Genomic DNA, 57,671 nt, shown 5'->3' with positions numbered 1-57,671 from the left:
TGTCGTTCTGATCGGCACCCAGCTGGTACCGTTACTGTCCGGATTGTTCAGCTGAGAGAAGCAGGAGGGAGATGACTCATGGATCGGATATTTGAAGCGATTGAAGAATGGATGAGGAATCTTCTGACAGGCATGGTAAGTTCCAACCTGACAACAATGTATACCGATGTCAATGAAAAGACCGGTCAGATTGCTGCTCAGGTTGGGCAGACACCGCAGGGCTGGAATGGCAGCATTTACAGCATGATACAGAATCTTTCCGAGTCGGTCATTGTACCGATTGCCGGTATGATTATCACATTTGTACTTTGTTATGAGCTGATCTCCATGTTGACGGAAAAGAACAACATGCACGACATCGACACCTGGATGTTCTTTAAATACTTTTTCAAGATGTGGGTGGCAGTCTGGATTGTCAGCCATACCTTTACGATCACGATGGCGGTATTTGATGTCGGGCAGTCCGTAGTCAGCCGGGCAGCTGGGGTTATCAGTTCTGATACAGCGATCAATATAGATACGATGATTTCCACAATGGAGACAGCGATGGAATCTATGGAGATTGGTGAACTTGTCATACTGGCACTGGAAACGATGCTTGTAAGCCTGTGTATGAAGATTATCTCAGTCTTTATTACAGTGATTTTGTATGGACGTATGATTGAAATTTATCTCTATTCGTCCGTTGGAGCGATCCCGTTTGCAACCATGTCCAACCGGGAATGGGGGCAGATTGGGAACAACTATCTTCGTGGATTGTTTGCACTGGCATTCCAGGGATTTTTTATGATGGTCTGCGTGGGAATCTATGCGGTCCTGGTTGCAAACATCCAGATGTCAGATAACATACATTCTGCATTGTTCGGCGTGATGGCATACACGGTGATCCTGTGTTTCAGTCTGATGAAAACAGGAAACTTTGCCCGCAGTATCTTTAACGCCCATTAAGAAAGGAGGAACTGGCAATGGCATTTGTATCTGTGCCTAAAGACTTAACCAAGGTCAAGAATAAGATCATTTTCAACCTGACGAAACGGCAGCTGATCTGTTTTGGGATTGCGGCGGCAGTAGGGCTTCCGTTTTATTTCTTAAGCAGGGGAATCATTGGTTCCAGTAACGCAGCGACCGGGATGTGCCTTCTGATGCTTCCGGCATTTTTATTTGCCATGTATGAGAAAGATGGACTTCCGTTAGAAAAGGTCTTAAAAAATATGATCACCGTAAAATTTATCCGTCCTCCGGTACGCAAGTACCAGATGGAAAATATGTATGAGAAAAAATATACCGTGGTCAGAAAGAAGAAAGGGGGAACGAAGGGTGTTAAAAAGAAAAAACGATAGACAGCCGCAGAGCATGGAAGAATTGTATCCGGATGATTACTGGCTGGATGAGGAGGATGGAGAAGGAGAACTTCCAGTCCCCGAAATGAAAAGAAAACCAGTAAGCGGCAGGCTGCACGATGAGCCGATGGTGACAGGATATGAAGCACTGGAACGCCAAAGAGGTGTCCGCAGACCGAACCGGAAACTGACACGCAGGGAAAAGAAAGCCCTCAAAAGGGCACAGAAATATGAAGAAAAACTGCATAAGGAACATGAAAAAGCGGATAAGAAAAATGCAAAAAGGGAAGCAAAGCTGGCAGCCAGGGCAGAAAAGCAGGCAGTGCGTGACGCAAAGAAAAACGCAAAAAAGAAAAAGAGCAGACCTGCCGCAGCACCGCCGGGGCAGCGTCCGGCAGGAAAAGCGGTTTCCGGAACGAGAAGCAGCGGGACAGGAAAGAAAACACCGGATAGTGCCAGAGATAAGAGGATTACTGCACAGCAGTCGATTCCATACCATGAGATGGGAAGGGATGGTATCTGCCGGGTGCAGGACAAGTTTTATTCCAAGACGATCCGTTTTTATGACATCAACTATCAGCTGGCACAGAATGAAGATAAGAACGCCATCTTTGAAAACTGGTGTGATTTCCTGAATTACTTTGACAGCACGATTCATTTTCAACTGTCCTTTATCAACCAGCACAGCAACATGGCAGAGTATGAGAAGGTCATCCATATCAATCCGCAGGAGGATGAATTTGATGACCTGCGTATGGAGTTTGCCCAAATGCTCAATAACCAGCTGGCAAAAGGAAATAACGGCTGATGCGTACCAAATATATCACATTCGGGATTGAAGCGGAGAATATACGGGAAGCACGACCAAAACTGGAACGTATCGAGTCAGATATTCTGAATAACTTTAAGATTCTTGGGGTATCTGCCTATCCGCTGAATGGGGAGGAACGGTTACAGATCATGTATGAAACCTTTAACCAGGACAGCAAAGTTCCGTTCCATTTCTCTTATGACGATGTGCTTCGGACAGGGCTTAGCACCAAGGATTATGTCGCACCGACCAGTTTTGTTTTTAAAAATGGAAAAGATTTTGAGATGGGAGGTACGATGGGAGCTGTTTCCTATTTACAGATCTTGGCACCGGAACTTACCGACAAGATGCTGGCAGAGTTTCTGGAGATGGACAGTAACCTGATGGTGAATTTCCATATCCAGTCCATCGACCAGATGAAGGCGATTAAACTGGTAAAAAGCAAGGTGACGGATATTAACCGTATGAAGATTGAGGAACAGAAAAAAGCGGTCCGGGCAGGCTATGATATGGACATTATCCCATCGGACTTAAATACATACGGTGGGGAGGCAAAAAGGCTTCTGGAAGATCTGCAGTCCAGAAATGAGAGAATGTTCCTTGTGACAGCATTGTTCTTAAATACTGCACCGACCAAACAGGAACTGGAAAATGTGGTGTTCCAGACTGCCGGTATCGCACAGAAATATAACTGTGCATTGAAACGGCTGGATTACCAGCAGGAGCCGGGACTGATGAGCTGCCTGCCGCTTGCGGTGAATTTTGTACCGATCAAGCGGGCACTGACAACGACATCCACGGCAATCTTTGTCCCGTTTACCACACAGGAATTATTTATGGCTGGGGAATCTATTTATTATGGATTAAATGCCCTGTCCAATAACCTTATCATGGCAGACAGGAAGAAATTGAAGAACCCGAACGGGCTGATTCTTGGTACACCGGGTTCCGGTAAGTCGTTTGCGGCAAAACGAGAGATTGCAAACGCATTTATCGTGACGAAAGATGACATTATCGTCTGTGACCCGGAAGGTGAATATTATCCGTTAGTCCGGGCATTTCATGGACAGGTGATCCGTATTTCCCCGACCAGCCACGATTATATCAATCCGATGGATATTAACCTGGATTACGCTGACGATGATGACCCGCTTTCCTTAAAATCGGACTTCATCCTGTCCCTTTGTGAGCTGGTAGTTGGCGGAAAGAATGGACTGGAGCCGGTTGAAAAGACCGTCATCGACCGATGCGTAAGGCTGGTCTATCAGGATTTCCTTTCTGACTCGGTACCGGAAAAAATGCCTATTTTAGAGGATTTATATAATCTTCTCCGTAGTCAGAAAGAGCAGGAAGCACAGCGTCTGGCAACGGCACTTGAGATCTACGTCAATGGTTCCTTAAAAGTGTTTAACCATAGAACCAACGTGGAACTGAGTAACCGTATCGTATGTTTTGACATTAAGGATCTGGGAAAACAGCTGAAAAAACTGGGGATGCTGATCGTACAGGACCAGGTGTGGAACAGGGTAACGATCAACCGTTCTGCAAATAAGAGTACCAGATATTATATTGATGAGTTCCATCTGCTTTTAAAAGAGGAGCAGACGGCAGCATACAGTGTGGAGATCTGGAAGCGATTCCGTAAATGGGGTGGTATCCTACGGGTATCACACAGAATGTAAAAGATCTGTTAGCCAGCCGGGAGATTGAGAACATCTTTGAAAACTCTGACTTTATTCTGATGCTCAATCAGGCATCTGGTGACAGACAGATCCTTGCAAGGCAGCTCAACATTTCCCCACACCAGCTTTCTTATGTAACGAACAGCGGGGAAGGTGAGGGACTGGTCTTTTATGGCAGTACCATTATCCCGTTCAAGGATAAGTTTGATAATTCTCTGATGCTGTATGCCCTGATGACTTCTAAGCCGGATGAGGTGGAAAAGCGTAAGAAACTTGGTATCGGGGAACGGGACGATTAAAGAAATAAACGAAACAAAATAAAACAGAGTAGAGGATGAGCCGGAGGAATACTTCCGGCAATTTTTCTGCCCGGAAATCATGGAGGATTACAAGATGAAAGATTACAGAAACATGGAGAGATGTAGCGGTGAACCTTGCTGCATATTTGCAGAAAGAATCTGTGCAGACAATGAAAAGGAGATTTTGAAAATGGAAAAGGACACAAAGGAAAAAGTAACGGCTGATGAAATGATGGATGATCTTATTTATCTGGCGGAACTGATTGATTTCATGGGAATTACATCTTGTCTGGCTGTAAGGGGAACTTTAAGTGAGCGAATGACAGACAAGCTGACGGATTCAATTGCAGGGATGGCAGATGAAGTGTTGGAGAAATGGGAGGACTATCAGGATAAGACAGAGTAACTGGGACAAAGCAGTACAGTAAAGGGGATGGTCAAAGTTGCAGGAGCATGAGTATAAGGCGAGAGATAAAACCGTCCAGAAGATGAGCCGGGATGGTCTGCGGGAAGAAAACCTCCGGAACAAGGAAGAAAAAAGGATCACCGGACGGGATACAGATACCGAGATTTCCCGCAGTGAAAAGAAAGAAGAACTGGATTTCAGTAAACGCAGACAGGAACGGCTGAAAGAAGAACGGGAAATGGAGCAGCCGGAGCAGAGTTCCAGAAAACCCAGATATAGCAGGGAACATGTATCCGACCAGAATATAAAACCAGATATGGATGAAGAGGTAGAACCAGAGGGAGATGTTTCTGTTGAAAATGGGGAAAATCCAAAATCTGCCTTTCGTACAGAGAGTATCCGTGGACAGCCAAGAGGGGAACGGGCATATCTGGAGACAGTTGCAGACAGCCGGGACCTTCGGAAGAAAAAGATGGTCAGGGATTATGCTGCAAAGGAAAGGCGGAAGGAAAAGAAGGCTTCCAGAGAAGAAAAAGCAGCCAAGAGAGAATCTGCCCGTTACCGGGAAACTTCCGAAGTGATGGAAGATTCCCTGGATGAGTTCCACGAGGAGATCAAAGGCAAGTCCAAAAGGGAACGGGTGCTGAAGGAACAGCGGAAAAAAGTTTCCCGCTTGTCTTTTGGTGATGAGGATGACGGCATGGTACATGGTGCCGGGATTGGTATCCGGAATCCGGCATCGGCAGTCAAAGATGCGGCAGTTACGGCAGCACACTGGAAAACGCACGAAGAAGAGGATGAAAATGCGGCAGTGGAAGGGGCACACCGGGCAGAGCTTGCCGGGGAAAGCCTTGTAAGGAAATCCATCTATATGCGGGAACGGCTGAAAGGGCGGAGAGAAGAATCCCGGAGATTAAAAGAAAGCGTTCTGGATGAAGCAGAAAGGAGCCGGCTGGTATTTGAGACTGCCTATGGAAATGAAGCGAAGGACACAGTGAAAATAGAAGCAGAGAAGAAAAAGAAATCTGCCCTGCAGAAACTCTTTCAGAAGAAGCGTTACCAGAAGCAGTATCAGGCAGCCAGACAGAGTAAAAAAGTAAAGGATGCAGCAATCACTTCCGCACAGAAGTTTACGGAAAAAGCGAAAGATGCGGTCAAGATGGTGGCGGCACAGAACCGGGGGATTTTTGCCACGGTAGCTGTTTTTGCCCTGATCTTTGTACTGATCGCAGCCAGCTTTACCAGCTGTACGGCATCTTTGCAGGGAGCTTCTTCAGCAATCATCTCTACCAGCTATTCCAGTACGGATGAAGATATTTATGCCGCTGAAAATGCGTACCGTGCTTTGGAAGAAGCACTGAATACACAGATTAACCAGATGGAATCCACCCATCCGGATTATGATGAATACCGGTACCAGATTGATGAGATCGGTCATAACCCGTATCAGCTGATCTCTTATCTTACGGTAAAATACGGCGGCTTCACTTACGATGAAGTGGCAGAGGAGATTAAGGAGATCTTCCGACAGCAGTATGGGATCACCACAGACTCTACCAGAGAGACAGTTACGGAAACCAAGACTGTACGGGTAGGGGAATCCTTGGGACAGGTTGTGACGAGTGGGTACTGTAACTGCACAATCTGCTGTGGTCAGTGGAGTGGCGGACCGACAGCCAGTGGTGCAATGCCGACAGCAAACCATACGATTGCCGTGGATGCAGCGAACCCATTTGTGCCGATCGGAACCCATGTAGTCATGAACGGTGTGGAATATGTAGTAGAAGATACCGGAGCGTTCGCAAGATATGGGGTACAGTTTGATGTTTACTATGACAATCATGCGGCGGCATCCGCACATGGACACCAGACATGGGAAGCCTACATAGCAGACAGTAATGGAAGCCAGGAAGTGCAGGTCACGACCACAAGAGAAGTGAACCGTCTGGATGTGACGATGACGAACCACAGCCTGGATGCCGTGTTAAGGAGCCGTATGACAGAGGAAGAACAGGAACGTTACGATGCGTATAACAAATATTATGGCAACCGTGATTACCTGTTTGATCTAAACAGCATACCCACCGGAAGCAGTGGATTTGGTTATGACATACCGGCAGATGCTTTATCTGATCCACAGTTTGCAAAAATGATACAGGAAGCAGAAAAATATCTGGGTGTCCCATATGTATGGGGCGGTTATTCCCCAAGTGGTTTTGACTGTTCCGGCTTTGTGAGCTGGGTTATCAATAACTGTGGAAATGGATGGAATGTCGGAAGATGTACTGCCGATGAGCTGCGGTTACACTGTTCGCAGGTATCTCCATCGGAGGCAAAACCGGGAGATCTGATCTTCTTCCAGGGAACCTATGATACAGCGGGAGCAAGCCATGTGGGAATCTATGTCGGCAATAACATGATGATTCACTGTGGCAAGCCTGTCCAGTATACCAGCATTGCAAGTGCTTACTGGCAGGAACATTTTATGGCGTTTGGTCGTCTGCATTAAAGGAGGTGACAGGGCAGATGAACATGAAATTAAAAAAACTTCTGAATGATATTCAGAAAACGGAGGATAAGATTGCTGAATTACAGGAACACCTGAAGCGGCAGAATACATTGAGACAGCAGATGGAAGATATAGAGATCATTAAGTCGTTCCGTTCCATGAAGCTGGACAGCCGCAGCCTGCTTGTCCTGCTTGACGGGATTCAGAAAGGAACCGTTACGATCCAGATGGATGAGGACGGTGGTATCACGGTGGAGGATGCAAAAGCTCCGCAGAAAAAGGAAAACAACGCAGAAGTTCACAGACCACCTGTTGGTCAGATGACAGAAAGAGAGGTTTTAGACGATGAGGAATAAAGTGGTAAAGAAACTGCTTATGATTGCCATGGCAGTCACCATGATCTCCGGGACATCCATTGCTACGGTTTATGCAAATGCAAACCCATCGGCAGAGGAGACAACGACACAGGTAGTAGAAGAAACGGCAACAGAATCAACAGAAGATACGGAGAAGAAAGAGGATACCGGAAGGGTCACCGGGGAAGGGGATAATTCTGCTTTTTCTACTCCGGGAAATGCCCAGCTGGTGGATGATAAGGAAAATGATGATACGAAACAGTTCCTTACCATCCAGACCAAGAAGGGAAATACATTTTACATGGTCATTGACCGTTCCAGCAATACAGAAAATGTATATATGATGTCCCTGGTCGATGAGAATGACCTGGCAGAATTTCTGGATGAGACAGAAAAGAGCAAAGAAACCGAAGAATCAACCGTAGTGATCCCGGAAACCACACCGGAAACTACCCCGGTAGCAGAGGAGGAAACCGAAGTGAAGAAAGAAGAAAAGACAGGAATGAATGTAAAAGGACTTGGAGCAATCGTATTTGCAGCGATTCTTGGAGTGGCAGGTATCGCCGTTTATAAAAAGCATGGACGTGGCAAAGAGGAGGACTATGTAAGCGAACAGCTGGAGTTCTCTGACGGACCGTATGTAAATGAAGAAGAGGATGAGGAAGAAGAATAAACTTCCATCTCCAAAGAAGCAACCAAAATAAGGACAGGGGCAGCCAGAGCAGTTTGGCTGCCCTTTTTCAGAAAGGACAAAAAAAGCGTATGTCAAAATTTTTAGTGATCGCAGAGAAACCAAGTGTGGCACAGAGTTATGCCAAAAATCTGTCAGCTTATAAAAAAAAGGACGGATATTTAGAAGGGGAGAGCTGTATTGTCAGCTGGTGCCTTGGGCATCTGGCAGAGTATGCACAGCCGGAGGAATATGACCCGAAATATGAGAAATGGCAGTTTGATGACCTTCCGATTCTCCCGCAGGTCTGGAAGTTGAAAGTTTCCAGAGATAAGAAGAAACAGTTTGATGTGTTAAAAAGCCTGATGAACCGGGCAGATGTGGACTATCTGGTAAATGGCTGTGATGCAGGAAGAGAAGGGGAACTGATCTTCCAGAGAGTGTATGACCTTGCCGGATGCAGGAAACCGGTGAAGCGTTTATGGATCAGTTCCATGGAAGATACGGCAATCCGGACAGGTTTTCAGACAATGAAAGGAGCAGAGGAATACCGGAATATCTGCATGGCTGCGGTATGCAGGGCACAGGCAGACTGGCTGATCGGAATGAACGGAACCAGGGCATATACGACCTGTTATTTTAAACGTCTGGTTGTGGGCAGGGTGCAGACGCCAACGCTTGCCATGCTTGCGGAACGTCAGGATAAGATTGAGCATTTTCAGAAAGAAGCCTTTTATAAAGTAGTACTGACAGACGGAAGGCTTACGGTAGTTTCTGAAAATATTGCAAATGAGGAAGCAGCCGATCTCCTTGCTTCCTTATGTATGGATTCGGAAGCAGTGATTACACAGGTAAAGAGGGAACAAAAGAAAGCGTTTCCTCCCAAACTTTATGATCTGACCAGTCTGCAAAGGGAAGCAAACCGTTACTTTGGCTATACGGCAAAGAAAACACTGGATATGCTGCAGGAATTATATGAAGAAAAGCTGGTCACTTATCCAAGAACGGACAGCCAGTTCGTGACGGAGGATATGAGGGATACCGTAGAGGAACTGGTAGGGAAAATGCCAGTCTTACTTCCGTTCTTGGATTATGGACAGCTGGGACATAACATCACCAGAGTGATTAACAATGCAAAAGTATCCGACCATCATGCGATTCTTCCAACAAAAGAAGCCGTAGAAAAAGGAATCTCTGATCTGACGGCGGACAAAAAGAACCTGATGATGCTGGTCTGCCAGCAGCTGGTGCAGGCAACAGGGGAAGAGTATCAGTATGAGCAGACGGATATTACGGTCAAATGTCAGGGACATGATTTTACCGCCAGAGGAAAAGTGCCGGTGCAGATGGGATTTAAAGCGGCGGGGAATGCCTTTAAGAACCAGTGCGTGAAAGCCAAGCCGGAAGAAGAAACGGAAAAAGAAACTTCCATTCCATATGGATATGAAGAAGGAATGACGCTTTCTCCGGTAAAGGCAGAAAAGACAGTGCATTTTACTTCCCCGCCAAAACCATTCAATGAAGATACCCTCCTTGCCGCTATGGAAACCGCAGGGAATAAAGACTTTGATTCGGAGACAGAGAAGAAAGGACTGGGGACTCCGGCAACCAGGGCAGGTATCATTGAAAAACTGGTTTCTTCCGGCTATGCAGTCAGAAAAGGAAAGAAGATCTTGCCAAGCACAGAGGGCAGGGAACTGGTGAATGTCATGCCGGCTTATCTGAAATCTGCCGCAATGACTGCCGAATGGGAAAATCAGCTTTTAATGATGGAAAAAGGGCAGATCACCGATACACAGTTTATGGGTGAGATCACTTCTTTAGTCGGTAAGATTCTTTCTGTGTGCAGGGAAATACCGGAAACGGAAAGGAGAAGGTTCCAGAAAGCAAGGGAAGTGATCGGTAAGTGTCCGGTCTGCGGCTCTGATGTCTACGAAGGAAAGCAGAATTTTTACTGCTCCAACAGGCAGTGTGATTTTGCCCTTTGGAAAGAAAACCGTTTCTTAGGAAGCATGGAGAAAACACTGGATAAAAAGATGGCAGTGGAGCTTCTTGATAAAGCCTGCACCCATGTAAAAGGGCTGTATTCCAGAAAAAAAGATATAAAGTTTGACGCAGATCTTTTACTGACACTGGAGGACGGAAAGCCAAGGTTCCATCTGGAATTTCCAAAGAAGAAAAAGAAATAAGGCAAGGAGGTAGGCAGTATGTCGAAATTACAGGACATCCGGGAACTGGCACAGGAACATGCGACATTGGTGAGCAGTTCGCCAAGGGACTGGATGGGTTATATGGATACCGCAGCGAGACTATACCGGTATCCTTTTACAGACCAGTTACTGATCCACGCACAGCATCCACAGGCAACCGCCTGTGCGTCCCTGGAACTGTGGAATGAGAAAATGTTCCGCTGGGTAAACCGGGGAGCTAGGGGAATCGCCCTGCTTGACGAGAATGGTCATAATACCAGACTCCGGTATGTGTTTGATATTTCAGATACGCACATGGTGGCAGGCGGAAGAAGCCCTTACCTGTGGCAGATGCAGGAACATCAGCAGGAAGAGATCCTTACCCATCTGGCAGAAGCGTATGGTCTGGAAGAAAAAGATACAGGGACTTTATCGGATGCGTTGATGGCGGTTGCAAGGGAAATGGTCGCAGACAGTCTGGAAGAATATCTGGACGGCTTGGAATATGCAGCGGAAGGAACGTATCTGGAAGATCTGGATGAAGTTACGATCCGCAGTGATTTCCGCCAGCTTGCAACGGACAGTGTATATTACATGCTTTGCAGACGGTGTGGTCTGGAACCGATGGAGCTTCTGGAAGAAGAGGATTTTATGCATATTACCGATTATAACCGGCTGTCTGTACTGACCTTTCTTGGAAATGCAGCAAGCCAGATCAGTGAGAGTGTTCTGATTGACATTGGAAGGACGGTACATAAAATTTCTCTGGAAGAAGCCAGAAAAGAGGTTGAAATTTCCAGTGAAAGGAATTATAATAACTTTAACACGTTAATACGTGAAAATAAAAATCAGGACGTAGAAAACAACAAAGAAGAAAATATCGAGAATGAAGGAGGAACCGACTATGGAACTGACATATCATCGCAAGGGGGATTACCTGTTTCCGAACCTGACCGTAGAGGAGGAAGAAGTGACAATAGGGAAATACGGGATGCTTCGGAGGACATTCCTGAAGGAACACAAGAACAGCCTGTATCAGAGCCTGTTCCTGACAGGAAAGCTGAACAGCCATCTGGCAGAGATCGAGAAGGCAGCACAGGAGAGGATGGACAGCCAGATGGAGAAACTGCTGAAGAACCATCCGGCACCGGACAAGGAAGCAGACCCGGTGGCCTGGACAGCACATATGAACGCACTGATGGCAACAGCGGAAGAGAGCATCTTGACGGAATTGGTATACAGCTAGTTGAAGATACAAGAGAAGATGGACTGAGCAAAGCAGAGGAAGAAATTGCCTCTGCTTTATCTTTGCCCGAATATCCTACAGCAAATGAACAGAAAAGGCAGATTGGTGAAAGAGTAGCTGCTTTATATGCCGGGGAGATTCCTATTCCGGAAAGTGTTGTGGATGATATTTTACGGACGGGAGGAAACCGGACAGGAAGCCAGCTGCGTATCATCTATAACTTTATGAGTGAACAGTCACCGGGAGAATACACGGAGTTTGTAAAGCGTGAGTATGGAAAAGGCGGCAAAGGTTTTCAGATGGATGGAAGGGAGTATTCCGTCTGGTTTGATGAAACTGGGATGCAGATCGCAGTCGGGCATACGGTGGCAGACCAGATTTTGGATAAAGCCTTTTTATCCTGGAAAGATGTCAGCAGACGTATCCATCAACTTTTAAATCAGGGAGAATATGCCCCGCAGTCTGTATTGGATGTGGCAAGGGACAACGCATTGAAGGAACACGCACAGGCACTTGCTTATATGAAAGGGGATATGGCAGAAGGTGTGGCAGAGATTGTCTTTGATGAAGCAGATCTGCCGCATCTTCGTAGTATTTATCCGGAAATCACGGATTATCTTACTGAAAAACTGCAAGATTCAGGGTGGCTTTCGGATTTGAATGAAAGACTGGAAGCACTGGCAGAAGCCTATGAGACGGACAACTCTCTTATGCGTTTCCATCATTATAATCCGGTCAATATCTCCAGACAGTTCCAGAAGTTTGCAGATGAAGTGATCCCATACCAGGCAAGAGAGGGATTTGCATGGAAAGAACAGCAGATGTTCATTACACAAGACGAGATCGACGCATTTCTTGTCAGAGGTGGGGCGTATTCCGAAGGCAGACTCAGGACATATTCCTTTTATTTGCTGCATGAGGATGAAAGAGCGAGGACAGGTTTTATCAAGGAACAGTATGGGATCGGTGGAAGCAGTCATGCACTGTCTGGTGCGGATGATTCACACGCAAATTATGATGGAAAAGGATTGTTTCTTGCAAGAGGTGCTTATGGAAATCCATATACGTCAGTTTTATTATCTTGGAATAAAGTTGCAAATAGAGTAGCTTATCTGATAAAGAATGACCAGTTCCTGCAGGCAGAAGATTATGCTCGTATGCCGGAATATGAACGGGAACAGATGGCGAACAAGGTACTACGCTTTTATGACCGTCTTCCGGAAGAGATAGACAGACCATTTACGGATGATTTCTTCTGGGAAAAACCAGGAAAAGAAATGGTGGCAGTTTTAGAGAATCCAGAGCAGACAGAAGAACTGTTGCAGAAGATGGATGCAGCATTGGCAGTTCTGCCATTAGATTTTGAGGCATATGGGACAAACTACCAACAGAAAACAGAACTTCTTTCAGAACTTCACCGGTATGCAGAAGGAACCTATACGATTTTCCCGACACCGGAAGCAGAACCGTCTTTTGCGGAACCATCCGGGCACCAGATGACCATGTTTGATTTCTTGGATACGAAGGCAGTGACAGAACCGACCGTAGTAGACATGTCAGATGTGGAGGAAATAGAAGAGGAAGAGGTTACTGCCAAAGAAGATATTCCGGAAAATCAGGAACAGGAAATAACAGAAACTTCTGAGGGACAGGAACAAAAGGAATCAGAAGAAGAGATAACGGTTAAAACAGCAGAAGAACTGGCGGAGTCCTGGGATGAAGGTGTTTTTGAGTATCAGGGGTATCATTTTGAAGCAGTAGGGGTATTGCCGGAAGGAATAGAAGGAAAAGATCTGGTTGCACAGACTCGTTCCAATACAGAACTGCATTTATCGACCTACCATACAGAAGATTTCCCAAAGTATTCTTATGATGATTTTTATGCAGTCAGCAATGCACCAACTGCCGATGTGTTTCGGTGTCTGGAAACCGGACGCAATTATATTCCCGGAGAAAATGAACTGTTTGGATATGAGGGAGAATTTCAACCATATTTAAAACCGGAAGTAGAAGAGATTGTAACAGAACCGCATAACTTTCGGATTCAGGATAATGACCTTGGAGCAGGTGGTCCGAAAGCAAAGTATAAAGCAAATATGGAAGCCATCCATTTATTGCAGACTCTGGAGCAGGAAGAACGTCTGGCAACACCCGAAGAACAGGAAATTTTATCCCGTTATGTTGGCTGGGGTGGCATCCCGCAGGCATTTGAAGAGAATAACAGTAGTTGGACAAATGAGTATCTGGAGTTAAAGAATACCTTATCACCGGAAGAATACAGTGCAGCAAGAGCATCGACCTTAAATGCTTTTTATACATCACCGACCGTGATCCGAAGCATGTATGAAGCACTGGAAAATATGGGACTGAAACAGGGAAATATTCTGGAACCGTCCTGTGGTGTTGGTAACTTTATGGGACTGATCCCGGAGAGTATGAACAAGGCAAAGATGTATGGTGTGGAGCTTGACCCGGTTTCCGGCAGGATTGCAAGGCAGCTTTACCAGAAAAATAAGATTGCCATACAGGGATTTGAGGAAACAGATTACCCGGACAGCTTTTTTGACTGCGTGATAGGGAATGTACCATTTGGAGCATATCAGGTCAGTGACCGCAGATATGACCGCCACCATTTTCTGATCCATGATTATTTTATTGCAAAATCCCTTGATCTGATCCGTCCGGGCGGTGTAGTGGCTGTGGTAACTTCCAGTGGAACGATGGATAAGCAGAACCCGGCAGTGAGACAGTATATCGCAAACCGGGCAGAACTGCTTGGAGCCATCCGATTACCGAATAATGCGTTCCAGAGAAATGCCAATACCAGCGTTGTTTCTGATATTTTGTTTTTCCAGAAAAGGGACAGGGCATCCATTGAGGAACCGGAATGGTTAAATCTAAAGGAAACACCGGAAGGCTATTCGATCAATGCTTATTTTGCAGAGCATCCGGAAATGGTACTTGGTGAATTTACCACAGAAAGCACCCAGTATGGAAAACAGGAAGTGACTGTAAAACCAAAAGAAGGCATTACCTTAGAAGAACAGTTAAAAGAAGCAATTAGGAATATCCATGGCACGATCACGGAACTGGAACTTTCGGATACAGAGTTAAAAGAGGATGTTGTCTCTATCCCGGCAGACCCGGATGTAAAGAATTTCAGCTTTACAGTGGTCAACGAGGAAGTGTATTACCGGGAAAACTCTGTGATGAACCGGATGGAACTTCCGGCGGCAACGACCGAGCGTGTAAAAGGTATGGTAAAGATCCGTGATGCAACGAATGCCCTTATCCAGTGTCAGATGACCGAGGGAAGTGATGAGCAGATCACACAGCTTCAGGGGAAACTCAATGAAGAATACGATACGTTTACCGCAAAATATGGTCTGCTCAGCAGTAATGCCAATAAAAGGGCATTTAGCCAGGACAGTAGCTATTGTCTTTTAACATCCCTGGAATTTCTGGATGATAAAGGAGAACTGAAACGGAAAGCGGATATTTTTACCAAAAGGACAATCCGCAGGGCAGAAACGGTAACTTCTGTAGATACTGCCAGTGAAGCATTTGCGGTTTCTATCGGTGAGAGGGCAGGCGTTGACCTTTCCTATATGGCACAGCTTTCCGGGAAAACAGAAGAGGAGCTTACCGAAGAACTGGCAGGGATAATCTTTAAGAACCCGATCAGTGAAAAATGGGAGCCATCGGACGAATATCTTTCTGGAAATGTGAGGGAGAAACTGCAGATCGCCAAACAGTTTGCAGAAGATCACCCGGAATATCAGGTGAACGTGCAGTATTTGGAGCAGGTACAGCCAAAAGATCTGGATGCATCAGAGATTGAGGCAAGACTTGGGGCAACCTGGATCTCCGAGGATTACATTACACGGTTTATGGCAGAGACATTCCATACACCAAGATATTATGTAGGGAGCAAGGTCAAAGTCCAGTATGCCGAAGTGACCGGACAGTGGAATGTTATGGGAAAAAATGTGGACAGCTACGGAAATGCTCTTGTTACTTCCACATACGGAACACAGAGAGCCAATGCCTACCGCCTTTTGGAAGATGCCTTAAATCTTAGAGATACCAAGATTTATGACACGGTACAGGATACCGAGGGAGAACACCGGGAATTAAACCGGAAGGAAACGATGCTGGCACAGCAGAAGCAGGAACTGATCAAAGAGGAATTTAAGGAGTGGATATTTAAAGACCTGCACCGACGGGAAGATCTCTGTAAGATCTATAATGAACGATTTAACAGCATCCGTCCACGGGAATATGATGGAAGCCATATTCAGTTTGTTGGCATGAATCCGGAGATTACTCTGATGCCGCATCAGAAAAACGCAGTGGCTCATGTGCTGTATGGAAATAATACGTTACTGGCTCATTGCGTAGGAGCTGGAAAGACATTCCAGATGATTGCAGCCGGTATGGAATCAAAACGGCTGGGACTCTCACAGAAAAATCTTTATGTTGTGCCAAACCATCTGACCGAGCAGTGGGGCAGTGATTTCCTACGTCTCTATCCGGGAGCAAATATCCTGGTGGCAACAAAGAAGGACTTTGAGCCGGCAAACCGAAAACGTTTCTGTTCCCGTATTGCGACAGGAGATTATGATGCCGTGATCATTGGACATACACAGTTTGAGAAAATCCCCCTTTCAAGGGAACGGCAGATTGCCATGCTGGAAGATCAGATCGCAGATATTACGTTTTCCATTGAAGAAGCGGCACATCAGGCAGGACAGAATTATACCATCAAGCAGTTGGAAAAAACAAAGAAGAGTCTGCAGGCGAGGATGAAGAAACTCAATGACCAGACCAGAAAGGATGATGTAGTAACCTTTGAGCAGTTAGGCGTAGACCGGCTGTTTGTGGATGAAAGCCATTCATTTAAAAATCTTTTCTTATATACAAAGATGAGAAATGTGGCGGGTATCTCACAGACGGATGCACAGAAAAGTTCGGATATGTTTATGAAATGCCGTTACATGGATGAACTGACAGGCGGCAGAGGTATCACCTTTGCTACAGGTACTCCTGTATCGAACAGTATGACTGAGCTTTACACTATCATGCGTTATCTCCAGTATGACACACTCATGCGTATGGGTATGGGACACTTTGATTCCTGGGCGGCAACGTTCGGGGAGACAGTAACCGCAATCGAATTATCACCGGAAGGAACGGGCTATCGTGCGAAAACACGATTTGCCCGTTTTTTCAATCTTCCGGAGCTGATCTCTATTTTTAAGGAAGCTGCGGATATTCAGACTTCGGATATGCTGAATCTTCCTGTACCGGAAGCAGAGTTTATCAATGAGGTCTTGAAGCCAAGTGAAGAACAGCAGGAAATGGTCAGTGCTTTTTCAGAACGTGCCGAAAGTGTAAGAGGCGGTCTTGTGAATCCGACAGAGGATAACATGCTCAAGATTACCAATGATGGAAGAAAATGTGCATTGGATCAGAGGTTATTAAATGAACTTCTTCCGGATGCGGAAAAAAGCAAGGTCAATACCTGTGTGGAAAATGCTTTTCAGGTATGGGAAGAAGGAAAAGCAGACCGGACAACCCAGCTGATCTTCTGCGACCTGTCCACACCCAAAGGAGATGGGACTTTCAACGTATATGATGATGTACGGAACAAACTGACAGAAAAAGGAATCCCGAAAGAAGAGATTGCTTTTATCCATGAATACAACACGGAGGCAAAGAAAGCGGAGCTGTTTGCAAAGGTGCGGGCCGGACAGGTGAGAATCCTTATGGGTTCAACTCCAAAACTCGGTGCTGGTACCAACGTACAGGACAGACTGATTGCTCTCCATCACCTTGACTGTCCATGGAAGCCGTCTGATCTGGAACAGCAGGAAGGACGTATTTTAAGACAGGGAAACCAGAATGACAAAGTAAAGATATTCCGGTATGTGACGGAAAATACTTTTGATGCGTATATGTGGCAGATTTTGGAGAATAAGCAGAAGTTCATCAGCCAGATCATGACCAGTAAATCCCCGGTCAGGGCTTGTGAAGATGTGGATGATACGGCACTGTCCTATGCAGAGATCAAGGCACTTGCCACAGGTAATCCGTACATTAAAGAAAAAATGGATCTGGATGTGCAGGTGAGTAAGCTGAAACTCTTAAAGGCAAACCATACCAGTCAGATTTACCGTCTGGAATCCGATATTGCAAAGAATTTCCCGGTACAGATCAGTGCATTGAAAGAGCGGATTGCCGGGATGCAGATAGATTCCCAGGTAGTAAAAAGCGTGGATTTACAGGATAATGACACGTTTGCCATGACAGTAGGAAATGTCCTTTATGAAGATAAGAAAGAAGCAGGCGAGGCATTGATCGCTGCCTGTGCAGGACTAAAAACCGTCAGCACCGGTGGAAAGGTCGGGGAATATCATGGGTTTACGTTATCTGCTTCCTACAATATGTTCTCCAATGCATTTGAACTGACGGTCAAAGGGAAATGTTCTTATAAGCTGGAAATCGGAAAAGACCCGGTAGGAAATATGCAGCGTATCCATAACACCCTTTCTTCCATTGACAGGAAGCTGACGGAAAGTGAGCAGAAATTGGAAACCGTACAACAGCAGCTTGCGACAGCACAGGAAGAGGTAAAGAAACCATTCCCGAAAGAAGCAGAGCTGAATGAAAAGATGGAACGGTTATCTGAGTTAAATGCGTTGCTGAACATGGATGAAAAGGGCAATGAGACGATTATGGCAGATGAGGATATTGGCAGAGAAGAAAGTAGCACAGATAGCAGGGATGCTGTAGAAGAAAAAGAACTTCCGGAAACAGCAGACAGAATCCATAAGCCATCTATTCTGGAACGCTTAAAGCAGGAGAAGGCACAGCAGAATACAGCGGAACAGCCATCTGTACAGAAAACTGCAAAGAAAAAACACGAACAGGAATTATAAAAGATTTCCCGTCAGAGTTTTCTCTGGCGGGGACATAAAATGGAGGGTTTGTTTATGGCAAATAATATAGAAAAACAATTAAAAGAAATATCGGAACGGCTGGAGCAGGGAGTAAAAGAAATCTTTACTTCGGAGAGATATACAGAATATCTGAATACCATGTCCAAGTTCCATAATTACAGTTTTAATAACACCCTTCTGATCACCATGCAGAAACCGGAAGCAACACTGGTGGCAGGGTATCAGGCATGGCAGAAGAAATTTAACCGCCATGTAAAACGTGGGGAAAAAGGAATCCAGATCATCGCACCGGCACCCATCCGTGAGAAACAGGAGATTGAAAAGATCGACCCGGTGACCAAAGAGCCGGTGATCGGGGATGACGGTCAGCCGGAAACAGAGATCGTGGAGATGGTCATTCCAAGGTTCCGTGTGACAACGGTATTTGATGTCAGCCAGACAGAGGGAGAGCCGATTGCAGAACTGGAAGTACCGGAACTTACCGGGAGCGTACAGTTTTATGACACGTTCATGGAAGCATTGCAGAACATTTCCCCTGTTCCAATCCGCATGATGGAGATAGAAGGGGAAGCAAAAGGCTATTATCATCAGACGGAAAAGTATATCGCAATTCAGGAAAATATGAGCAATCTCCAGACCATGAAAACCGGAGTCCATGAAGTAAGCCACGCATTGCTGCATGACCGGGAAGTAATGGATGTGGAAGGAATTTTAAAAGACCGGACAACAAAAGAAGTAGAAGCAGAAAGTATTGCTTATATTGTCTGCAATCACTTTGGTCTGGATACTTCAGAATACTCTTTTACCTATATTGCCAGCTGGTGTGAAAGCAAGGATATGAAAGCACTCCGGGCATCTATGGATACCATCCGGAAAACGTCTGCGGAAGTCATTGAGAATATCGAGACACAGATGCACGAGCTGGAAATGGAAAGACCAGTTCGGGATACTTTTCATAAGGAAGATTTAATTCTGCATCTTTCAGGCAATATGGGTTCCGAGTTTACTTATGACCTGATCGAAAACATGAGCAGGGAACAGTTAGAGCAGAATGTGGGTGAATACGTCCGCCTTCTGGAAAGTGGTGAGATAGAGGAAAATGAGAAACCACTGGAAAGTTTTCTGGAAGAAAAAGGTGCTGCCGTCACACCACTCTATGACAGCAGTGGGCACGGAGAGAACTATCCGATTGATTTTTATGATGTGGAATATGATGCTGACACAGGCGTTACTTATTTTTCTGACCTTTCTCCGAAAGAGCAGGTAGAGATGTTGGTGCAAAAAGCAGAGTTTCCAAGAAATGTTTTTTCAGAAGAAGAAAAGGCATTTGTAAATGAATTCGCAGAAACCTTCCCCGGACAGGTGGAAAGACTGAATGACCTGGTATGGGACATGAGGGAATCTTACGATGAAGCCGGTTCAAAGCTGGTGTATGAAGTGATCCAGGCAGCAAGGGCGAACTTTCCAGCGAAGGAACCGGAAATTGCAGAAGAAACAGCCATGCAGTATGCCCACCGTCTGATTGAAACAGCAGAAGCTGCCAATACGGGAGATTTCACAGATTCCCAGAGAAATCTTATTGTGAATTTTGCATATAAGATGGATGACAAAGACGAAGTGCTTGGACTGGTGAACCGTATGATGACTGCAATCCGCAGACCGGGAAGTGAATATACGAGAAGCCTTATGAATGAAATACAGGCACAGATTGACAATTTCCCGGATGGCATGGTTGGTTTTACAGAAATGCACGAGGCAGGAATCCAGTTAGACCATATGCTTCCGCTTACGAAAGACCGTGCATATGAATTGTACCGTGGAGGGGCAGAAATTTATGTGTTACATGGAAATCAAGAGAATCCACAGCTGGCAGAATCAACACTTGTAGACACAGAAGATGCAATTCTTGGATATGACGGTATCTTTGGAATCACAGAAACAGAATGGGAAGTGCAGAAAGAAAGAGAAATATCTGCTACAAAACAGGAAGCACTGGAACAGCAGAGTGCAGAAAAGATTGATGAGACACTTCTTCTGCATGGAGAAAGCGGAAGGTTTGCCATTTATCAGATGGATAGTGGGGATGAGCATACTTATCAGTTTATGGGAATGGAATCCGCAAAGAGTCTGGGATATACCATTGACGGAAAGGATTACCGGATGGTTTATGCAGCACCATGGATGCCAACAATCACGTTAGAAAATATATTTGAACGCTTTAACATTGACCGACCGGAAGATTTCCGTGGCCATTCTTTATCGGTAAGTGATGTGATCGTGATAAACAGGGGTGCAGAGATTACAGCCTATTATGTAGATTCTTTTGGATTTCAGGAACTTCCGGAGTTTGTCCAGCAGAGAATGAACATACTGGAACATAATTCCGTCAGGGCATATCCGCCAGTTTATAAAGGAACATTGGAACAGGCAATGGGAGAACGGGATGTGGATGCTTATCTGGATTCGAGAAAGTTAAACCTGGACTGCAAGAAAGCAATCGAAGAAGCTATCCGGGAGAATTTTGACGGGCTGCACTTAAAGCAGAATGCAGCAAAAGAAGTCGTGGAACGCTTTGGGGAAGAACGTATGAATTTTGTTATGGCAAATACCATCCAGGAACTTTCCCATGATGGAAGATTCTCCAGACAGAACAAAGACTGGGCGGAGCATATCGAAGTCCCGGAAAATATCAGCCGGGGCAGAAATCTGAACCTGGATTATGTGATCGAAAGCCACCCGGCAGTTTTAGATGGGTTTATCGACATGGCAAGAGCTGAGATCCGGATGCAGAGGATAGAACAGGCGATAGGAGAAAACGAAGTGACGATTACGGCAGAGACAAGAGGGTATGAAGCAGAAGGACATAACGGAACATGGCATACGGTTGATGAAAAGGAATATGCCGGGGAGAAGTTTTTCTTAATGGAACAGGATGAATTTGGCTCCGATGTGGCAGGCATTATCGTAGCAGAAAATGGACAGCTTGTAGCGGAGGACTTATGGAACGGGTTTGACGCAGGAGCATTGGAAGCAGTTTCAGAATATTTGCAGGAAAATGGAACAACACTTTATGACTTGACGGAATTCCCGAAAGATTCTGTTGTAACCCTGCGGAGTGGACAGACACTTACAATCGAAGAAATACAGGCAGTACAGAAAGATACCTGGGAAGAAACGATGGCAGGAAAAAATGAATCTGGAACGGATGTCCGGTTTAATTTTCATGCAGTCAGTGAGGTGCAGCTGCCGGAAGGCATAAAGTTAAAAATGCCAGAGATTCATTACGTTGATAATTTTTATGTGATGGAAGATGTAAATGCAGAGGGTGTAGTAAAAGTAAACCGGTATGAATCACTGGATGAAGCGATGCAGGAATATTTACGTCTGCCAAATCATCAGAAAAAAGTGCTTGGTATCCAGAATACGGAAACGATGCAGGAAAGCATGGATTTTATCCGATGTGAAAACGGGATAGATCGGCTGACCCATGCGTATAAACAGATCGGAGGGTGGCTGAATCCAGAAATATATGAAGTGGTAAATAAAATGGAAAACATGCTGGACTGGAATGAGGTACAGATTGCATATCAGATTGGAAAACAATACTTTACAATCCAGACCGCAGAAGATGGTTATGACTATACATTTTATAATGAAGATTATCAGGAGGATGATGGAGGAATCTATGACAATCCGATAATCTATGTAGATGAAGCTGCCAGTGATATTTTAGAAGATAAAGGGTACTCACTGGAAGATGCAAAAGTAGTGGATTACGAAGATCTGATGGCAGATGTGGAAGAAGTTCAGGAAGAACAGATGCAGCGGATACAATTAGAAAAGAACTGCCCGGCAAGTATTTTTGAAGGATTTCGCAGGGAAGAAGCAATGCAAACCTATGAAGGAATCGCAATGCAGTTTACCAGGAGTAAAGGGTATCTGACCATACAGGCAACAGAAGAAGGATATTCGTTTATTTTTTATGACTCTGATCTGCATGAAATCCAGGGTGGTGATTATGATAATCCAGACGCATCCATTCAGGAAGCTGCTTATGAAATCCTTAAAAGTGAAAGAATGGATGATATGGAATGTGTCAAAGTGGATTATAAAGAATTTGAAGAAATGACGATCCAGCACTCTAAAGATTTATTGCAGGAGGGGGAACTTCGTGCGACTTCTGAGATTGGAAGAAATGAACTGGCATTAAACAGTCTGAGCAGGGCAGAAGTAGAAAGAGGGGTTCTGTATCATGCACAGGCAGTATTAGAAGATATGGGAATGGAACAGGAGGTAGAGCTGCTTGCTGCAAGAGTGTATGGTTCCAGAAGCAGACAAGACCTTTACCGGGAAGATTCTGACTTGATGTGGTTCTTTCCTATAAAGGTGATATTCGAGAAGATAGCTTTTTCAATGCTTTAAATGAATCCGGTATAGCAATGGCAGGAATTAAGGTGGATATTAACCCGATTGCAGAGGAGCGAATTACTCTGGCAGAGTATATAAAAGAATCTGAAAAATATCTTGACCAGCAGGAGATTAAAAAGCTTGCTGCGGATCTGGATAATTTTAGTTATGACGTTGATACTTATGAGTATAACGATACGGTTGAAAATAGAGAAGAACAGGTGGAAAAACTCACAGAGGATATTTTGAATAAGAAAACAGAAGCTATCAAGGACTGGCTGCTTGAGGTATCCGAGGAATCCGATATAGACAGCGATGTTATAACTGCCCGTTCTTTACTTTCCCGTCTGGAAGATACAGAGCAACTTTCTATCTTTGATAAACAGCCGAAGCAGGAACAGCCAGAAGCCACGATTAGTTTTTATGTCGCAGAGTGCATGGAGTTTCCGGTCATGGGAGAGTACCATAATAACCTCACTTTAGAAGAAGCCATTAAAATATATGAGAGTATCCCAGCGGAACGGATGCATGGAATCAAAGGAATCGGATTTGATCTGCAAGATGGTGATGAAGATTATTCCGGGGAATATGAGTTGATGAGTGCAGACCGGATACGGCGTGATCTGATAGATATGATTCCTCACTATAAAGAAAGCCTCTGGTGCAGAAAGCAATCACAGACATGGAAAAGTATCTGGATGAAAAGCATGGAAGGGTGCAGGAAACGGAACATGCGGCAGAAACAGCAATAGGAAGTGAACAGAAACCGGTATCTGTAAGTCAGAGCCAGCCACAAAAGGTAGAACCTGCAAGCAGAGCAAAAGGTGAAGTGAAGAAATCTGTGCTGCAGTCTTTAAAAGATTTTCAGGCAAGGGCAAAAGCACAGGAGCAAAACAAGGTAACGGAGAAATCCAAGGCACATAAGAAGGGAGAGGTGGAATTATGATGGATCTGGCAATGAACTTTGACGCAGATGAATGTTTAGTAACTGCAATGTTTGATAAAGGAAACCGAAATGACACGATGGAGGCAATCGACCATATCATTCCTTTTCTGAAAGGCGATGCAGATATGATCGGGCTTGTCTGCAATACTATAAGAAAATTGTTCTGCATGAGTGATGAAGGCTATGAGGTTTTTCTTATGGATCTGGAAGAATATAAAATGGAACTGGAAGAGGAGAAAGAAGAATGAGTACAAGTCAGTGTGCAGTATATCAAGTAAAAGATACCCCAGAGTACCGGGATGTCCGTTTCCGTTCTTACGAGAAACTGAAAAGCGAAGGAAGAACAATCCAGATAGAAAACTATCAGCAGGTGTATATTGGAAGAATCCAGCCGGGGGAAACTCCGGCTGACATTAAAACACGCTTGCAGAAGCAGCGACCGAAGAACTTCAAAGGTCATTCCATCGGTTGCAGCGATGTGATTGTCATTACCGATGATGGAAAAACCACAGCTTACTATGTCAATAAAGATGGTTTTATCATCATTCCGGAATTTCTCACAATCAAAAGTTCTTCCGATACCAGACTTTCCATTGATACAACCGGGTACGAAATCGAAGGAAAGAAAGGAACATGGCTTGCACAGGATTACATCCTGATGAACGAGAAGAAATGGTTTCTGATGGAACATGAGGAGTATGGAACAAGAGCAGCCTATGTGATTCTCAGTGAGGAAGGTACCGTAGTCATGAATGACTGTTACAATGGCTTTGATGAAGAAGCCAGACATAACATTCAGAATTTTATGCAGCAACAGGTAGCAAAAGAACAGGAACAGCAAAGACAACAGCAGATACAGGCACAAGCCCAGACTGGGCAGACACAGCCAGAAGGAATACAAAAGAAGAAACCAGAGCTGGCGAACTGGCAGAAAGTCATGGATAATGGAGAATACCTTCGCAGTGCAGAGATGACAGAAGAAGCCAATTACAACATGATTGACGGACTGATGAACAACACTCTAAAGAAAAAGGATAAGAATGCTCCACGGAGATCAGTACTGAAGCGGCTCCGCAATCATCAGAAGAAGATAGCCAGTCAAGGCAAAGGGCAGCTACAGCAACAGAAGGCGATGGAAGAAGAGATGGAAAGGAAGAAGAAGTGATTTTCAACAGAGATGGTCTTGCTACTGAGGTAGCAGGGCCATTTTTATTGCAAAAAGTAGTAGATGAATTATAATATAGCTAGAAATATGTAACAGAAGATATGATTGCCATACTTAATAGGGGATGTAAGATGGATTTGAATAATTTATATAATTTTAAAAATGCGGTAAGGCATTTTGTAAATATTGATTTATTAAAGTATCCTGCGGATATTGAGAATTTTAGCACAAGAGAATTGTGTTGGACTATGCCTGTTTCTTTTAATGTACAAAAAGGAAATGGTAAATATAGAACATTGAAAATTCCAAATGTTCTGAACTTTGTACGGGCATATCATTATTATTCGGGGTTACCTGACTTTGATAACATTCAAGGAATTAATCCTGAACATAGTAGAATGACGGTTAACTTTGATACGGGAGATTTTATAGCTGGCGAGTATGATGCACAACTAAATGATGATTTTATGAATTTGTGTCTGTACGACAATCTGATTAAACTTGATATTAAAGATTTTTATGGGAAATTATATTCACACTATTTACCGAAGGGACAACTAAAGGACAATGTTTTTACAAGTATGAACAATGGAAGAACAGGTGGAATAATAATGGGTAACTACTTGTCTCTTTACTTTGCAGAAAATGCATTGAAAAAATATCAGATGATTTTGAAACAGCCTTAGAAGATGCGTCTATTAATTGCCATTTTGAATACTTCTCAGATGATTTTTATATTTTTTGCAATAAATATGATAATGAAACAATCAGAGGTCTGTTTAATCAGGTGCTAGCAGAAAATGATCACGAAGGAAATGACCGGAAGATAGAAATAGAAGATTATGAATCATATAATATAGAAAATTTATTGACTAGATATTGGAAAGCAATTATGCGACACTGGAATGAAGAAGTCCTTAAAGATTTTCAAAGGCAAAATCAGATTGGAACAGAAATACAACATAAATTGTCTTTTTTGAATCAGTTGATATATAGATTATCAAGTGTAAAAAAGGAAAGAAACAAACAGTCTTTGATAAGAAACTTTTTTAAAACAAAACATTTCCAAGAAACAGATTTTGAAGAATACGATGTTGAAGAATATAATTATCATCAGCTATGCTTCTATTAAAAATGTCACCGGAGTCATTGTTATATACATCAGATATTTTTAATAGTATGAGTGGGTTTGATAATCAAAAAATTAAAATATTTTTGAAAGCCAGATATAGAGAGGCGTTGATCTCTTCTTTACATGATGTGCAATTATACTATTACTATGCCATTAGATGCTATCAGCTTGATTGGTGTCTGGAAGATACATCCAATCTTGTTCTTAAATCTCAGAACCAGATTTTAATTGCTTATTATTTGAAGGATGGATTGTTTTCAGAGGAACAGATTAATAGTTTAAAACTCTTAGATAATGAGAAATTTTGGTTTCAAAATTATCACTTGATTTTATATAGACCAGAATTAATAGCAGATTTAGATGGAAGTGTAACAAAATATCTGTTGCCTGAGAAAGCAAATACAAATCCGAAAAAAGAACGATATAAAAAGTTCCATAAAGAAAATTTGGCGTTAGGGAAGGCAATTATCAATGAAGTTTCTGTTGTAACTGAAAATATTCAAGAATATTTAGAAAACGAAATTTAGAACTTATAGAAGAATGAATTTAGTATTATGATGGATACTTACATGAAAATAATTTATATGAGGGAGAGCAGCTATGGAAATATTGACGAAAGAATATTTTGAAGAATTGGAGAAAAAAATATTAAAGGAAAATTATAGTGATTTTTTTGGTGATATTCTTGAGGATTTTAAAAAAGAAAAAGATAAATTCAAAACGGAAATTATTGATACAGGGCAGATATTTTATAGAGCGAGAGTTGGAAATGGTGTAATAGAAGCGGCAATAGACGATTTAGATATTAAATGTAAGATACCGTATTTCGGGAGTGACATGGAAAAACCACCAGCAAAATTTGTGCAAGGCGGAAGATTTAATAGACAAGGAGTATCTTATCTTTACTTGGCAGATAATATTGAAACATGTATTGCTGAAATTCATTTACAAGTAGGACAAATCTGCTCTATTGTGGAGTTTGAGTGTGTGAAAAAAGGTAACTATGTTTTGATTGAAAGTAATTCAGAAGAAATATTATATGATATTTTGACCAGACCGGTACATAGTGATATAAAAGATTATTATTTGGTTACACAGTTTTTTTCCGATATATTTAAAATGTTGGGATATGATGGGATTGTTTTTTTTAGTACACAAGGATCAGGGAAAAATGTTGTGAGCTTTAAAAAGGATTGTTTTAAATTAGTGAAATATTCTGAAAGGATGTGTAAAGCAAAAAGAATCTCATATGAATATGAGTTACTGGAGGCAGAATATAAAAAATATAAAGATTACAAAAAACTTTTGATGCCAGGTAACATTTCAGAGGAACAAAAGAGAGAAAGCATATGTGAATATATACAAGAAAAAATAAATTATGAAGATGAACTACTGCAGAAAGTTGCAGAAAAAGAATTTCAGTCAGATAAGGATGAGAAGAAGTTCCTTGATAGAATATCTGCAATTGATAATAAACAGAATGCATATGAATTTTTGGGAGCTTTTTATTTTAATCAGCAAGATTTAAAAAAAGGAATGGCGTATTTTTTAAAAGCCCCGTTTGAGCATTGTTCTCCTAGATTTGAAGGAATATTAAAAAGAATACAGTCGTGTACTCAAATAGAAAAAAAAGAACTATATCAAGAAGAATCTATGAAAAAGGAATTACGGATAATATTTGATGAATTAAGTCAGGAGCATGAAAAAATTCGAAAAAAAATGGAAGTGGATATATTAAAAAATTTAGAGGAACTTTGCAATTAAATAGAGGCGAGAAAGTAAACCGATGTCCTGTATTTATTCGTAATCCAGTTGAATGAAGAGTTAAAGTCATTTGGATTATATGACTTTTTCATGTTTGCCAGAAAATATTTTAGAAGAATCAATTTCATTTTTGAGATTTAATACACGAGCAGATAATGTGTTAAAGAGAAACGGTGTAGATACGATAGGTGCGTTACTGGAGGTGTTAATATTACCAGAATGGATTCAGCATTTATCCTGCATAGAGAAAAGTCACAGAAAGAAATCGTGCAGAAAATGGAGAAGATAGGTTTAGCAGATGATAGCTATGCGGCAGTAAGAAATATAAAATTAAATTAGAGTTCATCTTTCACTAAAAGGGAGACTATTACAGTCTCCTTTTATCTATGTATTTGTTATTCAGATTCTTCAGAAACAGAGTCCTTCTTCTTTCTGGATTTTCCAGAAATCATTTTATGACCAGAATAGATAGCCATAATCATGCAGATAAGAGAGCTGCAAGCAAAATATTTATGTGCGGATTTCATATCTTTATAACCAGTGTAAAAAGTTCCAATCATGGTTGCCAATGCACCAAGTGACCAATATTTATGTGATTTCATCTTAATACCTCCTGTTTTTTTCTATATCATACATCTTTTTGAGAAAGATGAAAACAGGAATTTGTTCATTGGCTTATATTTAAAATGATATTTTTGTGGTTTAGAAAAAACGATAGAGATTATAGGAATTATAAATCCTGATTCTTTTCAAGCTGTTGTTCCTGCTCACGATTTTTCCCAAGAATCATTTCAATATTCGCCGACACAGTGCGAAGTTCCCGTTCATAATCCCGGTGGTTAGAAAAATCTTCACGCTGTCTATCCCTTAATTCAATAAGCTGGTCCTTTTCAGCATAGAGAGCTTTCATGGAAGGCAATTTATTCCCGCCAGATTTTTCTTTGAGTGTTCGGAGAGCTGTGTCATACAGGGAAAGTTCTGCCCGGTGTTCTTCATAAAATTTCTCTTTGTTTCGACTTTTACGATAATCGGCGTACACATTTTTATATGCCAGATATTGTCCGGTAAAATGAATCTGCTCATTCACATCTTTAAGTTGCTGTTCAGTATCTTTTAAAGATTTTCTGGAAGCACTGGTCTGGTCTGATGCCTGATTGAGTGCTGCATGGAAATCCTCAAGAGAATCATAGCCATGTTCCTGTATGTAGGCAACAGTCTGAGCCATCTGCTTCAAATTGGTGAGTTTTACTTTTTGAGCATAGGCTTCGCTCTGCTGTGCTTTAATACAGGTTTGTAGATCTATGACAAGTCGGAGATCTGATTTTATGAAAATGAATGGTGCAGGGATAGCAGAAGTATCGGAAAAAGGAACAGTTGGCAAATCTGTGGAAGTATTTGGAGTCTGCTGTTCCAGAATTTCTTCTTTCTGTTCTCTATGGGATTTCGTGTTTTCCTCAAACGCTTTCAAGAGAAAATCTTCTGTGTATCTGGTTCCGAGATTCCTTCCAGTGATATATTTTTTTCTGCCAGGGTGAAGATAGCTATATCGGTTTCGACTGATCTTGAAGATGATGTGATATTTTTCATCAAGGATTTTTGAAAATTCTTCTGGTGATCGGGCGGTACTTGCAGCATCATCAATAGCGTCACGAAGAAATTGTTTCTCTGTCTGGTAACGTGTTTCCTTTGGCGTGATTCCATCTTCTTTCATTTTCTGATTCAACTTATCGAGTTTTTCCTGTCCCCGGCGTTGTGCCAATATTCTTTTTCTGTGATTTTTCTTTCAGCAGGAGTGAGCAGATCAACCTGATGTAGTCCTTCTTTTTTACACATATTCATGACTTCCTGTTTCAGATGTGCGAGATATGCTGTACTTAGATGGTGCTTGTATCCGGCTTTTGATTCACAGTCAAATTCCATATAGGGTTCTTGCGGTATGTTATATTTACGGAGACTGTTGATTACGATGTGTACATGGATGTTTCCACTTTCGTTATGACCATCGGTATGAGTACAGACTAAAGCCTGATGACCGGGAAAATTTTTCTTTGCAAAAGTCAATCCAAGTTGCTGGGCACGTTCACCGGTCAATCCACATTCCTCCCTGTCTTTCGGGTCGAAGCTGATGATATAGTGATGGGATTTTATCTCATTGAAGTTTTTGTTCTTGTGGTAGTAGATGTTCAATTCCTGACATTCAGATGCAAAAGAGAATGGATCACAGTTCAAACCGTCCAGATAATATTCTTCTCTCAATATCATATGCCCTTCCTCATCAAGAATCGGTTTTTGCGTATATTCATTATGCTGGAAGATAAGATAACGTTCCGATTCTCCATAGTCAGCATTTTTGCTTGCAATATGTTTAATTACTGCCACGGAAATCACCTGCCATTTTCATTACTTTATATTTCATTTCATAAATGTCCCGGAGAGACTTTCGGATTTCATTTCTCATTTCAGAAGAGATAATTCCACCTTGATTAAAATATCGGGCAATCTGATTTAGGTTGCTTCCAATCTTGCCAAATTCACCGATTAGTTTTTTGATTTCATCAACATCAGCAACAATTTCAAATCGTGCAGTTACATTTCCTTCCATAGTTTGAGTCCTCATGTATTCTGAAATGCTCATTTCTGCCTGTTCCGCTGCATTTTCTATGATGGAAAACTCTATATCAGTCAGGCGGATGGTTACCCGGTGTTCTCGTTTCATGTCCATTTCTTTTTGTGGTCGTGTCATTCAATGCTCCTTTCTGGCATAAAGGTTCCGCAGGAAAAATAGAAAATTCACAGTGAGCTGTGAAAGCAAGTGATGAAAAAGCATCACGCTGTGACCATGCAAATGGGAACCAATACACATATCTTTGATTGCGGTCGAGGGTATGGGGAAACGAAATCCCCATCAAGTTGCAAGTCAGAAAAAATCCCGCAGGGGTTTTTGTCCGACATTGCGAAACTTGCTCTAAAAATGACTGCTTCATATATAAGCCGATTTACAGAAAAAATGGAAATAAGAAGTTTATATAAATGAAAAAACAAAAAGCAATAGTTAATTGCGAAAATGTAAAGTTGTATTGCTTGCCCAAATGGCATATCAACTGTATAATACAATCAAACAAAAGGAGGAGGGAGCTTATGAATAAAGTAAAAGATAGTAATCAAAACATTGCAAAGGCAGTTCTTAAGATAAGGCAAGATAACAAGCTTTCTCAGGAACAATTTGCTGAAATGGTAGGAGTAACAAGACAGGCGGTGTCTAGATGGGAAATGGGAGTCTCTGTTCCAAATATTAATACACTTATTCTAATAAGTGAGAAATTTGATATTCCAGTTGATGAAATGTTAAAGTCAGGAGACGTTGTTGAAAAAATTGATAACAATAAAACTCCTTTCAAAAAAGATAGAAATTATAGTATTGTATTTTTAATTATTGGTATTTTAGGGCTGATTAGTATACCTTTTTGGGCAGAGTGGAAACAGAAAAAAAATATGGAACTTTTTAAAACAGCCTATGAGCATTCATATGACTATATTTTTGAATATCCACTATCCATCATTTTAATATTAGCATTGATGTTCATAGGCTTAGGTATATATTTCATTTCAAAGAAAAAAAAAGGGAGGCGATTTGATGAAAAAAATGATTAGTATTTTGACAGTGTTGGTACTTAGTATTGTGACAATGTTGCCTGTAAAAGTAATGGCTGCAGAATATCCACATAAAAACAGCGAAGTAAAGCATGTAAATTTGCTATCTGATAAAACTGAGTATGGAATACAGCCACAAACGGATGGATACTATTATTGGAAAGTCGATAGTAAGACAAATCAGGGAACAACTTATGGTTCATGGAGATTGGGACCTCAGGGTGCCGGTCCAGGTACAGTTTCTGTAAATAAAACAGATACAGTGACTAACACAATTAGTGGATCATATACCAGTGTAGGAGATATATCCGCTTCTTTAGGAGCTACGATTGGGAAGAGTCAGTCCTATTCTGTACAGTATAGTTTACCTGTCCCTAGCGGGAAAACTTATCAGATTAAGTATAGACCGCTGTATACAAAGTACAAAGTTGTGCAGAGGCAGTATTACAAAATAGATGGTTATTCTTCAGCAACCAATAATACAAAGACTTGCTATGTAAATGTTTTTTATGACTGGGGATTTAGCTATAATGTGCTTTAATGTAAATGAAATGAAGAGGTAATTTAGAATAATGATGGATAATTAGTGGAAAAGATGGGGCTGTCGCAAAGTGAAGCGATAGCCCCTTTCACGCTCTGAAATAGAATTGTTATGGGAGATTATTCTAGTTTGGTGAGGTAGTCATATTCTTTCGGAAAGGTAAGAGCATCCCAGTCGATTTTTTTTGCCTTATAAACTAGTTCCTGATAAGAGGAATCTGCTCTCTTTCGACGATATGTAGCGATAACCTGCTGTGAAATTTTGGAAACTGTACGAATGTCCGTGTTCAGCACTGTATTTGGCACATATTCAGCACGATGAGTTTTTACAAAACCAAGGCAGGCTTTTACGCCACCAGCTAATTTTTCTGTATATAATTTTGGGTTGCATCCGTTAAAATCACCGACCATTTTTGCTGAAATATTTTTTTTCATAAGTTGTGGGAGAATTTCGAGTTTTAACTGAGTGGTACCATCAGATGCAAAGGAAAAATCTTCAGGACTTAATTTGTGGTTTAAACAGCGTTCATAAAAATCAGCAGCAGTAGTGTTGTCAATTAATTTAATGCCTGTCAGATGAAGAAAATTATAAGGATAAAAATTTACCTCCAAAAAAGAAATATGTTTATGCTTGTCTTTTAGAATAAATAAGAGTTGGTAGCCATTAAGGTTTTCTTCGTACTTGGCAGCACAATCTACAATAATAGAGATGGCCTGCTGTTTGGTGTATTTTGTCATATTATGACCTCTGCGATATGTATAAAATATTTAAAGGGAGATTACAATACCGTGGCATTGTGCATCTCCCTTATAGACTGATTTTTCTGTTGTCCGCCAACACTCCAGCCCATATGTCTGGCTTTGCTTTCAGGTTTTTCTGTTGCCTGCCAACTCTCCGATTCATGTTCGGCTTTCGTTTCGGATTTTAGGTGTCAGCCACACCAACAGGATGTCGCCTGTTTTCCTACTCATAGTATATGCGATAAAATGAGTTTCGTCAACGGATAAAATGAAAAATAACTGATAATTTAATAACTCAAACTTCCCATTTTTAATGTGGGAAGTTTGAGTTTATTATTGGTTGGCGGTGTGTTATATCAATATTTTTTTTGCCGCTGTATTACTTTTTCTTGTGATTGTGTAGCTCATTTATATGCTGTTATCGGTAATGGTATTAGATAGACATACTCAAACAGAGATATCTTATTGATAAAAATTTTATAAAACAGCGGACTATCGTGGATAATACTGTCAGTTTATACTAATAGATATTAAAGGTATCAATTAGATGACAAGAGGTCAATAAGATGGATCGCAAGAACATTGGAAAAAAGATACGGCAGAAGAGACAAACGAAAGTATCAAACGGTGGACTGTCATGAATACACCCTCACGTTTATACTGAAAGATATAAACAGTATTAAATAGATAAGAGGTGTGACAATGGATCTGAAAAAGTTTGGGAAGAAAGTGAAAGAGAAGCGGCAGGGTTGAGCCTGAGTAGGCAGGATGTTTCAGAAATATGTAATATGCATGAAGGCTATGTCAAACAGATAGAGACTGGTAGCAAGTTGCCTGCATTACCTTTGCTGCTTAAGATCTGTGAAACGCTTCATACCTCTCCAAACTATCTTTTCGAGTTTTCAGAAGATAAGGATGTGCAGGATGTTCTTGAATTATTGTACACTTTAACGCCAGATCAATTAAAAGCGGTGAAACATATGATTTCATCCTATCTTGAATTCAAAGAAAAAATGGAAGAATAAAATGAGAGATTAAAAAGGGGGATATCCAATAAATGGATGTCCCCTTTCTGCTTTACATATCAGCAGTCAAAATTATGGAATATTTGTTTATCATCTTAGCAGGTAAGAAAACCGTGAATGCCAACTGATATTGGGGTATTTGTTGAATGCTGCAAATTTGGATACATCTATGTGGAGAAGGATAGGATCTTACAAGTTCTATCTTTTTTGTTATGCAATTTACAATATAAAAAATTTTTTAATCTTTAGAAAATCTTTATAGTTAATCAGTATACTAAAAAAATCAATTAAAAGGAGATGTATAATAACATGGAAACATTACTGAGAACAGAGAATTTAACAAAAAAATTCAAGAATCAGGTAGCTGTACAAAATATTTCAATGAATGTACCTGAAAATTCTGTCTATGGCCTTTTGGGACCTAATGGTGCAGGAAAATCTACTACATTAAAAATGATAGCTGGAATCTTGAAACCTACCAGGGGAAGTATTATTTTTAATAAACATCCGTGGAAAAGGAGTGACTTATCAAACATTGGTGCATTGATTGAAACACCTCCTTTATATGGAAATCTAACTGCAAGAGAAAACCTTAAGGTAAGGACTGAGCTGTTAAATATTTCGGATGGTCGTATTGACGAGGTCCTTGAAATATCAGGTTTGACTGGTACAGGAAAAAAGAGAGCAGGACAGTTTTCTATGGGAATGAAGCAAAGACTTGGCATTGCAATAGCATTATTGAATAACCCCAAATTACTAATATTAGACGAACCTACAAATGGCCTTGATCCTGTAGGTATTGAAGAGCTGAGAAATTTAATAAGGCAGTTTCCGAAGCAAGGTATGACAGTTATTCTATCTAGCCATATACTATCGGAAGTGGAACAGATTGCAGATTATATAGGGATAATATGTAATGGGAAATTGGAATACGAAGCACCAGAGAACAAAGAATATAATCTTGAAGCTTTGTTTATGGACATCGTAAAAAGAAATAGAAGGGAGATTATTTAATGAGATATATAAGATCAGAAAATTTGAAATATAAACGGTCTTTCAGCAGAAAATTAATATTTGTGGTACCCATCATTACAGCTTTTGTAGCTGTTATATTTGGTGGAATTAGAAATTTTCAAGCACAAACTATATATTGGTGGTATACATTTCTCCTACCGGGGACGGTTGCCATATACTGTTCATTGTCTGAGAAGAAAGAAAAAAGTGTACGCTATCACACCTTTTATACCCTATCTATTGATTTAGAAAATGCTTGGTATGCTCGAGTGTTAGTTATAGCATGGTATATGCTTTTGACAGGTATTATATTAGTTCTTCCGGCAGTATCAATGAGAATATGGCACCGGCCATTTGCCAAATATCTAACGGAAAATTATTACTTGGCAGTATATGTATTGTAGTTATGTCATTATGGCAAATTCCTATTTTGCTTTTTTTTAATAAAAGAATAGGTATACTTTTGCCGCTTATAATTAATTGTATGTTGCCATTGGCTATTTCTCCGTTATCTAATACTAATCTATGGTTCTTGATACCTTATAGTTGGGTCTCAAAATCTATGAAAAGTATTATCGGATTAGACGTAAACGGAACAATGACGACCGTTTCCTCAAAAGATTCATTAGACTTTACTATTGGACTCTTATTATCTGTTTTACTATTTATTATAACTGTTATTATTACTGCAAAAGAATTCAGAGAGGTGGAAGGATGAAAAGTTTTTGGTGTGCAATTAAGTCGGAAGTTGTAAAATTACGACATACCCCTATTTTTTTGTTGCACATAATTGTACCGCTTCTAGGAGGGGTATTATTTGCAATGTATTTTCACTTATATTCAGGACAACAAAGTATAACACAAAGACTGAATCTAATTTTACAGGCAACATCAGCATTTTTCCCTCTTGCAATTTCTATTGCTGTTAGTCTAGGTATAAACTTAGAAGAAGAAGGGCATTTTCAGGCACTTTTTGTAGGTATGGAGAGTAAGAGTAAATTAATTATTGCAAAGTTAATTCTATTCTTAGGAATAGGTGCAGTAGCCATTGTAATTCTCTTTTTACCAATTTTATTTTCAGTAGCAGTTGTGGATCAAGAGCTTAGTATTTCTGTTCTTAATACAGTATTGTATAGTTATGTTTATATAATTTTAGGTAACATTGTAACTTATATAATCCATTTTTGGTTATCCCTGAAATCAGGGCTTGGAGCTTCAGTTATAACAGGGGTGTTGGAAAGCCTTATTGTTATTTTGTTTAGCAATCTTCCGTTGAAGTTAGTTATTAGTTGGGAATATATTCCTTGGGCGTGGGCAGTAAATATGTGTAGACAAGAAATTTTGCAATTTAACACTCAACTCTCTACTCTTCAACCCAATATTATATTTAAAGTTATCATTATAACATTTGTGTTATTGTTGGTGTTTTGTATATGGTTTGAGAAATGGGAAGGAAGAAAAAATTATGAAGAATAGTATATTAATAAAAAGGGTGATTCTGGTATTTTGTATGATGTCTATAATAATCATTGGTTCAGGTTGTGCTGCTAAAAAGGCAGTTTTAGAAAACCAAGGTAAAACAGAATGTTATTTAGACGAGAAAGATGCAACGAAATTTATATATAATGGACAACAATACACAATATTAAATAATACAGTGGATAAGAATTCATTAGGTGATTGGATTGGATTTATTCAAAAGTATGTTGCACTTGATGAAAATTATAACATACTAAAAAAATGTGATATGGGAGTCAACGTAGTAGGAGATTTAAGCGACTTAATAGATCATACAGATGGTACCGCATATTATGTGCCATATTTGAATGTATATAAGACAGAAAATGAGGGGGATATGAATAATTTAGTTGTAGATGTAGATAACGATTTCCATAAAGCAATTCTATCAGAAAATGCGAAAGATGGTGATTTAAAGATAATTTTTAAAAATCAAAATGACACCAAAGATATAGAAAATGATTTACCACAAATTGATAAAGAAGATGTGAGAAATTTGACTTGGGAAGGTAAAATATATCAAATTACAGATCAAGTTGTACCAAATGAAAAAATAGGCGATTATCTATGTACTTTATCCGGAAATATTACTTTTGATGCAGAAACAGGCAGGGAATTTACACATGATGAGTTAAATGCTATTGATATAATTCCGGGCGAACTGTCAAACCAAAAACGGGAGACTTGGATATATGATTCGGTATACACCGTTATTGGAAAGGATAAGGATAGTTTGGCAGTTGAAATTAATTATAAATGTGTGTATGCTATATTAAAAGATTAGTATGGGTCAAACTTGTGACTATAATATCTAACAAATAAAAATTTTAAAAGGAGAGGATATCTTGATTAAAATTCTAGTTATAGATGATGAAGAGGCAATACTTGAGCTTGTCAAACGTGGACTAGAAAAGGAGGGATTTGCTGTTGACACTTTGACTTCTGCAAAAAAGGTGGATGTTAGTAAACTGCGGCAATATAATTTGTTGATTTTGGATGTTATGATGCCGGATATTGATGGTTTCACATTTTGCAAAAAAATCCGTGACATGTTCAATGCACCAATTTTATTTCTGACAGCTAAAACACTGGAAGACGAAGTATTATATGGTTTAGGTATTGGGGGAGACGATTATATTACGAAACCCTTCCGGATTAAGGAGTTAAGAGCTCGTGTAAAAGCACACTTAAGGCGAGAGTCCAGAGAAAATCACGATTATTTATTTTCAGAAGATGGAAATATTAAGTTTGATTTGTCAGCAAAAAAGCTATTGGTTTGTGAAAAGGAAATTCCTTTGACACATAGCGAATATAAAATATGTGAATTGCTGATACAGAATAGAGGACACGTTTTTTCCAGAGAGCAAATATATGAACGAGTTTTTGGATTTTATGGAGAATCAGCAGATAATACAATAGTTGTTCATGTTAAAAATATACGAGTGAAACTAAGTGAAGCTGGTGTGAATCCTATACAGACAGTGTGGGGGATAGGATATAAATGGGAGTAAAAATAACAAAAAGGCAGTATTCTCTAAAGTTTTTTTTTATAAAGTTTATATTGTCATTGATTATAGGAGTTGGAGTGAGTATTGCCTTACCGCTGGTCTTGGCAACACTTGCAAGTAATATGGGATATATAACTGTTGCAAATTATAATGAGATACAGGCTGAGAAAACGGCAAAAATTTTAGCAACAGAAAAAAATCTTGACTATAAGAATATTCCAGCAGGGATAAAATACTTAATAATTAGCAAAGAATTCGATATCTTAAATACTAATATGAGCAACGGGGAACAAAAAGACGCATTGAGATATGCAAATGGTAAGTTTGAGAAAACAGCATCAGGTAAACAATTTATTTTAGTTACAAGAGATAAAGAATTCTGTATTTTACAATATTATATTGGTTCTCATTTCACCAATATGTGGTTAGATATACATATGCCATCTCCAGATATTTTGATTAATGCAGGAATGATTTTAAATTGTTTATTTGTATTTAGTATTATGGTCTTTTTGTTTGCAAAAGAACTAAGAAAAGAGTTGAAGCCAGTAATGGATGCGACTACAAAAATAGAAGAGCAGGAGCTGGAATTTAATATTTCATCATCGAGGATAATAGAATTTAATGATATATTAAAATCTATTTATAATATGAAAAATAGTTTAAAAAAGTCTTTGAAAACGCAATGGAATATAGAGCGTCAGCAGAAAGAACAAGTTTCGGCATTAGCACACGATTTGAAGACACCGTTGACGATCATAGGTGGTAATGCTGATTTATTATCTGAAACAAATATTAATCAGGAGCAAGAAGAGTATATTAACCATATTTTAGAGAGTTCTAAACGCATGGAAAATTACATTGCTATATTGATTGATCTATCCAAGAATACTGGTGAGATTCCGATAAATAGAGAAAGCATATCTATTGGAAAGTTTATTGATAGTATAAAAGGACAGATGCAGTCTGTAGTTGCAATGAAAAAAATGAATTTAATAATTGCAATTATGGATGAATCTTTTGGGATAGAGATTGATACAGTATTAATGGAAAGGGCGATTATAAATGTTTTATCAAATGCCGTAGATCATTCTCCTACACATGGGGAGATTATTTTTAACGTGACGAAGGATAAAGGAAAATGTAAGATTAGTATTATAGATTCAGGTCCTGGTTTTACGCCGGCAGCATTAAAATATGGTTTAGAAAGATTTTTTATGGATGATAAGAGTAGAAATTATCAACACCATTATGGAATGGGGTTATATATTACAAATTCTATTGTGACACAGCATGGTGGAAAAGTAGAATTAAAAAATAAAAGAGGAGCAGAAGTAGATATTATTATATAGGAAAAATTCATAGTTCAGGTTAGCTCTGGTGGAATACACCAGAGTTTTTTTATATATTAGGAAAGTCCTTTGTTTAAAGCAGAAGTAAAAAAATGCCTCATAAAAAAGAGGCATAGGAAATAGACGATTGTTAGAAAAGATAAAATCCTTCTTCACCAAAATCGTCATCATCATCAAATTCATGAAGAAAATAGTCCATATCCAAAAGGTCATTGTCACTCATGAGTTTGATATCATGGTCACTCATACCTTCAGGAGGATTTTTTATATACTGTGAGCGAAGCTTCTCTGCAAGATCTTTAGTCGTAGTTTTTTTCAAAAGTAAAACCTCCGTTTCTAACACATGATAACTTGATTGTATCACGAAGTGGACGGAGATAAAAGAAATTTACTACAGGCAGAAGGACGAATCCTATGCTTTTTCATGGTTTTCTCATATAGATCTTGCAAGGAGACGGGGCGATGATTGTAATAAATTTCAAGAAGCATCATTGTTTTACCACAGTGTGGGCATTCATTTTATGGAACATGCACAGAATAACGCTGCGAACAGAAGAAAAGAGACAGTTAAGTAAAGAGCGGTCTTCAAGGAAAAAATGGCGTAGTTGTTCAGGGATTGTGAAAACACAATGTCGGTGAGTGCAGGAAAGAAGTTTAAAAGACATAGAGGTAGTGCGGTCAATGGAATACATGTTTCCACAGGTAGGGCAAAAGCGACTATGACAACGAAAAGGAACGAATTTCCATTCGTTGCAGTCAGGACAGTGGTACATGGCACCGCCATAAGAAGAATCGCCACAATGCATCATTTTATTTACATTTTCAATAACGGATTCGCGAGGATGCAGGGTATAGAGCATTTCCTCGTAGTGTTCTAAAAAGATTTTTTGTAATGTGTTCATAAGTTTATTATGAATGAAAAAGAGAAAAAAGAAAACCCTTAATCCCCTCAAGAATGAGGGGGAGGGGAGTTGAATAGGCGAAGCCTATTTTTTGTTTAGAGTATATTATTTTCTGCGTCCTCTGTTAATAAGACTTAGGAATATAGCTAGAAACGACATTGTAAAAAAATATATTAAATTTAGGAGCGATTTTGATATTTTGCTGATTTTTATATTGTATAACTAATTTATCAAGAAGAAAGGAGGCACCAAATGGGAAAATTTGAAGATTTTAATTTTGATGTTACGAAGACTGTAAAACCACAGAGTAGCAAGACTCCAAGAATAACAAGCAAGTCTTTATGTACATCAAGTTGTGAAACTGGATTCTTTAAATGTGTGCTTACTAAGTAATTAAACCTATAAGGAGAAAGAAAGATGGCAAAATTTGATGATTTCGATTTGGATGTAACAAAGACAGCAGCACGGGGCGGGATCGAGCCGAAGTATAAGAGCAAATCAGCGTGTACCCCAGGATGCCCGACAGGAATCCTTATGACATGCCCACTTAAGACAGCAACATGCGGATGCCATATCACAGGTAAATAATAAAGAATACGGAGGAAAAAAAGATGGCAAAATTTGATGATTTCGATTTGGATGTAACAAAGACAGCAGCACAGGGTGGGATCGAGCCGAAGTATAAGAGCAAATCAGCATGTACCCCAGGATGCCCGACAGGAATCCTTATGACATGCCCACTTAAGACAGCAACATGCGGATGCCATATCACAGGTAAATAAAGATTGGAAGTGAAGCGTAATGGCAAAATTTGATGATTTTGATTTGGATATTATCAAAAAAAAAGTAAGAAGAGATATTATACCTGCGAGTATTACAAGTTAACACTCTTTTTGTACACCCAATTGCCTAACAGGATTTCTTTGTCCACCAAAAACTCAACTTACATGCACATGTAAATTAAAGGGTCAATAAATCTGTTTTAGTGTAGATACATAAAAAAGCTCTATTTTGATAATAGAGCTTTTTTTACGAGCAAATGAGTATTTTTTACATGTTGGGTGATTAATTACTAATTTTTGTTATTATTAGTTAGTAAAAACATAAAGGAGCAGATAATGGAAAAGATACTTGTGATTGACGATGACGAAAAGATTTTAGAATTAGTACAAGAAGTTTTGAAAAATGAACATTATATAGTGGAAACAAGAAGCTATGTTGACAATACTAATATTGGTGAATTTGAAGGGTTTGACTTAATATTATTGGATATTATGTTACCGTTTTTAGATGGTTATGAAATTTTGGAGAGAATAAAAAACATAATAACATGTCCGGTGATTTTTTTATCTGCTAAGTCTAGTGAAGGAGCAAAAGTGAAAGGCCTGATGAGTGGAGCAGATGATTATATTACCAAACCTTTTAGTATCAGAGAGTTAGTAGCCAGAGTGAAAGTTGCATTAAGAAGAAGTTTGAAAAATGAGAGTAACGGGATTTTAATCAATGGATTGGTGTTTAATCAAGATTCAAACTCAATAAAATTAGATAATGGTGAAATTTTATTAACGAAAAATGAGTTTCGCATATGTAAAATTCTTGTTCAGAATAGCGGAAAGATTTTTTCAAAAAATGAGCTATATGAATACTTATATGACTTAGATGCCAATGCACAATTAAGGACTATAACAGAGTTTATTTACTCAATCAGAAAAAAGTTCAAAACACTTGGTCTTGATCCAATAAAAACTATTTGGGGGATAGGTTATAAATGGGATATAAAATAATAACGATGAAGAGACAGTTATTACTGTACTTGATAAAATTGTTTGTGGGAATCGTGGTTATAATAATCTGTTGGTTGGCTTTAACTAATATATTTGTGGAATGCGGAGTGATAATTCCAGCAAATTATAGCGAAACTATTTTGGAAGAGAATAGAAAGCGTTTAGATGATATACAACAGATAACAGATAATGATTTACCATATGGAAGTAAGTATTCAATCTTTGATTTAGATTATAATTATGAACGTGGGACTATGAATAAATCAGATATAGAAGTAACTAAAAAAATATTATTAGGGAAAGAAAGTAATCTTCAAGGGAATTATGTTTACTCAGTAATTGCTAGAACAGAAGAATATTGCGTTATAAAGTATAATATTAAAGCACGTTTTAACTCTGACAATAGAATTTTCAATTATATAGACTATGACAATTTGTCATATATTACAATGGTATTAGTGTTTTTACTATATGTGTATATTATGACATTACACTTAGTTAGCATCTGGAAAAATAATTTTGAAAAGATAGAGAAAATTACGCTGGAAATAGAAAAACAGAATCTGGATTTCACTTACGAAGAAAGTAAGATAAAAGAATTTTCGAATATTATTACAGCATTAATTAAGATGAGGGATGCATTAAAAGAGTCATTGTATCAAACCTGGAAGATAGAAAATGAAAAAAATGAGGAAATAGCAGCATTGGCTCATGATATAAAAATACCGCTTACAATTATCAGTGGAAATACAGAGCTTTTAAAATGTTATTCATCTGATGAGTACAGTTTATCTCATCTGCAAAGTATTTGGGGAGCTGTGGGAAAGATGGAGGAATACGTTAATTTATTAATTAAATATGTGAAAGCTGATAGAATTGATTTTCACGAAAAGGAAAGTATGCCCTGCAACAGTTTTTCTCATAAAATAGTCTCTGAGATTAAAGAGTATATCAGCGGATCTGAAGAAATAATTAAATTTAATGTTGAAAAAGTGAGGGGCACTATTAAGATAGACTACATATCTTTAGAAAGGGCAATTTTTAACATTATTGATAACGCAATAGAATATAAGGTATATGGTGACAAAATAATGTGTTTTATTGGACAAAAAGATGATTCTTATATATTTACCATATGTAATGAAAAAGGAGAGTTTAGTAGTCAGGTTCTTGAGAATGGAACTAAATTATTTTTTACTTCAAATAATAATAGAAATTCAATTCACTATGGTATTGGCCTAGCTTATGCGAATAAAGTTATTCAATCTTGTGAAGGGGAATTGGAACTATACAATTCTAAAGAGCATGGTGCTGTGGTAAGCATAAAATTACCGATCACATAGAGGAAAAGGGGGAAACCGTAAATTTGGTCATCCCTCTTTTCTTACTTTTACATATCCGTGTCACTTTCTAATATAATAAGTAACTCTTCTAATGATGCTTCGTCTATAAATTTTCCTTCGGGAGTATATGAGTAGCCATATAAGATGGTTCCTTCGTTTTGCAATGACATATGTGCGTACACTAACTTGTCTTTTCCAAATGCTTCAATGTCTTCCTTAACAGAAAGTAGAAGTTCTTCTTTTGTTTTCATGGAAAGGGTGCCTTTATCTTTTTCTTAAGTATATCATATTTTAGGAATATGTTCAAAAAATCTTGATATTTTTTTGATAATTTCACTTTATAGTTGACTTATAACAGATTAGGAGGTAGAAATGAAAAATTTATACTATAACACTCAAAAGTTTATGTTTCGTATACCAAATGATGTAGAGAGAAAACTTGACTTTACGGAAGAGGAGATAAAAAACGCGTGTTTAGATGCAAAGTTCCGTGAAAAAGTCAGTATAGCAAGTCCTGCATTAGTTGATATGATGGATTTGTACATTAAAAATCCAGAGAAATTATCTGAGAAGAAGTTAGTAAACTTCCAAAATTCAATTATGAAATATTTGATTAGGAGCAAAAATAGAACTACACCATTTGGGCTTTTTTCAGGTGTCGGTCTGGGAAAATTCGGAGATAGTGATACTTTTGACGTATCAGGGGCTAAATATCAAAAGAAAGTCAATATTGATTCAGAATGGCTTTTTGGATTTATATCTCAGTTAGAAAAGATTAAGTCACAAAGACTTAGGTTTAAAATAAATGATGCATGTTATATTAAAGGAAATAGAGCTATTCTTTTATATTCTACTGAAAAGGAAATAGAAGAAATTAGTGTAAGAGCGACTAGGGTCTTTGAAATTATTTATGAGTCATGCCAGGAATTCAAAGAATATAACCAGATTGCTAGAATCATTGAAGAAGAGTATCCTAATGTGCCAAATGAAAAAGTTACTTTTTATTTAAATGAGCTTATTTCAAAAGAAATACTAATTTCAGACCTTAGGCCGTCTTTAAATTCAAGAAATCAAATAGCATATGTAATTGAGCGATTAAGAGAAAGTGCACTTTTTGAAGAAGCAGGAAATATTATAGAGATAAGCAAGATGTGTACCTCCTACATGAATTTACCAGTAGGTGAAGGGATAACTCTGTACGATAAAATAGTATCTAAAATGAAGCTACTGTATTCTTGTTCGTCTTACTTACAAGTGGATACAGTAATTGAAAATGCTGAGTTTGAAATAAAATCAACAGTTGCAAATAAGATTAATAGGTTGGCAAGCTTTTTTGTTTATATAAGCAATGATAAGAATGAGAGTCACACTTATTTAGATGAATATAGGAATAAGTTTATTGAAAAGTATGGAGTTGACAGAGAAGTACCATTATTAGAAATGTTAGATTCAAATATTGGAATAGGAGCACCGACTTCATATCTTAATCCCCAAAATGATTTTTTTGAGGAAGATTCTACTAAACCTAATTACAATTTAAGGTTAAAAAATTATTTGCTGAATAAATATGAATCTGCTATTACCAATAAAACATCTATCACTTTAGAACAGGACGAAATTGAGGGGATTCTAAAAAGAGAAATTAAAACGGATGAAGTCCCCATATCGTTAGAGCTGTATTTCCAACTTAAGAAGAGAAATGATGAATTAAATCTTTGTTTAGGTCCTAATTGTGGTTCGCTTGTAGCTGGTAAAACTTTTGGTCGATTCTCCACAATCTCCGATGAATTTGCGGATATGTTGGAAGATATTAATAAGGAAGAAAGAAGATTACGTGATGATAATATTGAAATGTGTGAGATTGGGTTTCTTCCTGCACCGGCCAGAAATGGAAATATTGTTAGAACCCGCACATTTAGAGAAAAGAAAACGGTTATTTTTACAGCAGCAGATAAAGGAACTACTGATGTTATCAATATAAAAGATATTTCCATAGGGGTTTTTAATGAGTTGTTTTACGCAAGAGATTATAAAACAAAGAAATTAGTCGTCTTTGAATCTAATAATATGTACAATCCGATGCTAAATCCTAATATATTAAGGTTTTTACAGGACATATCACATGAAGGGAAGAGATCTTGGTCAGAATTTCCTTGGACATATATATTCTCAGAGTTCCGCCATGTACCAGCCATAAAGTTTGAGGATATTGTAATTGAAAATGAAAAATGGAAGTTAAACCTTAGTGAGATGCGATTAGAAAAGAAAAATTTTGAGGAATTTAAATGCAAGTTTTTACAACTTATAAAAGATAAAAACATACCGGATGATATTTATTTAACAGAAGCTGATAACAGAATAAAGCTGGACTTAAAAAAAGAATTGTCAATTAGGATTATTTTTGATGAATTTAAGAAACATGGTAGTCGTGATCTGATTCTTGAAAGAGCTGAAACTGGTGAAAATATTACTTATAGTGGTGAAGGGGGTCATACAACTGAAATTGTAGTTCCTCTTTTCAGAAAAGAAAAGGAACTACAGAATGTTTATCCGGCGGAGAAAGTGATTATTGAGAGAAAGAAACATTTAGAATTACCTTTTGAAAATTGGTTATATTTTAACCTATATTGCAATAGTAATCGTGAAGATGAATTGATTGCCTTTGATATCATGGATTTCTGTGAAGAGCTTAAAAAGAAATATGATGTAGATTATTTCTTTATGCGTTATGTAGATCCTAAACCACATGTACGGCTACGGATAAAAGGAACACAAGAAGTATTGTTACAGATATATCCGCTAATTATTAAATGGCAGCACCAATTATTGGATGATGGTATAATTGGTGATTTAAAAATTTCTATATATGATAGAGAGATTGAACGGTATGGTGGTGTGCATCTTATGGATATTGCAGAGCAAGTATTTTTTATCGACAGCTTTATTGTTGAAAGTATCCTCAGAATGAAGCGATTAGGGGTATTAGCTATGGATCAGGAGGATATAGCAATTATCTCAATCATTATGTATATTCAGGGATTTTATGAAAACTTTGAAGAACAAATGAATTTTCTGGCAATAAATTATCATACATCAGACTTTATGTCGGAATTTAAAAAGAAAAAGCAAAGATTAGTTTCATTATGCGGGTGTGAGAATGATTGGAAAGAATTATTAAGTAATGAAGAAGGAACTTCCCTATATAATTTATTAAATATGAGAACAGTTGTACTTAATAAATATAGGGATGAAATCAACAATATAAACCAGGATCCGTTGTTTAAAAATGGTATAGTTGCAAGCGTAATTCATCTACATTGTAATAGAATAATTGGAACGGATCGTGAACTGGAGAGAAAATTAATGGCATTTTCTGAAAGTATAATGTATGCTAAGCGATACATAATGAAGAGGAATGAAGATCATGAATAATAAGAAAGTAGGGTTTAAAGAAGTTTGGAGGGCTTTAAAGCAGATACCTAAAACTATAACTATAATTAGAAAAGTTGATAAAAAAGGATTTACACTTATAGTAATGCTAAGTATGATAGCGGGAGCTTTTCCTGTAATAACATTGGTATTATCACAGGAATTAATTAACTCAATAGTTAAGAAAAGCTCACCATTACGATATACCATCATTCTATTTACGATTTATATTATCGTTTCATTTTTAGGAAGTATTCTTGGAGAAGCAAAAGATTATATTGAAAGCAAATTTCAATATGTTCTTCAGTACAAATTGAATTACTTGATTATGGATAAGTGTACAAAACTGACATTAAAAGATTTTGAGACGCCTGCCATGTATGATAAAATTGAAAAAATCACCGGAGAAGTGGCATATAAGCCATATCAAATTATGATTGCAATTATAGGAATTATTACTTCGGTTGTAACAATGCTATCTTCAGCCTTTTTATTATTTGCATGGAATCCATATATATCTATGCTATTACTCGTAGTTCCTATTATATCAATGCTATATTACTTAAAAATAGGGCAACAGGAATTTGAAATAATGTGGAATAGAGCTAAAGACGAACGAAAAACATGGTATCTAACTTATTTACTGACGCATGATTTTTCATTCAAAGAGATATCCTTATTGGATTTGAAAGACTATTTTCTTAAAAAGTATTGGAGTATTAGTGCTCTTTTCATTCGCCAAAACACCTCCATCCTGAAAAGAAAAACGTTATTCAATATTCTATATGAGTTATCTATACAAATTGTGAGTGCAATCATTATAGGAGTGGCTATAATGTCAGCATATGTTGGTGAGATTCTTGTTGGTAATGTTATGAGTTATATTAGGAGTGTAGGGTTAGTACAAACAAATTCTCAGGCAATAATGTCAAATATTTATACAGTATATAGTAGTACATTGTATATGGATATGCTTTTTCAATTTTTGAATTACTGTGTAAAAGAAGATAGTTCAGAAAAAATAGTGATGAAGGAACCAATTAATAAAATAGATATTAAAGAACTTTCATTTTCATATAATGGAAAAACAAAAGTATTGGACAAAATTAATCTGACATTGGTACAAGGCGAAAAGGTTGCTCTTGTAGGTCCTAACGGATCAGGAAAAAGCACTTTTTTGAAAATTTTAGCCGGGCTCTATAACATCGAAGAAGGCGAAATATTGATAAATGGTAGATCGTTAATAGATTTGGATATCAGAAGTTATAGATCAAAGATGTCTGTTTTATTTCAAGATTTTGTAAAATATGAGCTTAGTTTAAGGGAAAATATCGGCTTTGGAGATATTCAAAATCTAAACAATGATGAAAAAATGGTTCAAATGCTTCATAAGTTACAAACTAAGTTTTTGCAAACGGATAATGGAAGTTATAATTTGGATTTGCAGCTAGGAAATTGGTTTGAAGATGGATGTCAATTGTCTCAAGGGCAGTGGCAGAAAATAGCATTAGGAAGAGTTTATTTTAGAGATGCATCTTTTTATATTTTAGATGAGCCAAATGCTGCACTTGATACAGTATCTGAAAGAGAAGTTTTTGAAAAATTTTTTGAATTATCAAAAGATAAAATTGGCGTTTTTATTTCTCATCGCCTTAATGCAGCAAAAATGGCAGATAAAATTATAGTTATGGATCAGGGCAAAATTGTTGGAATAGGCAAACATGATGAGCTACTGCGAAACTGTATGACATATCAAAAGCTATATAAAGCGGAATCATATGAAAGAGAGGACATGTAGGAAAATGGAATGCGATATTTTAACTATGACCAAGAACATTGCTACAAATTTAAGTGATTACGAAAGAATGTTAAAAATAATGGGGAGAAAAGAAAACCAACGGACTTGGGAAGGAATAGAATTTGAAGCATTTTCACCACTTACTTTGAGTCATGGTCTTCCGGGGATTTGTTTATTGTACGGAAAATTAATGGAGTGTTGTCCAAAAGAAGACAAATGGGGACGATTTGCTCATAATTATTTATCACTAATGGTAGAAGAGCTAAATAAAAAGGGATTTCAAAGTCTGTCTATGTTTTCAGGTGCTGCCGGTGTGGCTCTATCAGTAGCTAGTGTTTCCAATGATTTTTTAAACTATAACAAATTACTAAATACGTTGAATGACTATATCCTAAATCGGTTTGAAGAGTCATACAGCAATATAGTAAAAGAGGAAGGGACACATTCACTCTATTACGATGTAATTGAAGGGCTGAGCGGTGTTTTGAGTTATCTAGGAATTTATAGAAATCAAAGAAAGTATTATAATGTCATCACAAGAGGATTGGAGATTCTTGTAAATTTGACTAAAGACATTGAGATTCAAGGTCAAGTTGTTCCGGGTTGGTATATTCCGGTTCAAAACCAATTTAGTGAATTAGAACAAGATCTTTATCCAAAAGGCAATTTCAATACTAGTTTATCTCATGGTATTGCAGGACCATTAACAATTCTTTCAGATATGATGGCTAATGGGATTATTGTGGATGGACAAGAAGAAGCTATAATAAAAATAATTAAATTCCTTTTTGATTTTAAGTTGAATGATGGTGAACGTGATTTCTGGAAAGGGCAGATAGATTTTGATGAAGTAGTAAACAAAAAATTAACCGATGAAAATATTATTCGGCGAGATGCATGGTGTTATGGAAATCCGGGAATATGTTATGCAATTGTATCGGCCGGTAATGCTTTAGACAATCAGTTTTTGATTGATTACGGAATAGAAAATTTGAGACTTACAATGAACAATATTAAAGGTATTTTTTCACCTACATTTTGTCATGGATATGCTGGTCTATACCAAGTATTAAATTCGGTAGAAATGTTGTTACAAAAGGAGTTTTTTTCTTTAGAAAAGGAACTCTTGAAGAATAAAATAACTGATTTTATAATCCGGATTATATATATGGATTTAAAAATATGGAGCTTGACAATAAAATGGAGAAAATAAAACCATATGATGTATGTGGACTGTTAGAAGGAACGACCGGCGTATGTCTCTCTCTTCTTGAAGGAGAGAAGAAGAGCGATAATTTATGGAAGAAAGCTTTTTTATTGGCATAAAAAGATAGGATAGGAGTAAACGGTGAATAGTAAGTACCAAGATTTTCGCTAGTTTTCATGAGATAATCACTTTGAAAAATCTAAGATTTTTTAGAGGAGGAATAATCTCATGGATAAAATAACTCATAAAGTTCGATGTGAACAATGGACAAATATCATCAAAGAATGTCTTACTAGTGGAATGTCCAAAACGACTTGGTGCCGAGAGGATGGTATTTCAGATAAATCATTTTTTTACTGGCAACGAATTCTCCGAGAAGAAGCATACCTCTCTACATTAGAGAACACCTTGACGCCAGCTGTTAAAGAAAATTCAGTTCCAACAACTACAGATTTCGTTGAAATCAAAATGACTGATCACACAAGTTCATCTGCCAGTCCTTTTAAACCGGATGTTGTTATTCGAAGAGGATCTGTTTCAATTGAAATATCAAATAAAGCTACAGAAGAACTTCTAAATAAGGTTGGGGGGGGCTTCTACATGCTTAATGATGCTGTCGGATTTGAAAAAATTTTTATTGCCACAGGGTTATCCTCACGATATTTTTATCCTCATCTTTTTCATGATGCATTAATTTTAGCCAGTTTTTCAATAGAAATATATAAGGATAACCTTAATTTCCAGCCTGAAATAGCCCTAAAGCATCTTAGGCTGGAAATTTACATGTTATTGGCACCCTGAATCTGTACTTCAGTCATACACTTCATGATAGAGCAGAATAATGATATCTCCATACCTGACTGCAAAATAGTATTCCGTTAACATTTGATCACACCGCTTCAGATTTACTGTGTAGGTACTGCTTGATTTCTTCATAGCTCCGTCCGCTTTGTGCTATAGCATCCAATAGCTTTTTCTAACGAAGTGAATCCCGCTTATCTAACAGATCTTTTAATGTTGCTGCCACAGCATCATATAGATGTTTTGCTTTCGCCAGATCTTGCTGTGCTTTTTCAATTTTAGTATCCAGTAGTTCTGCGTTAATCTCACGTGCCATATTTACCGCCATTCTTTCTGAATGTTTGATTTCTTAAGTGTATTACTGATCTCTCCGACCCGATAAGTAATATTTCCTTCATTCATCCCAAAAGCCTTTAAGATTTTTTTCTGCTTTGCTGTTACAGCATGATCCAACCGGTATACATTATCCGTCTGTCGTGTCATTTCAATCTTCTCAAGTTCCTTGATTACTGCTGGAACTGTCATATAATTCTGTTTACTCTCAAGTTTTTCATTTTTTTCATGTAATGCAGTATAAATTTTGTTTCGGATTATCAATGCGATAAATTGTGTGAAAATCCGTCCTTCAACGCCTTCGTTTGTATGTGAACGCATGCTCTTGTTTCCAAGGAATGATTTATCAGAGGCAAAAAATTTGATATTTACTAAATAGCTGGGAGAAATCCTATCAGATGACTTTTATAAAATGCCAATATATGGAGAATTATTACTCAAACCTAGTTCCCAAAGGCAAGTGTTGCTTTGACGCTTATAATAACAAGAAAACGTTCATAGAATAATTTATAAGTAAAACCTACTGTCGAAAGCAAAATAATGACATGAACAATCGAAGAAATTACATTTGGATATATGGATGTATTTTATGTGGTATGTTGAAATTATAATATTTACGAGGCGATTGCTGATTGTCGCATGTTTGAAAAAAGTGATTAAGATGTGTTAGGTGTTATTTGGATTGTTATCTCTTAACTTCTTGTAAAATTAACTCTCGTTTCCAAAGAATGGCTTATTTATGCGGATTTTGCGTATTGTATCGTTAATGATAAGAGAATTAATTACCTCTCGAGAATTAACATATAAAATACTCGCAAATCTACTATTCATGGGGGTTTTGGGCAATCGAGAGTTAAATTATCAGGAAGTTAAGATTATCTATTGATTCTCATGTCTGGTACAGAAACAAAATCTGATAACCTGTATGAAAAAAATAAATTTTTACTGACAATTACCGATTTCCCATTCAATAATCCTACTATCTCTGTATAAAATATAATGACGTAATTGATTACTCTCATTATTTGTATTACGACGCATGAATTAGGGTAGCATAGAATTACAATATAATTATGAGGTAATCAATTATGGAGAGTAGAATCAAACAGCTCAGGGAGAAACGAGGACTTATACAGGAAATTCTTGCAGCAGAATTAGGAATAACTCAGCAAATGCTTAGTAAATATGAGAGGGATGTCACATTGATAAAGGTGGATATTCTCAAGAAAATAGCAACGTATTTCAATGTAACTACTGATTATCTTTTGGGAGTTTCAGATGTAAAAAGGGATTTGCAGAGACAGATGAAAATGAATGAAACATTAGATGAGTATTATGACTTAATTGAGATATATAAGGATTTAGATTCGTATGACAAAGAATGATATGGTCAATTATGCAGACGGTAAAGAAGGTGGGAGAAAAGCGAAAAAAGGACAATAAACTGATAGAAGAGAGTTGATGTGAATGCTGAATATAGCGATTTGTGATGATGATATTCAAACAACAGGCAGATAGAAATGATGATTCAAAAAATAGCGAAAAGAAATTTTGCTGATGTAGATATAGAAGTATTCTGGAATGGTGAAAGCCTGGCAGATTCGGTTGTAGCAGGGGATGGATACGATATCATTTATTTAGACATAGAGATGAACAACGAGGATGGGATTTCAACAGCTAAAAGAATCAGGAAATATGATAAAAATGTTTTGATTATTTATGTTACCAGTCATGAAAATTATATGAAAGAATCTTTTTCAGTTCGACCATTTCAGTTTCTGGTAAAGCCAGTAAGTGAAAAACAAATGGAAACATGTTTTATGGCAGCTTATGAAGACATAAATAGTGGAGATTTTTACTTTCGTTATAGTTATCAACGTATGAATCATAAGGTATTGATCCGAGATATTTTATACTTTGAGAGCAGTAAACGGAAGGTGTTTATTGTGACTAGAGAAGAAACTTTTGAGTTTTATGGGAAATTAAATGAGATAGAGAACAGTCTGAAGGTATGTAAAATCTCTTTTTTACGTGTTCATCAGTCTTTTCTCGTAAATTATAAGCATATAAAAGGACAATCCTATGATTTTGTAGTAATGGACAATGGAAAAAAGATTTCCATTAGTGAAGACAGAAGAAAGCTTATCAGCGAGCAGTATTGTTCGATGGAGGATACATATTATGTGGATAGATAAGGCTTTGCCTTACGGAGCAGATATATTGCTGAGTGCTTATGCAGTATATCTGTTCTTTTATTATTTTGATATATTTTTTGCTCGAAAAAAGAGTAAAAAATTATGGGTGGCTGGATTGACGGAATTTGTTTTGTGGCAGTTTGGAATATCGACTATCATTAGTCTTCCTGCTTATGTAAATATTGCAGTTACAGTAATTGTTACATTGTTTGCAGTTACGATCACTTATGAGGGTATGTGGTGGAATAAGTGCGTGTTTGTGATTACATTTAATGCAATCTGGATGCTTATGGAAACCCTGAGTAATTATGTATTGATGATTTATTGTGAGCAATATGCTTCTATTCAGCCTATCGGCTCGTTTGTTTCTAAATCATTTTTTCTTGCAGTGATTATTGCACTGAAGAAAGTATTCACAGATGATGAGATTAAAGAACTGTCGGTTCGATACAGCATTATGCTCGTTTTGATTCCGATGGGGAGCATATACATTATGAACAATGTATTTATGCTTGGATTTACAGTAAATGATAATCATACTCGTATTAACTCGGCAATTACAGTAATTATTTTGCTGGTAATGAATATACTTATATTTTACATTTATATGAAATTAGCCGATGATTTACGATTAAGACGTATGGCTTCTGTATATGAACAGCAGCTTGAATTATGTGAACGGCATCAGCAGGAAAGGGAAATTTCAATACTTCAATTACGTGATGCTAAACATAATATGAAAAATAATCTTGTGTCCATCCTTGCTTATGCAGAAAACAGGCAACATGAAAAGATTATTGGATTTATAAATGAAATTATGGAAGAAAGTGGAATGGCTATAGCTGCCATTTCTAACAGTGGAAATATAGTCATTGATTCACTGATTGGGTATTGGTATGTAACCGCAAAGAAGAAAGAAATAGATTTTAAAACGGATATTTGCATTCCTATGATGCTACCGTTTAAAGGCGCAGATATATGTTTGATACTTGGAAACTTATTGGAAAATGCAGTAGAAGCAGCACAAAAAGTGGATGGAAAGAAATATATAGAAATCAAAATGAAATATGATAAGAATAATATTTTACTTTCAGTAACAAATAGTTATAGTGGAAAATTGCTGAAAACAAAAGATCACCGATTAAAAATCAACAAAAAACTGATACTGAAAATCATGGTGTTGGACTGGCATCTGTTTACCGGGCAGTCGCAAAATATTGTGGGACTATTATAATTGATGACTCTGTGTCCGGGCAGTTTAAGATTCGGGTATTGTTATACGGAAACCAGGAATAATTACATAAGCTCTCGAAATTATTACAACAAAAATATAGACTATTAAAAATGATGGTAAAATAAAATGATAAATTAATTATGCGGCTATGAGGTCTTAATGTGGAGAAGATATTATTATTTAGCGATGATGAAAAATTATTTGAGATTACTAAACAAGTAACAGAAGGAAAACAGGAATTAATATGGGGCAATTATCAGTGTCTGGAAACAAATGGATATCCGTTTGCGGATGTTGTTATAATGCATTTTGATGAGGATAAAATCAGAAAAGATATACTTCAACCAATAATAAAGGTAAAAGGAAGATTAGGGCATTTGACTCCGATCCTTGCTGTTATAGAAAATGGAAGTATGCAGGACATTTTTTCAGTTCTTAAAATAGGTGTGTATGATTATATAGAAACAATAGATGACTTGGAGAAATATCAGAAAAAAATACAAGATATTATTTTATGGGATTGGTATTTGAAAAAATATAAAGGTGGATAAAAAAGCAACGATCAGTGTGGCCATTGTTTTTTTGAACAATAGTATATGGAAAAAATTACATGAATACTCGTTTTTTTTACAAGAAAGAAAAAGGATAAGTTTTTTATAGTAGGATGTAAGAAAACAAATGAAGGAGGACTTCTATTATGAAACTTAAAGATGTAAAAAAACAGTCGGCAAAAATGCTGGCAAGTGTGTCATTAAAACTTGGCAAAATGTCAGCCGACAGTGCGTGCTGTTATATTTATCATCAGCCCAAAATGCCGGAAGCTCTGAAAAATATGAAACAATCTTAATATGAAACAGCTTTCAGAAAAAATAGCAAAGTATGTTATAAAAACTGGTGTTGTTTCCCCGGAATTATATGTAGTATATCAATATGGCTTTCAGATTGGACTTGAGATGCTATGCTGTTTCGTAACTTGTTTGAGTATAGCAATATATATGCATATGATTCCGGAATTCGCAATATTTACTGGGATTTTTATGTTGCTACGGACTTATGCCGGTGGCGTGCATCTTAACAGTTTTGGATCATGTTTTATATGTTCAGTCACTGTACAGATAATAGCAATGTATTTTAACAGTAAATATAAGTTTACGGTAGGTACAGCGTGGATTCTTATATTAGTAAGTGCGATACTGATATTGAAAGCTGCGCCAGTAGAGTGCATTAATCGAGAACTTGATGATACTGAAAAAGAACACTGTAAAAAAGTAACCATGAAAGTCTTAAGTGCTGTTATTGTATTTGCTGGTTGTTGTACACTTGCAGGAATACCAGACATACTTTCCTTAGTTGCACTGACTTCCTTTATAATTTTGATCTCTCAGTATGTTGGTATTTTGAAATATAAAATTGAAAAGAGCAAGAATAAGCGGAGATGATAAAAAATTGTTTCCGCTTTTTTTATTATATGGAATGGAGGGAGAAAATTATTTTTGAATATTAGATTATTTATATGAAAACGTCCGATGGATTTCAATCCATAAGGACGTTTTTTGTATATCATAAGAACTTTTTTATAGAGTTTTTCTTTTAAACCCGAACAATGGGGGCTTCCCAATCGGGATAAGGGTGAAAGGGAAAAAGACCTTTGCTCATATCTCATGGTCGGGAAGGAGGTGAACTCTATGGAGCAATCTTCTTCCTATGACGAGAAAACGGTAATGCACCAGTTTGATCGAAAATGCAAATTGGCATTAAAGGGCGAAACTGTGGATTATGAAAGACATTTAGCCTATCTTAGAAAACATGAAACTTTGTTTTCAGAATTATCCGAACAGGAGATGGAGAGTCTTTCTCTATTTGATGAATATGAATTGGAAAAAAGCTATTTTCGGGCAGGCGGTTATGATGTGGAGGTAAAAAATGCTCTATTGGCAGAAGCATTAACTGCGCTGACAGAGAGAAAAAGGGACATTATTCTTTTATCATACTTCATGGAAATGAATGATGCGGATATAGCAAGAAAACTGAACCTTGTCAGAAGTACGGTACATGAGCATCGTACACGATCGCTTGAAATACTAAAGATTATGCTGGAGGAAAATGCAGGTGAAAACGGAAGAAAAAAGCGTAAATAATAAAAAATTGATACCGTTTTGGGTAATCGAAAGAGCATTGGAGGGTGACATTCAGGCGATAAATAAAATTCTGAAACATTATGAAGGATATATTGCAAAATTGTCGGTTAGAAAAATGTATGATGAGTATGGCTGTGTTCATTATTGTGTAGATGAAACACTTCGTAGACGTCTGGAAACAAAATTGATAAAAACAATTATTGGATTTAAAATAGTTCGCTAAAAAACATTTGAAAGCATCCCTTTCTGCTGAAAAAGCTATTTAGCGTTGTTTGTACCTTGAAAATTTAATATTTATCCTGCAGGACATATGAAACAGAGGAGCTGTATAGCAAATACGCCAAGACTGTCTGCATTATAACTTTGCGACATCGTGACGCAAAGTGGAAATGTTGTAAACGAAGAAATATCAAAATGATATTGAAGTAAAGGCACGAGCGATAAATATTTGGCTGTAATCAGGAAGTGGGACTTTTGTGGCGAAGATACTGTTTCTGATAATGATACTTCCGGGAAAGCTGCCCGGTCTGGAAAGATGGTGAAATACCAATGAAGCTATTACCCGATGGCTGCCTGCAGGATTATCTATAAATAAATAAGGAAGGGAAAATGAACAGTACAAAATTATTAAGATATAGTATGCAGCTATCCATGCTAAAGCAACTTAGATCATTAGAACTTATCAATGAAAATGAATATCGCTTAATAGAGAAAAAACTAAAAAAAGATTATGGTGTAATTTCCAATATTACTGCTTGACTAGTACAGAGTTGCGTTGTAGAATAATATTAACACTACGATAGGAATACATAAGAAAGGACCGGTGAAATGGAAGTTGAAATCATTAAAGCGAACAGTTATGATGAAGATATTTCTAATGGAAGAAGGATTGACAGATTAAGAGTTGCCGCATATTGTCGTGTTAGTACTGATGATGAAGATCAGATTAAAAGCTATAATTCAATGGTCAGGTATTATACTGATTTGATTAAAAGTAATAAACAGTGGGTATTTGCCGGAGTCTTTGCAGATAAAGCTATCACAGGAACGAAAACAGATAAACGTGAAGAATTTCAGTTACTGATTCAGGAATGCCTTTCAGGAAATATTGATATGGTAATTGCAAAGAGTATTCCACGATTTGCAAGAAATACTTTAGACACATTAAAATATGTAAGAATGCTAAGAGAAAGGAATATAGCAGTATATTTTGAGGTTGAAAAAATTAATACCTTAAAGGATGGGGAATTTTTACTGACTATTTTAAGTTCTGT

The 57,671-nt window shown here is 38.1% G+C and carries 53 protein-coding genes and 3 pseudogenes (2 of these 56 cut by a window edge); 46 read left to right on the top strand and 10 right to left on the bottom strand.

Features of this window, described 5'->3' with window-relative positions; all coding sequences use genetic code 11:
• The 17 genes and pseudogenes from DW965_RS02195 to DW965_RS02115 all read left to right on the top strand — a co-directional run.
• Positions 1–55, top strand: the final stretch of a protein-coding gene (locus DW965_RS02195) for a Maff2 family mobile element protein (RefSeq protein ID WP_005338487.1). 161 nt of this gene lie to the left of the window's left edge; the window shows 55 of its 216 coding nt (coding positions 162–216); the start codon falls outside the window, past its left edge; it ends in the stop codon at positions 53–55.
• 23 nt (positions 56–78) lie between these two features.
• On the top strand, positions 79–948 hold the full coding sequence (locus tag DW965_RS02190; protein ID WP_004612759.1) for a VirB6/TrbL-like conjugal transfer protein, CD1112 family: 870 nt from the start codon (positions 79–81) through the stop codon (positions 946–948).
• A 17-nt stretch (positions 949–965) separates the two neighbouring features.
• Positions 966–1,340, top strand: a complete 375-nt coding sequence (locus DW965_RS02185) for a PrgI family protein (RefSeq protein WP_005338480.1) — start codon at positions 966–968, stop codon at positions 1,338–1,340.
• Positions 1,318–4,132, top strand: a pseudogene (locus DW965_RS02180) (VirB4-like conjugal transfer ATPase, CD1110 family). The gene DW965_RS02185 and the pseudogene DW965_RS02180 overlap by 23 nt, the downstream one beginning before the upstream one ends.
• 190 nt (positions 4,133–4,322) lie before the next feature.
• Positions 4,323–4,538, top strand: coding sequence for a hypothetical protein (locus tag DW965_RS02175; protein ID WP_243036265.1), 216 nt, complete (start codon positions 4,323–4,325; stop codon positions 4,536–4,538).
• A gap of 37 nt (positions 4,539–4,575) precedes the next feature.
• Positions 4,576–7,047 (top strand): C40 family peptidase, encoded by a 2,472-nt coding sequence (locus tag DW965_RS02170; protein WP_119197968.1) that lies wholly within the window; start codon positions 4,576–4,578, stop codon positions 7,045–7,047.
• Between the two features lie 17 nt (positions 7,048–7,064).
• Positions 7,065–7,403, top strand: coding sequence for a DUF4315 family protein (locus tag DW965_RS02165; RefSeq protein WP_117494612.1), 339 nt, complete (start codon positions 7,065–7,067; stop codon positions 7,401–7,403).
• Positions 7,393–8,076 carry a CD1107 family mobile element protein gene (locus DW965_RS02160; RefSeq protein WP_118404131.1) on the top strand — a complete coding sequence of 228 codons (684 nt, stop codon included), beginning with the start codon at positions 7,393–7,395 and terminating at the stop codon, positions 8,074–8,076. The genes DW965_RS02165 and DW965_RS02160 overlap by 11 nt, the downstream gene beginning before the upstream one ends.
• An 89-nt stretch (positions 8,077–8,165) precedes the next feature.
• Entirely contained in the window at positions 8,166–10,262 is a 2,097-nt protein-coding gene (locus DW965_RS02155; protein WP_117494614.1) for a DNA topoisomerase 3, read from the top strand.
• Between the two features lie 18 nt (positions 10,263–10,280).
• Positions 10,281–18,449, top strand: coding sequence for a DEAD/DEAH box helicase family protein (locus tag DW965_RS20640; protein WP_119197967.1), 8,169 nt, complete (start codon positions 10,281–10,283; stop codon positions 18,447–18,449).
• 54 nt (positions 18,450–18,503) lie between these two features.
• Positions 18,504–23,823, top strand: a pseudogene (locus DW965_RS02145) (DUF3849 domain-containing protein).
• Positions 23,820–24,071, top strand: a complete 252-nt coding sequence (locus DW965_RS02140) for a transposon-transfer assisting family protein (protein ID WP_118404125.1) — start codon at positions 23,820–23,822, stop codon at positions 24,069–24,071. Before DW965_RS02145 ends, DW965_RS02140 begins: the two are co-directional and overlap by 4 nt.
• Positions 24,068–24,988 (top strand): YodL domain-containing protein, encoded by a 921-nt coding sequence (locus DW965_RS02135; RefSeq protein ID WP_118404123.1) that lies wholly within the window; start codon positions 24,068–24,070, stop codon positions 24,986–24,988. The genes DW965_RS02140 and DW965_RS02135 overlap by 4 nt, the downstream gene beginning before the upstream one ends.
• A 131-nt stretch (positions 24,989–25,119) precedes the next feature.
• Entirely contained in the window at positions 25,120–25,674 is a 555-nt protein-coding gene (locus DW965_RS02130) for a hypothetical protein (RefSeq protein ID WP_119197966.1), read from the top strand.
• Between the two features lie 101 nt (positions 25,675–25,775).
• Complete coding sequence (locus tag DW965_RS02125) at positions 25,776–26,120, top strand: hypothetical protein (protein WP_119197965.1); 345 nt, start codon at positions 25,776–25,778, stop codon at positions 26,118–26,120.
• A 47-nt stretch (positions 26,121–26,167) separates the two neighbouring features.
• Entirely contained in the window at positions 26,168–26,647 is a 480-nt protein-coding gene (locus tag DW965_RS02120) for a hypothetical protein (protein ID WP_147398766.1), read from the top strand.
• 73 nt (positions 26,648–26,720) lie between these two features.
• The gene (locus DW965_RS02115) at positions 26,721–27,884 is read left to right on the top strand and encodes an RES family NAD+ phosphorylase (RefSeq protein WP_117640201.1); all 1,164 of its coding nucleotides are present in this window, start codon (positions 26,721–26,723) and stop codon (positions 27,882–27,884) included.
• Between the two features lie 395 nt (positions 27,885–28,279).
• On the opposite strand, the gene DW965_RS02110 is transcribed toward DW965_RS02115, so the two are convergent.
• From DW965_RS02110 to DW965_RS02100, 4 genes are all read right to left on the bottom strand, one after another.
• The gene (locus tag DW965_RS02110) at positions 28,280–28,486 is read right to left on the bottom strand and encodes a DUF6219 family protein (RefSeq protein ID WP_117640203.1); all 207 of its coding nucleotides are present in this window, start codon (positions 28,484–28,486) and stop codon (positions 28,280–28,282) included.
• A 128-nt stretch (positions 28,487–28,614) separates the two neighbouring features.
• Positions 28,615–29,607 (bottom strand): hypothetical protein, encoded by a 993-nt coding sequence (locus DW965_RS22405; protein ID WP_330420806.1) that lies wholly within the window; start codon positions 29,605–29,607, stop codon positions 28,615–28,617.
• The gene (locus DW965_RS22400; RefSeq protein WP_330420805.1) at positions 29,604–30,263 is read right to left on the bottom strand and encodes a relaxase/mobilization nuclease domain-containing protein; all 660 of its coding nucleotides are present in this window, start codon (positions 30,261–30,263) and stop codon (positions 29,604–29,606) included. Before DW965_RS22400 ends, DW965_RS22405 begins: the two co-directional genes overlap by 4 nt.
• On the bottom strand, positions 30,250–30,627 hold the full coding sequence (locus tag DW965_RS02100; protein ID WP_117640207.1) for a plasmid mobilization protein: 378 nt from the start codon (positions 30,625–30,627) through the stop codon (positions 30,250–30,252). Before DW965_RS02100 ends, DW965_RS22400 begins: the two co-directional genes overlap by 14 nt.
• Positions 30,628–31,022: 395 nt before the next feature.
• On the opposite strand from DW965_RS02100, the gene DW965_RS19545 reads away from it, so the two are divergent.
• Complete coding sequence (locus DW965_RS19545) at positions 31,023–31,535, top strand: helix-turn-helix domain-containing protein (protein WP_243000702.1); 513 nt, start codon at positions 31,023–31,025, stop codon at positions 31,533–31,535.
• Positions 31,519–32,076 (top strand): hypothetical protein, encoded by a 558-nt coding sequence (locus DW965_RS02085; RefSeq protein WP_117640211.1) that lies wholly within the window; start codon positions 31,519–31,521, stop codon positions 32,074–32,076. Before DW965_RS19545 ends, DW965_RS02085 begins: the two co-directional genes overlap by 17 nt.
• 119 nt (positions 32,077–32,195) lie before the next feature.
• Here DW965_RS02085 and DW965_RS02080 read toward each other — a convergent pair whose 3' ends face one another.
• A complete protein-coding gene (locus tag DW965_RS02080) occupies positions 32,196–32,813 on the bottom strand; it encodes a PBECR4 domain-containing protein (RefSeq protein WP_117640213.1) in 618 nt (205 codons plus the stop codon).
• A 686-nt stretch (positions 32,814–33,499) separates the two neighbouring features.
• On the opposite strand from DW965_RS02080, the gene DW965_RS02075 reads away from it, so the two are divergent.
• The 7 genes from DW965_RS02075 (at position 33,500) to DW965_RS02040 (ending at position 39,233) form a co-directional block, all read left to right on the top strand.
• Positions 33,500–33,841: a helix-turn-helix domain-containing protein gene (locus DW965_RS02075; protein ID WP_117640215.1), complete on the top strand. Its 342-nt coding sequence runs from the start codon at positions 33,500–33,502 to the stop codon at positions 33,839–33,841.
• 309 nt (positions 33,842–34,150) lie between these two features.
• Positions 34,151–34,855, top strand: coding sequence for a lantibiotic protection ABC transporter ATP-binding protein (locus DW965_RS02070; protein WP_117640217.1), 705 nt, complete (start codon positions 34,151–34,153; stop codon positions 34,853–34,855).
• On the top strand, positions 34,855–35,259 hold the full coding sequence (locus DW965_RS02065) for a hypothetical protein (RefSeq protein WP_119197963.1): 405 nt from the start codon (positions 34,855–34,857) through the stop codon (positions 35,257–35,259). Before DW965_RS02070 ends, DW965_RS02065 begins: the two co-directional genes overlap by 1 nt.
• Before the next feature lie 310 nt (positions 35,260–35,569).
• The gene (locus tag DW965_RS02055) at positions 35,570–36,331 is read left to right on the top strand and encodes a lantibiotic immunity ABC transporter MutG family permease subunit (RefSeq protein WP_118404117.1); all 762 of its coding nucleotides are present in this window, start codon (positions 35,570–35,572) and stop codon (positions 36,329–36,331) included.
• The gene (locus DW965_RS02050; RefSeq protein ID WP_117640223.1) at positions 36,321–37,157 is read left to right on the top strand and encodes a NisI/SpaI family lantibiotic immunity lipoprotein; all 837 of its coding nucleotides are present in this window, start codon (positions 36,321–36,323) and stop codon (positions 37,155–37,157) included. Before DW965_RS02055 ends, DW965_RS02050 begins: the two co-directional genes overlap by 11 nt.
• A 61-nt stretch (positions 37,158–37,218) precedes the next feature.
• Complete coding sequence (locus DW965_RS02045; protein WP_117640225.1) at positions 37,219–37,884, top strand: response regulator transcription factor; 666 nt, start codon at positions 37,219–37,221, stop codon at positions 37,882–37,884.
• Complete coding sequence (locus DW965_RS02040; protein WP_118404115.1) at positions 37,875–39,233, top strand: HAMP domain-containing sensor histidine kinase; 1,359 nt, start codon at positions 37,875–37,877, stop codon at positions 39,231–39,233. Before DW965_RS02045 ends, DW965_RS02040 begins: the two co-directional genes overlap by 10 nt.
• Positions 39,234–39,363: 130 nt before the next feature.
• Here the strand turns inward: DW965_RS02040 and DW965_RS02035 are convergent, their stop codons facing one another.
• On the bottom strand, positions 39,364–39,552 hold the full coding sequence (locus DW965_RS02035) for a hypothetical protein (protein ID WP_117640229.1): 189 nt from the start codon (positions 39,550–39,552) through the stop codon (positions 39,364–39,366).
• Between the two features lie 193 nt (positions 39,553–39,745).
• A pseudogene (locus DW965_RS21940) lies at positions 39,746–40,135 on the bottom strand (transposase zinc-binding domain-containing protein); the annotation flags it as partial.
• A 252-nt stretch (positions 40,136–40,387) separates the two neighbouring features.
• Here DW965_RS21940 and DW965_RS22395 point away from each other — a divergent pair.
• From DW965_RS22395 to DW965_RS02000, 5 genes are all read left to right on the top strand, one after another.
• Positions 40,388–40,528: a gallidermin/nisin family lantibiotic gene (locus tag DW965_RS22395; protein ID WP_117640231.1), complete on the top strand. Its 141-nt coding sequence runs from the start codon at positions 40,388–40,390 to the stop codon at positions 40,526–40,528.
• A gap of 24 nt (positions 40,529–40,552) precedes the next feature.
• The gene (locus DW965_RS02020) at positions 40,553–40,723 is read left to right on the top strand and encodes a gallidermin/nisin family lantibiotic (protein ID WP_117640233.1); all 171 of its coding nucleotides are present in this window, start codon (positions 40,553–40,555) and stop codon (positions 40,721–40,723) included.
• Between the two features lie 23 nt (positions 40,724–40,746).
• Entirely contained in the window at positions 40,747–40,917 is a 171-nt protein-coding gene (locus tag DW965_RS02015; protein ID WP_117640235.1) for a gallidermin/nisin family lantibiotic, read from the top strand.
• Between the two features lie 336 nt (positions 40,918–41,253).
• Positions 41,254–41,919 carry a response regulator transcription factor gene (locus DW965_RS02005; protein WP_118404109.1) on the top strand — a complete coding sequence of 222 codons (666 nt, stop codon included), beginning with the start codon at positions 41,254–41,256 and terminating at the stop codon, positions 41,917–41,919.
• Positions 41,904–43,262, top strand: a complete 1,359-nt coding sequence (locus DW965_RS02000; RefSeq protein WP_118404107.1) for a HAMP domain-containing sensor histidine kinase — start codon at positions 41,904–41,906, stop codon at positions 43,260–43,262. The genes DW965_RS02005 and DW965_RS02000 overlap by 16 nt, the downstream gene beginning before the upstream one ends.
• A gap of 47 nt (positions 43,263–43,309) precedes the next feature.
• Here the strand turns inward: DW965_RS02000 and DW965_RS01995 are convergent, their stop codons facing one another.
• A complete protein-coding gene (locus DW965_RS01995; protein WP_117638666.1) occupies positions 43,310–43,513 on the bottom strand; it encodes a hypothetical protein in 204 nt (67 codons plus the stop codon).
• A 121-nt stretch (positions 43,514–43,634) separates the two neighbouring features.
• On the opposite strand from DW965_RS01995, the gene DW965_RS01990 reads away from it, so the two are divergent.
• The 4 genes from DW965_RS01990 (at position 43,635) to tnpA (ending at position 50,497) form a co-directional block, all read left to right on the top strand.
• Positions 43,635–46,694, top strand: coding sequence for a lantibiotic dehydratase (locus tag DW965_RS01990; protein WP_117638665.1), 3,060 nt, complete (start codon positions 43,635–43,637; stop codon positions 46,692–46,694).
• Positions 46,687–48,489 carry an ABC transporter ATP-binding protein gene (locus DW965_RS01985; RefSeq protein WP_117638664.1) on the top strand — a complete coding sequence of 601 codons (1,803 nt, stop codon included), beginning with the start codon at positions 46,687–46,689 and terminating at the stop codon, positions 48,487–48,489. The genes DW965_RS01990 and DW965_RS01985 overlap by 8 nt, the downstream gene beginning before the upstream one ends.
• A 4-nt stretch (positions 48,490–48,493) precedes the next feature.
• Positions 48,494–49,702 (top strand): lanthionine synthetase C family protein, encoded by a 1,209-nt coding sequence (locus tag DW965_RS01980; RefSeq protein WP_158582781.1) that lies wholly within the window; start codon positions 48,494–48,496, stop codon positions 49,700–49,702.
• 222 nt (positions 49,703–49,924) lie between these two features.
• The gene (gene tnpA / locus DW965_RS19540; protein ID WP_243036255.1) at positions 49,925–50,497 is read left to right on the top strand and encodes an IS66 family insertion sequence element accessory protein TnpA; all 573 of its coding nucleotides are present in this window, start codon (positions 49,925–49,927) and stop codon (positions 50,495–50,497) included.
• Between the two features lie 175 nt (positions 50,498–50,672).
• Here tnpA and DW965_RS19025 read toward each other — a convergent pair whose 3' ends face one another.
• Positions 50,673–50,813: a hypothetical protein gene (locus DW965_RS19025; protein WP_158582779.1), complete on the bottom strand. Its 141-nt coding sequence runs from the start codon at positions 50,811–50,813 to the stop codon at positions 50,673–50,675.
• 2 nt (positions 50,814–50,815) lie between these two features.
• Entirely contained in the window at positions 50,816–51,151 is a 336-nt protein-coding gene (locus DW965_RS01970; RefSeq protein WP_199681614.1) for a hypothetical protein, read from the bottom strand.
• 767 nt (positions 51,152–51,918) lie between these two features.
• On the opposite strand from DW965_RS01970, the gene DW965_RS01965 reads away from it, so the two are divergent.
• The 11 genes from DW965_RS01965 to DW965_RS01920 all read left to right on the top strand — a co-directional run.
• Positions 51,919–52,215: a helix-turn-helix domain-containing protein gene (locus DW965_RS01965; protein ID WP_243036253.1), complete on the top strand. Its 297-nt coding sequence runs from the start codon at positions 51,919–51,921 to the stop codon at positions 52,213–52,215.
• Between the two features lie 135 nt (positions 52,216–52,350).
• Positions 52,351–53,025, top strand: coding sequence for a LytR/AlgR family response regulator transcription factor (locus DW965_RS01960; protein ID WP_243036252.1), 675 nt, complete (start codon positions 52,351–52,353; stop codon positions 53,023–53,025).
• Positions 53,012–54,259 carry a sensor histidine kinase gene (locus DW965_RS01955; RefSeq protein WP_243036250.1) on the top strand — a complete coding sequence of 416 codons (1,248 nt, stop codon included), beginning with the start codon at positions 53,012–53,014 and terminating at the stop codon, positions 54,257–54,259. The genes DW965_RS01960 and DW965_RS01955 overlap by 14 nt, the downstream gene beginning before the upstream one ends.
• Positions 54,211–54,321, top strand: a complete 111-nt coding sequence (locus DW965_RS21935; protein ID WP_243036266.1) for a hypothetical protein — start codon at positions 54,211–54,213, stop codon at positions 54,319–54,321. Before DW965_RS01955 ends, DW965_RS21935 begins: the two co-directional genes overlap by 49 nt.
• Before the next feature lie 99 nt (positions 54,322–54,420).
• The gene (locus DW965_RS01950; protein ID WP_118404099.1) at positions 54,421–54,810 is read left to right on the top strand and encodes a hypothetical protein; all 390 of its coding nucleotides are present in this window, start codon (positions 54,421–54,423) and stop codon (positions 54,808–54,810) included.
• Between the two features lie 146 nt (positions 54,811–54,956).
• Entirely contained in the window at positions 54,957–55,106 is a 150-nt protein-coding gene (locus DW965_RS01945; protein ID WP_117638658.1) for a cyclic lactone autoinducer peptide, read from the top strand.
• A 1-nt stretch (position 55,107) separates the two neighbouring features.
• Entirely contained in the window at positions 55,108–55,698 is a 591-nt protein-coding gene (locus DW965_RS01940) for an accessory gene regulator ArgB-like protein (RefSeq protein WP_117638657.1), read from the top strand.
• 246 nt (positions 55,699–55,944) lie between these two features.
• Positions 55,945–56,397, top strand: coding sequence for a sigma factor-like helix-turn-helix DNA-binding protein (locus DW965_RS01935; protein WP_118404097.1), 453 nt, complete (start codon positions 55,945–55,947; stop codon positions 56,395–56,397).
• Positions 56,363–56,620, top strand: coding sequence for a helix-turn-helix domain-containing protein (locus tag DW965_RS01930; RefSeq protein ID WP_005421685.1), 258 nt, complete (start codon positions 56,363–56,365; stop codon positions 56,618–56,620). The genes DW965_RS01935 and DW965_RS01930 overlap by 35 nt, the downstream gene beginning before the upstream one ends.
• A 386-nt stretch (positions 56,621–57,006) precedes the next feature.
• Positions 57,007–57,156, top strand: a complete 150-nt coding sequence (locus DW965_RS01925; RefSeq protein ID WP_117638655.1) for an SHOCT domain-containing protein — start codon at positions 57,007–57,009, stop codon at positions 57,154–57,156.
• Between the two features lie 69 nt (positions 57,157–57,225).
• Positions 57,226–57,671: the 5' portion of a recombinase family protein gene (locus DW965_RS01920; RefSeq protein ID WP_119197960.1), read on the top strand. Its footprint extends 1,348 nt past the window's final position; only the first 446 of its 1,794 coding nucleotides appear in the window; it begins with the start codon at positions 57,226–57,228; the stop codon falls past the right edge of the window.

The organism is Blautia sp. AM47-4 (genome assembly GCF_003479865.1).
GTDB classification, from domain to species: domain Bacteria; phylum Bacillota; class Clostridia; order Lachnospirales; family Lachnospiraceae; genus Fusicatenibacter; species Fusicatenibacter saccharivorans.
This window is presented reverse-complemented; position numbering and strand designations above follow the sequence as displayed.

Bases quoted from the DNA above. Each gene is read 5' to 3' on its own strand.
- DW965_RS02190 (WP_004612759.1), top strand. From the start codon at position 79: ATGGATCGGATATTTGAAGCGATTGAAGAATGGATGAGGAATCTTCTG.
- DW965_RS02185 (WP_005338480.1), top strand. From the start codon at position 966: ATGGCATTTGTATCTGTGCCTAAAGACTTAACCAAGGTCAAGAATAAG.
- DW965_RS02175 (WP_243036265.1), top strand. From the start codon at position 4,323: ATGGAAAAGGACACAAAGGAAAAAGTAACGGCTGATGAAATGATGGAT.
- DW965_RS02165 (WP_117494612.1), top strand. From the start codon at position 7,065: ATGAACATGAAATTAAAAAAACTTCTGAATGATATTCAGAAAACGGAG.
- DW965_RS02160 (WP_118404131.1), top strand. From the start codon at position 7,393: ATGAGGAATAAAGTGGTAAAGAAACTGCTTATGATTGCCATGGCAGTC.
- DW965_RS02155 (WP_117494614.1), top strand. From the start codon at position 8,166: ATGTCAAAATTTTTAGTGATCGCAGAGAAACCAAGTGTGGCACAGAGT.
- DW965_RS20640 (WP_119197967.1), top strand. From the start codon at position 10,281: ATGTCGAAATTACAGGACATCCGGGAACTGGCACAGGAACATGCGACA.
- DW965_RS02140 (WP_118404125.1), top strand. From the start codon at position 23,820: ATGATGGATCTGGCAATGAACTTTGACGCAGATGAATGTTTAGTAACT.
- DW965_RS02135 (WP_118404123.1), top strand. From the start codon at position 24,068: ATGAGTACAAGTCAGTGTGCAGTATATCAAGTAAAAGATACCCCAGAG.
- DW965_RS02130 (WP_119197966.1), top strand. From the start codon at position 25,120: ATGGATTTGAATAATTTATATAATTTTAAAAATGCGGTAAGGCATTTT.
- DW965_RS02120 (WP_147398766.1), top strand. From the start codon at position 26,168: ATGAGTGGGTTTGATAATCAAAAAATTAAAATATTTTTGAAAGCCAGA.
- DW965_RS02115 (WP_117640201.1), top strand. From the start codon at position 26,721: ATGGAAATATTGACGAAAGAATATTTTGAAGAATTGGAGAAAAAAATA.
- DW965_RS02110 (WP_117640203.1), bottom strand. From the start codon at position 28,486: ATGAAATCACATAAATATTGGTCACTTGGTGCATTGGCAACCATGATT.
- DW965_RS02100 (WP_117640207.1), bottom strand. From the start codon at position 30,627: ATGACACGACCACAAAAAGAAATGGACATGAAACGAGAACACCGGGTA.
- DW965_RS19545 (WP_243000702.1), top strand. From the start codon at position 31,023: ATGAATAAAGTAAAAGATAGTAATCAAAACATTGCAAAGGCAGTTCTT.
- DW965_RS02085 (WP_117640211.1), top strand. From the start codon at position 31,519: ATGAAAAAAATGATTAGTATTTTGACAGTGTTGGTACTTAGTATTGTG.
- DW965_RS02080 (WP_117640213.1), bottom strand. From the start codon at position 32,813: ATGACAAAATACACCAAACAGCAGGCCATCTCTATTATTGTAGATTGT.
- DW965_RS02070 (WP_117640217.1), top strand. From the start codon at position 34,151: ATGGAAACATTACTGAGAACAGAGAATTTAACAAAAAAATTCAAGAAT.
- DW965_RS02065 (WP_119197963.1), top strand. From the start codon at position 34,855: ATGAGATATATAAGATCAGAAAATTTGAAATATAAACGGTCTTTCAGC.
- DW965_RS02055 (WP_118404117.1), top strand. From the start codon at position 35,570: ATGAAAAGTTTTTGGTGTGCAATTAAGTCGGAAGTTGTAAAATTACGA.
- DW965_RS02050 (WP_117640223.1), top strand. From the start codon at position 36,321: ATGAAGAATAGTATATTAATAAAAAGGGTGATTCTGGTATTTTGTATG.
- DW965_RS02040 (WP_118404115.1), top strand. From the start codon at position 37,875: ATGGGAGTAAAAATAACAAAAAGGCAGTATTCTCTAAAGTTTTTTTTT.
- DW965_RS22395 (WP_117640231.1), top strand. From the start codon at position 40,388: ATGGGAAAATTTGAAGATTTTAATTTTGATGTTACGAAGACTGTAAAA.
- DW965_RS02020 (WP_117640233.1), top strand. From the start codon at position 40,553: ATGGCAAAATTTGATGATTTCGATTTGGATGTAACAAAGACAGCAGCA.
- DW965_RS02015 (WP_117640235.1), top strand. From the start codon at position 40,747: ATGGCAAAATTTGATGATTTCGATTTGGATGTAACAAAGACAGCAGCA.
- DW965_RS02005 (WP_118404109.1), top strand. From the start codon at position 41,254: ATGGAAAAGATACTTGTGATTGACGATGACGAAAAGATTTTAGAATTA.
- DW965_RS02000 (WP_118404107.1), top strand. From the start codon at position 41,904: ATGGGATATAAAATAATAACGATGAAGAGACAGTTATTACTGTACTTG.
- DW965_RS01995 (WP_117638666.1), bottom strand. From the start codon at position 43,513: ATGAAAACAAAAGAAGAACTTCTACTTTCTGTTAAGGAAGACATTGAA.
- DW965_RS01990 (WP_117638665.1), top strand. From the start codon at position 43,635: ATGAAAAATTTATACTATAACACTCAAAAGTTTATGTTTCGTATACCA.
- DW965_RS01985 (WP_117638664.1), top strand. From the start codon at position 46,687: ATGAATAATAAGAAAGTAGGGTTTAAAGAAGTTTGGAGGGCTTTAAAG.
- DW965_RS01980 (WP_158582781.1), top strand. From the start codon at position 48,494: ATGGAATGCGATATTTTAACTATGACCAAGAACATTGCTACAAATTTA.
- tnpA (WP_243036255.1), top strand. From the start codon at position 49,925: ATGGATAAAATAACTCATAAAGTTCGATGTGAACAATGGACAAATATC.
- DW965_RS19025 (WP_158582779.1), bottom strand. From the start codon at position 50,813: ATGGCACGTGAGATTAACGCAGAACTACTGGATACTAAAATTGAAAAA.
- DW965_RS01970 (WP_199681614.1), bottom strand. From the start codon at position 51,151: ATGCGTTCACATACAAACGAAGGCGTTGAAGGACGGATTTTCACACAA.
- DW965_RS01965 (WP_243036253.1), top strand. From the start codon at position 51,919: ATGGAGAGTAGAATCAAACAGCTCAGGGAGAAACGAGGACTTATACAG.
- DW965_RS01960 (WP_243036252.1), top strand. From the start codon at position 52,351: ATGATGATTCAAAAAATAGCGAAAAGAAATTTTGCTGATGTAGATATA.
- DW965_RS01955 (WP_243036250.1), top strand. From the start codon at position 53,012: ATGTGGATAGATAAGGCTTTGCCTTACGGAGCAGATATATTGCTGAGT.
- DW965_RS01945 (WP_117638658.1), top strand. From the start codon at position 54,957: ATGAAACTTAAAGATGTAAAAAAACAGTCGGCAAAAATGCTGGCAAGT.
- DW965_RS01940 (WP_117638657.1), top strand. From the start codon at position 55,108: ATGAAACAGCTTTCAGAAAAAATAGCAAAGTATGTTATAAAAACTGGT.
- DW965_RS01935 (WP_118404097.1), top strand. From the start codon at position 55,945: ATGGAGCAATCTTCTTCCTATGACGAGAAAACGGTAATGCACCAGTTT.
- DW965_RS01930 (WP_005421685.1), top strand. From the start codon at position 56,363: ATGCAGGTGAAAACGGAAGAAAAAAGCGTAAATAATAAAAAATTGATA.
- DW965_RS01925 (WP_117638655.1), top strand. From the start codon at position 57,007: ATGAACAGTACAAAATTATTAAGATATAGTATGCAGCTATCCATGCTA.